The sequence below is a fragment of the Pseudomonas sp. HTZ2 genome (assembly GCF_033173945.1).
Lineage (GTDB): Bacteria > Pseudomonadota > Gammaproteobacteria > Pseudomonadales > Pseudomonadaceae > Aquipseudomonas > Aquipseudomonas guariconensis.
Map to the genome: position 1 here is coordinate 4,212,113 of NZ_CP137332.1, position 56,271 is coordinate 4,268,383.

Below are 56,271 nucleotides of genomic sequence, written 5' to 3' on the forward strand. Positions count from 1 at the left end.
GTCGCGCAGCTCCCGTGCCAGTGCCTTGACCCGGGTGAGGTCACCCTTGGCGACCTTGGCAACGCGCTTGCCATAGTCGGGGTCGGCCTTGTAGAGGAACGACAGGATGATGTGCTTGCTGTCGTCATCGGCCCCCGCCAGGGACTGGCCAAAACTGTTCACCAGGTCGCGCTGCTCCTGCTTGCTGTAGGACCGGTACAGCTCACCGGCCTGCTTGAAGTTCTGCTCCCGTGTGATGCCGCGTTGCTGGGTGCTACCAGCCAGGGGTAGCTGGCTGTAGCGCGCCGACACGGTGCTGGTGCGCGGCTGCAGGCGGCTGGGCTCGTAGTTGACCATGCTGCGGGTGCGACCGTTGTCGAGGGCAGCGTCCTGGTTGCCGTTGTTCACCGCCGCCCGTGGCTGGTTGATCGGCAAGCGGCCGGCATTGGCGCCGACCCGGTACATCTGGGTGTCGGCGTAGGAGAACAGGCGTCCTTGCAGCAGGCGATCCTCGGAAGGCTCGATGCCCGGGATCAGGTTGGATGGGGCCAGCGTCACCTGTTCGGTTTCCTGGAAGAAGTTGTTTACGTTGCGGTTGAGCACCATCTGGCCGACACGGCGCTGCGGTACATCAGGCCAGATCTTGGTCGGGTCCAGCGGATCGAAGTCGAAGGCCGCCAGCTGCTCGGGCTTGAGCGTCTGGATGTACAGGTCCCATTTGGGGAACTCGCCACGGCCAATGGCAGCGACGAGGTCGTGGGTCATGTGGTTGAAGTCCTGGCCCTGGATACGCTCGACTTCCTTGGGCGCGAGGTTTTCGCGGCCTTGCAGGCTCTTCCAGTGGAACTTCACATAGGTTACGTCGCCCTGGGCATTGACGAACTTGTAGGCATATACGCTGTTGCCGTCCATGTGCCGGTAGCTCTTGGGGGTGCCCTCGTTGGAGTACAGCAAGGTGAGGGTGCGGGTGGCCTCGGGCATGTGCGAGAACAAGTCGAAGCGCCGGGCGTCGTTGGCCAGGTTGGTGCGTGGATCGGGTTTGAAGGCGTGGACCATGTCGGGGAACTTCATCGCATCGCGGATGAAGAAAGTCGGGAAGTTGTTGCCAACCAGGTCCCAGTTGCCGCTGCTGGTATAGAAACGGGTGGCGAAGCCGCGAGGGTCGCGCAGGGTTTCCGGTGAGTGCAGACCATGAACCACCGAGGAAAAGCGCACGAATACGGGCGTTTTCTCTCCCGGCGTGAACAGCCGGGCCTGGGTCAGCGTGGAGAGATCTTCGAACGCGGTGAACTCACCATGGGCACCCGTGCCACGGGCATGGACGACGCGTTCAGGAATACGTTCTCGGTCGAAACGTTGCAGCTTCTGGATGAGCTGCACGTCCTGAAGCAATACCGGGCCGTTGGCTCCGGCGGTCTGCGAATGCTGGTTGTCGCCAACCGGGGCGCCGTTGTCGCGTGTCAGGGGGGCGGCATGCAGGGTGGCGCTGGCAAGCAACGTCGCACCGAGCAGACGCCCGACGATGCGGGTGGGTCGGGTTGCGGGCATGGAAAGGTACCTGAGGGCTATTGATCGGGTGATCGATGCTAGGGGTACACATCCACGCTTTCAGTCGGTGCGAACGTTGTTTGTCGTGGCTGTTTTCAGGGCAGGGTGTCAGGCCGGGACCATGGCAAAGCCTACGCCGAAGCGGTTCCAGGCATTGATGGTGGCGATGGCCAGGGTCAGGTTGGCGACTTCGGCGGGCTCGAAGTGTTCCAGCAGGGCTTCGTACTCCGGCTGCGGCGCGCCGCGCTCGGGCAGGCGGGTGAGGCATTCCAGCCAGGCCAGGGCGGCCCGTTCGCGTGGGGTGAAATAGCGTGTTTCCTGCCAGGCGCAGAGGGTCTGCAGGCGAGCCTCGGTCTCGCCAGCCTTGCGCGCATCGTTGGCGTGCATGTTGACGCAATAGGCGCAGCCGTTGATCTGCGAGGCGCGCAGGCGGACCAGTTCGAGCAGGGAGTTTTCCAGGCCGCTGTTGGCGAGGGCTTGCTCCAGGCCGATCATGGCTTTGTAGGCTTGCGGGGCGTGCTTGGCCCATTCGATACGTTCGTGCATGGCGGACTCCGGTGTAAGGGGATCACGTTTGCCGGCGCTGGGGCAGCGCCTGGCCTTGGTCATACGTTAGCGCTAGGGCACGAACGGCCCGATAGCCAATCCTGCGCTTTGCCAGGAGGCCAATGGGCTATTCAGGGGGCCACTGACCTGCATCCAATCTCTTCATTTTTGCTGGCGCCGCTCAGCCGCGATAATGAACCCGTCTTGCACCGAGAGATTTCCTACGATGTCCGATGAACGTTTCATGCGCGAAGCCCTCGACCTGGCCCGCGCCAATATCCAGGCCGGCGGCCGGCCATTCGGCGCCGTGCTGGTGTATCAGGGGAAAGTGCTGGCGCGTGCCGTCAATGAAATCCACAGCACCCAGGACCCGACCACCCACGCGGAAATGCAGGCGATCCGCAAAGCGGCCCAAGCCCTGGGGCAGGCGCGTCTGGACGGCGCCGAGATCTACGCCAGTGGTCATCCATGCCCGATGTGCCTGGCTGCCATGCACCTGTGCGGCATCGAGCGCGCCTGGTTCGCCTACGACAACGACGAGGGCGAGCCCTATGGGCTGTCCACCGCGGCGGTGTATGCCCAGATGGCTCGTCCACCCCAGCAGCAGAGCCTGCCTCTGCGGCCGCTCAAACCCGCCGGTGAGGCCGACCTGTACCTTCAATGGAAGCAGGCGCACCAGGGATGAGTGGCGCACTGAACCTACTGCTGGTGCTGTTGCTGGCACTGAACCTGCGGCCGATCCTCACCAGTATCGGTCCGTTGCTCGAACCCATGCGCGCAAGCACCGGCCTGGGCTACCAGCAGGCTGCGCTGCTGACGGCTTTGCCGGTGCTGTGCATGGGCCTGATCCCATTGCTGCAACCCTGGCTGCGCCGCTGGTTGAGCGAGCATGGCGGCATGCTCATGGGCCTTGCGGCAATTGCCCTGGCGTGCCTGTGGCGCTTGCAACTGGACAGCGCCTGGGCGCTGATTGCCAGTGCCGTGCTGGCCGGGCTCGGCGTGGCCGTTGTCCAAGGGATGATGCCTGGGCTGGTCAATCGCTGGTTCCCCACGCGCCTGGCGACCACCATGGGCCTGTACTCGGCGGCGTTGATGAGCGGCGGTGGTTTGGCGGCCGTGCTTGGCCCGTCCATCAGTGCCGCGACCGGGCGCTGGCAGGTCGGCCTGGGCGTCTGGGCGCTCCCGGCGGTGCTGGCAGTATTGGCCTGGCTGGCGCTGCGACCACGGCACAACACGCCGAAACTCGCCGGTGGCGGGGGCGGGCATTGGTTCGGCAACCGCCGGGCTTGGCTGCTGGCCAGCTACTTCGGACTGATCAATGGCGGCTACACCAGCATGGTGGCGTGGTTGCCGGCCTACCACATCGAGCACGGCGGTACCGCGCAGGGGGGTGGTGAGCTGGTTGGTTTGATGACGATCTTCCAGGTCACCGGCGCCTTGGGGCTGCCGCTGTTGCTGCGCAGCCTGGCGGACCGTCGCCCGGGCCTGTGGCTGGCGCTGTCTATCCAGTTGGGGGGCTTTCTTGGCCTGCTGCTGGCGCCGACCTTGGCCATGGGTGTGTGGGTGGCGATGATCGGCCTAGGCCTGGGCGCGTGCTTCAGCCTGAGCCTGACCCTGACCCTGGAACATTTGCGCAAAGACCCTGCTCAAGCCGGGAGCCTGGCCGCGTTCGTGCAGGGCATCGGGTTCATCATCACCGGGATCATTCCCTACCTGACGGGCTGGTTGCGCGATATAAGCGGCGATTTCCAGGCTTCCTGGACCTTGCTCACCATCACCGTGGTGGCGATGCTGCTGGTCACGGCGCGCTTCGCCCCGCACGGCTATGTCGCCGCCATCGCTCGCCCCGGTCAGCCGGCCCAGGCAGCGGTCAGCTGAGGCCTTGCAGGGTATCGCGCACGCGGTCCAGCGCGGTGTCGATATCCAGCAATTCGATGGCCCCGAAGCCCAGCAACAGCCCAGGACGCACCGGGGCCTCGCTGTAGAACGGGGCCAGCGAATACAGGCCGACCTCTACCTTGCGCGCCAGGCTCACCAGCAAATCCACATCGACCTCGGGGCTGGCCAGGGCGCTCAAGTGAAAGCCGGCGTTGGCCGGGACGGCCGTCAGCCAGGGCGCCAAGTCGCTGCTCAGACGGGCCAGGATTCGCTCCCGGCGGGCGCTGTATACCTCATGACAGCGGCGGATATGCTTGTTCAGGTGACCTTCGCTGATGAACCGCGCCAGCGCCCATTGCTGCACGCTCGGGCTGTGCCAGTCGGTCAGGTGTTTGGCCACGCACGCCGCGCGTAGCACGCTCGCAGGCAGCACGGCGTAGCCCAGGCGCAACTCGGACAGCAAGGTCTTGGAAAAGGTGCCCACGTAGGCCACCAGCCCATGGCGGTCCAGGCGCTGCAAGGCATCGCTGCCCGGCCCCTGGTAGCGGAACTCGCAGTCGTAGTCGTCCTCGATGATCAATGCCCCCAATTCGGCGGCCCGCGCCAGCAGGGCGGTGCGCCGGCGTTCGCTCATCGGCATGCCGAGGGGGAACTGATGGGACGGTGTCACGTAGATCAGCCGCGTGCCGTCGGCGATCTGTTCGACGCACAGCCCTTCGTCATCCACCGGCACCGACTGCAGGTGCGCGCCCAGCGCCAGGAACAGCTGGCGCGCCGGTGGATAGCCGGGGTCTTCCATGGCCACTTGGCAGCCGGGTTCGATCAGCACCCGGGCGATCAGGTCCAGCGCTTGCTGGGCACCGTTGCACACCATCACGTCGGCCGCGCTGCAATGCACGCCACGGGCGAAGGCGATGTGGTGGGCGATGGCTTCGCGCAGTTCCGGCAGGCCTTGGGCGTCGAACTGGCGTTGGGTGTGACGCTGGCTGCGGCGCAGGGCGTACTGCAGGCAACTGCGCCACTGATCGAACGGGAACTGCGCCTTGCTCGATGCGCCACCGACGAAGTCGTAGCGCGATGGAGTCTGCAGAGCGGACTGGGAGAGCACCGTGGCCCGCTGCTGCCAGCGCGCCACGGACGCGGCGGCGGCCAGGGGAATGGCCTGGGCCTGGATGGCTTGCAAGGGGCGTTGCGGTGTCACGAAGGTGCCGCGACCGACCACGCCGCTGAGCAGGTTGTCGTAGGTCAGGCGCGAGTAGGCTTCGGCGACGGTCTTGCGGGACACGCCCAGTTGTTCGGCGAGCAGGCGAGTGGGGGGCAGTTGGGTGCCGGCGGCCAGGTGACCGCTGTCGATGCTGGCACGCAGTTGCTGATAGAGCTGGTCGGCCAGGCCTTTGCGGCCTTGCAAGCGGATGTGCAGTTCCATGGGGTTGTCCGGGGGGTGAGAGGGCAAGCTTCGGGGTTTGTGGGGCTGGCTGCAAGGGCGCGGGCTGCAGGGCAGCCCTTCGCGGGTAAAGCCGCTCCAGCAGAGGGCAGCGCCAACCTTGTGGGCGCTACCCGCGAAGTGGCGGTCGGCTAGGTGTCTGTCAGGGCAGCGTCGACGATCTCGATCCAATGGCGCACCGGTGTGCGTCCGGCGCTGTCCAGGTGCGCCTGGCAACCGATGTTGGCGGTGGCGATGAGCTGAGGGTTGCCGCTTTCCAGCGCCGTGAGGCGATCGTCCCGCAGGCGACGCGACAGCGCAGGTTGGGTCAGCGAGTAGGTGCCGGCCGAGCCGCAGCACAGGTGGCTGTCCGGCACGGGAGTAAGGGTAAAGCCCAGGCGTGACAGCAACTGCTCCACCGCACCGCCGAGCTTGAGGGCGTGCTGCAGGGTGCAGGGGCAGTGGAAGGCCAGACGCTGCTCGGCACACAGGCCTAGTCGCTCGACGGGCTCGGCCTGCAGCACCTCTACCAGGTCTCGGGCCAGGGCGCTGACCCGGGCGGCCTTGGCGGCGTAGCGCGGATCGTTTGCCAGCAAGTGTCCGTAGTCGCGCACGAAGGCACCGCAACCACTGGCGGTCTGCACGATGGATTGGGCGCCGGCCTCGATGGCAGGCCACCAGGCATCGATATTGCGCCGCGCCCTGGCCAGGCCGTGCTCCTGGGCGTTGAGGTGGTAGTCGACCGCGCCACAACAGCCTGCTGCGGCCACCGGTTCCACACTGATCCCCAGGCGGTCCAGCACGCGTGCGGCCGCGGCATTGGTGTTGGGCGACAGGGCCGGCTGCACGCACCCTTCGAGCAGCAACACGCGACGGGCATGGTGGGGGGCCGGGCGTTGGCCGGGAGCTGCGATCCGTGCGGGCAGCTTGGCTTTGAGCACGCCGGGCAACAGCGGGCGCAGGGCCTGGCCTGTACGGGTCAGGGCCTTGAACAGCACAGGATGCGGCACCACGGCGCGCAAGCCCTGGCGCAACAGGCGCTCACCCAGCGGGCGCGGGACCTGTCGTTCGACCACGGGGCGGCCGATGTCCAGCAGGTCGTGGTAGTTGACACCCGATGGACAGGTGGTCTCGCAATTGCGGCAGCTCAGGCAGCGGTCCAGGTGCAACTGGGTGCTGGCGCTGGCCGGCGCGCCTTCGAGCACCTGCTTGATCAGGTAGATGCGTCCGCGCGGGCCATCGAGTTCATCACCGAGCAGTTGATAGGTGGGGCAGGTGGCGGTGCAAAAGCCGCAATGCACGCAACTGCGCAAAATGCGTTCGGCCTCTTCGCCGCGTGGCAGGGCCTTGGCGGCCTCGCTCAGGTTGGTTTGCATGGCAGCCTCACAGGTCTGGGTACAGGCGACCAGGGTTGAAGATGCCCTGGGGATCGAGTTGTTGCTTGAGCGTGCGGTGGTAACGCATCAGTGCGGCAGGCAGCGGCGGCATGCTGTCATCGCCCGGCGTGTACGCCGTGGCATGGCCGCCGACCTGGGCCAGTTGCGCACGTAGCTGCGCCGGCGTGGCCGAAGACTTCAACCAGCGCTGGGCACCGCCCCAGTCGACCAATTGCCTGCCGGGCAACGCGAGTGGGCCCGTGGCGGTCGGTACCGAGAGTCGCCACAGCGGCGCCGGGTCGTCGAAAAAGGCCAGGCGCTGTTCGCGCAAGTCCTCCCAGAAGCGGCTTTCGAGCGCCTCACCCCCCAGCCGCTGGCGGGCCGACAACACCGAACCTTCTCCGCCTTCCAGGCGCAGGTAGAGCGCTTGGCCGTCGTGGCAGGCGGCGCTGATCGGCAGCGGTTGCTGACCCCATTCGGCCAGTGCGTGCAATGCTTGGTGAGTGTTCATCTCCAGGCGAAGGCTCGCGCATTGACGGGGTCGTGGCAGCACTTTCAGCGACACCTCGGTGAGCAGGCCCAGGCAGCCGAAACTGGCGACCATCAGTCGTGAGACATCGTAACCGGCGACGTTCTTCATCACCTCGCCGCCAAAACGCAGCAGCTTGCCGTGGCCGGTGATCACACGCGTGCCGAGCACGTAGTCGCGCACCGCCCCGGCCCAGGGCCGGCGTGGCCCGGACAACCCTGCGGCGACCATGCCCCCGAGGCTGGCATCCGGGCCCAGGTAGGGCGGCTCGCAGGGCAGCATCTGGCCGGCTTCGTGCAGCACTGCTTCGATCTCGCGCAGGGGCGTGCCGGCGCGGGCGGTGAGCACCAGTTCGGTCGGATCGTAGCGCACGATGCCGCGGTGGCTTCGGGTATCGAGGATTTCGCCAGTCACAGGGCAGCCCAGCATGGCTTTGCTGTTGCTGCCCTGGATGCGCAGAGGGGTGTCCATGGCCAGGGCTTGGTTGACTTGCTCGAGCAGGTCCTGGCTCATGTCGCGGTCCGCATTCATCAGAAACGCTCCAGGTCAGGGAAGGGCAGTTGGCCCTGGTGTACGTGCAGGGCGCCGAACTCGGCGCAGCGGTGCAGGGTGGGGATGTTCTTGCCGGGGTTGAGCAGGCCTTTGGGATCGAACGCGGCCTTGACCGCATGGAACAGGGTGATTTCGTCGGCGTTGAACTGGGCGCACATCTGGTTGATCTTTTCACGCCCGACGCCATGCTCGCCGGTGATGCTGCCACCGACCGCCACGCACAGCTCCAGGATCTTGCCGCCGATGGCTTCGGCGCGCTCCAGTTCGCCGGGCAGGTTGGCGTCGAACAGGATCAGCGGGTGCATGTTGCCATCGCCGGCGTGGAACACGTTGGCCACCCGCAGCCCGTATTCCCGGGACAGCTCGGCGATGCCCCTGAGTACCCCAGGCAGTTCACGGCGGGGTATGGTGCCGTCCATGCAGTAGTAGTCCGGCGAAATGCGCCCCACCGCGGGAAAGGCGTTCTTGCGCCCAGCCCAGAAACGCACGCGTTCGGCCTCGTCGCAGGCCAGGCGTACCTCGCTGGCACCGGCCTGGCGCAGCACGGCGGCGACGCGCTCGCAGTCGTCCTGCACGTCCGATTCCACACCGTCCAGCTCGCACAGCAGGATCGCCGCCGCCTCCACCGGGTAACCGGCGTGGATGAAGTCTTCGGCGGCGCGGATGGCCAGGTTGTCCATCATCTCCAGGCCGCCCGGGATGATGCCGGCGGCGATGATATCGGCGACCGCGCCGCCGGCCTTCTCGACGCTGTCGAAGCTGGCCAGCAGCACCCGCGCGACCTGGGGCTTGGGCAGGAGCTTGACGGTGACTTCGGTGACGATGCCAAGCATGCCTTCGGAGCCGGTGAACAGCGCCAGCAGGTCGAAGCCGGGGCTATCCAGGGCATCGCTGCCCAGGGTCAGGTGTTCGCCTTCGACAGTGAGGATGTCCACCTTGAGTAGGTTGTGCACGGTCAGGCCGTATTTGAGGCAATGCACGCCGCCGGCGTTTTCGGCGACGTTGCCGCCGATGGAGCAGGCGATCTGCGAGGAAGGGTCCGGCGCGTAATATAGGCCGTAAGGCGCTGCTGCCTGGGAGATCGCCAGGTTGCGCACGCCAGGCTGGACCCTGGCATAGCGCCCTTGTGGGTTGACCTCCAGGATGCGGTTGAAGCGCGCCATCACCAGCAGGATGCCCTGGGCCAGGGGCAGGGCGCCGCCGGAAAGGCCCGTGCCCGCGCCGCGCGCCACCACCGGTACGCCGCGTTGATGGCACAGGCGTAGCAGTGCCTGGACCTGGTCGAGGCGCTCGGGCAATGCCACCAGCAATGGCACGGTGCGGTAGGCCGAGAGGCCATCGCATTCGTAGGGTTTGAGGTCTTCGGCGTGGTGAAGGATCTGAAGATCCGGCAGGGCGTCGTGCAGGACTGCCAACAAGGCCGCCTTGTCCACGGTGGGCAGGGGGCCGTCCAGGTGTTCGTCGTAGAGAATACTCATGGCTCGGCTTCACGCCTCCGGTGGGAAGGCGGTTGAGCCGTGGGATGACAGCGGCATGGGCTTGGGTCTCTTGTTCTTGTCGTCAAGAGACCAGCCTAGACCACTGTGACTGTTACAGGTCGAGCACCAGGCGCGCGCTGCGGGCACGCGAGACGCAGAGCATCATGGTTTGCTGCGAGGCTTTTTCCTCGTCGCTCAGGTACTGGTCGAAATGCTCGGCTTCGCCCTCGAGGATCGCGGTTTCGCAGGTGCCGCACACGCCTTCGCGGCACAGGCACTCGACCTTGGCAGCCTTGGACCTCTCGATGGCCTGGAGGATGGTCATGCCTTCCTCGACCTGCAGCTCGGTCCCGGACTTGGCCAGCACCACGGTGAATGCAGCGCCGGCGGCGGGCGCTGCGGCGGCGAACTGCTCCCAGTGCACGCGCGAGGCATCGATGCCCGCAGCGGCGGCCGTGGCGATGACGGCGTCGATCAGCGGCTTGGGACCGCAGACATAGAGGTGCGCGTCGTCGGCCAAGCCCGCGCACAGGCCGGCCAGGTCCAGCTTGCGGTCCAGGCTGTCGATGTAGAAGCGGGTGCTTTGCGCATGCGGGCCGCTTTCCAGGTCACCCTGGAAGGCGCCGTGCTCCGGGGCGCGGAAGGCGTAGTGCAGCTCGTAGGGGGTATCGCTGCCTTCGAGTTCATGCAACTGGGCCAGGAACGGGGTAATACCGATGCCCCCTGCGATCAGCACGTGGCGGCCGGCCGTGGGGTCCAGGGCGAACAGGTTGTTGGGGGTGGAGATGGTCAGCTCGGTGCCCACCTGGACGTGATTGTGCATGAACGCCGAGCCGCCCTTGGACTGCTCTTCCAGGCGCACACCAATCTGGTAGCTGGACAGGTCACGCGGGTCACTCATCAGCGAGTAGGCATTGCTGAACTGGCTGCCACAGGCCGACTGCATCTGCACGATGACGTGACTGCCGCCGCTGAAGGCGGGCAGGCTGGCACCGTCTTCGCGGGCCAGGGTGAAGCGCTTGATCAGCGGCGTGGCCTGTTCCACGTCGGTGACACGCACCTTGAACATTTCGTATTGCTTGGCCATGGTTCACCTCGACTTGCTCATCACGCGGCAGGCCCTGCCGCGTGACACAGATACTGGCTCGCTCAGACGGCGAGGCACAGGTACTTGATTTCCAGATAATCCTCGATGCCGTACTTGGAGCCTTCGCGGCCCAGGCCCGATTGCTTGATGCCACCAAATGGCGCGACCTCGTTGGAGATCAGCCCGGTATTGATGCCGACCATGCCGTACTCCAGGCGCTCGGCCACGCGGAACACGCGGGCCAGGTCACGGCTGTAGAAGTACGCCGCCAGGCCATACTGGGTGGCGTTGGCCAGTTCGATCACTTCCTCGTCGGTGGTGAAGCGCACCAGCGCGGCCACCGGGCCGAAGATCTCTTCCTGCAGCAGCTCCATGCCCGGGGCGATGTCAGTGAGCACGGTTGGCTCGAAGAACTGCCCGCCCAGGGCGTGGGCCTTGCCGCCCAGCAGTACGCTGGCGCCTTTGCCGGTGGCGTCGTCGATCAGGCTGCGTACCTTGGCCACGGCCTTGTCGCTGATCAGTGGGCCAATCTGCGTGCCTTCGGTGTCGCCAGGGCCGACCGCCAGGGCGCGCACGCGCTCGACGAAGCGTTGGGCGAAGCGCTCATAGACGCTGTCGTGCACATAGAAGCGGTTGACGCACACGCAGGTTTGCCCGGCGTTGCGGTACTTGGCGATCAGTGCGCCTTCGACGGCCGCCTCGATGTCGGCGTCATCGAAGACGATGAACGGGGCGTTGCCACCGAGTTCCAGGCTGACCTTCTTGATGGTTTCGGCGCACTGGCCCATGAGCAGGCGACCCACCGGGGTGGAGCCGGTGAAGCTGAGCTTGCGCACGCTCGGGTGGCCGGTGAACTGGGCGCCGATGGCCGGGGCATCGCCGGTGACCACGCTGAACACCCCGGCAGGGATGCCAGCGCGCTCGGCCAGTTCCACCAGCGCCAGGGCGCTGAACGGGGTTTCGTTGGCCGGCTTGACCACGATGGTGCAGCCGGCGGCCAGCGCCGGGGCGACCTTGCGGGTGATCATCGCCGCCGGGAAGTTCCATGGGGTGATCGCGGTGCACACGCCGATGCCTTGCTTGATCACCAGCAGGCGTTTGTCATTGGCCGGGCTCGGGATCACATCGCCGTAGACGCGCTTGCCTTCCTCGGCGAACCACTCGACGAAGGAGGCGGCGTAGCGGATCTCGCCCAGGGCTTCGTGCAGGGGTTTGCCCTGTTCGCGGGTCATCAGTCGGGCCAGGTCCTGCTCATGTTCGAGCAGCAGTTCGAACCAACGGCGCAAAATGCTCGCCCGCTCTTTGGCGGTACGCCCGCGCCAGTCGGCCAGGGCCGCTTCGGCGGCTTCGATGGCGCGCACGGCTTCGGCGCTGCCCATCAGTGGCACATGGCCGAGCAGCTCGCCGCTGGCCGGATCATTGACCGCCAGGGTCTGGCCGCTGTCGGCGTCGCACCAGCGCCCGTCGATGTAGGCTTGCTGGCGCAGCAGTGTGGTGTCTTGAAGTTTCACGCAAGGCTCTCCGAAGGCCGCCGACCCGCAAGCCGGCGGCCGGGCGCATCAGTCCAGGTGGGCGACGGCGATCAGGTTGTGGAAATGGGCGATGCCATGCTCGCTCACGCCGCTGCGCTGCTGGTCGACCATGATCCGGCCCTGGCCACGGTAGCCACGGGATTTCAGGCCTTTCTGCACGCTTTCGACCAGGCGCAGGTCTTCTGGGCGGAAGACTTCGCGGTACCAGTCGATCAGCTTGAGCTGCTCTTCGGTCAGGTCCTTGTTCAGGAAGTAGATGTCGTAGTGCTGCAGGGTGGTTTCGGCATCGACCGGGAACTCATAGATCACGGTCATGAAGTTGGCGCCTGGCGGCACGTTGAACATGGTGCACGGCCAGGCCCAGAAACCGGCGAACGATGGGTCCTTGACGGATTCGTCGAACTTGAACGACTGCTCGGAGGGCTTGGCCAGGCCGTACTGCAGGGTCCAGTTGCCGTGCAGGCTGTGGTTGTACTGGCCGACGTCCACGGAGTCGGAGAAACCTGGGTGGGCCGGGGCGCAGTGGTAGCACTCCAGGTAGTTGTCGACGATCGACTTCCAGTTGGCCGGGGTGTCGCTGACAAAACGCGCGGCCAGGTGCAGGTCGTCGATCACGGCGCAGGCTTCGCGCATGCGCTTTTGCAGACCCGGCAACTGGTCTTCGACGCTGCCGGCCTCCATGTCCATGTTGATGAAGATGAAACCTGCGTACTCTTCGACGCGTAGCTGCACCAGGGTGGAGTTTTCCTTGTCGAAGTTGACCACGTTCTCGCAGTTGCGGGCGTGGGCCAGCTCGCCGTCGAGCTTGAAGGTCCAGGCGTGATACGGGCAGGTGATGACGTTCTTGGCCTTGCCGCTGCCTTCGAGCAGTTGGTGGCCACGGTGCGGGCAGACGTTGTAGAAGGCACGCAGCACATCGTCGCGGCCACGCACGACGATGATGCTCTCGCCGATCACCTGGCGGGTGATGTAGGCGTTCTTTTCAGCGACTTCGCTGCGGTGACCGACGCAGATCCAGCTTTTGGCGAAGATCGCTTCTTTCTCGTGCTCGAACACGGCGGCCTGGGTGTAGAAGTTGGCCGGAAGGGTGAAGGCCTCTTCAGGGTTGGCGCAGAAATCGGCGGGCAGGCGTTTGAAATCGTTCATGGCTCTTTCTCGGTTTTTACTTATTGGTTAACGCGTATCTACTGGTTAACAGGTCGGGCAAAAAAATTTGGCCGGACGCTTTAGGGCTGCGGTGCAGCCATCGCAGGCTTCGCCAGCGCCTACAGGAGACTGGCGATGCCCTGGGTCATACGATCAATGCAGGGCAGCGGCGCTGCGCGGTACCTGGTGCTCCGGCTCTTCGCCGGCAAGGCGTGCGGCTTCTTCCTCGATACGGTAGGCCGGAACCTGGCCGTAGTCGGCGGCGAGCCATTTGAAGAAGCCGTAGATCTTCACCAGCAGGATCACCATGAAGGGGATCGCGGTGAGGACCACAGCGGTCTTCATGGTCGACAGCGAGGCCTTGGCGAACAGCATGGCCAGCGGCACCAGGGTCAGCACGATGCACCAGAACAGACGCAGGGTCGGGGTCGGGTCCTCGCCTTCGCGCAGGTTGCGGGTGCTGGTGGCGGCCACGGCGTAGGCCGCTGCATCCATGTGCGAGGCGCAGAACACCGCCATGATGAACAGGTACACCGCCAGGAACAGGGTGCCCCATGGCAGGGCCAGCAACAGGTCGGTCACTGCGGCTTCGCCACCGACGCTGCTCAACAGCTTTGGCACGTCGATCTGGCCGTTGATGAACTGGTGCATGCTGTAGCTTTCCAGGGCGCCGAAGAAGAACCAGCAACCGAAGCTGCCGCCCAGCAGCAGGGCGAACACCACTTCCTTGATCTGACGGCCGCGCGAGACACGGGCGACGAACATGGCAACGCCTGGGGCGTAGGACACCCACCACAACCAATAGAACACGGTCCAGTTGCGGGTGAAGGCGCCGTCACCGGCAGGGTCGGTGAACAGGCTCATGTGCACGTAGTGCTGGATCATCAGGCCGATGGCGTTGGCAGTGTTGTTGACGGTGAACTGGGTCGGACCGACCAGCAGCACGACCACGGCGAACAACAAGGCGCCGATGCACACCATCTTCGACAGGCGCTGCAGGCCACCGTCGATGCCGATGTAGGAGCTGAGCGAGAACAGCAGCGCTACCGCACCGATCACCATCAATTGCACGGTGAAGGTGTTGGGAGTGCCGGCTAGGTCCGACAGGCCGCGGGTCAGGGTCGAGGCGGTCAAGGCCAGGGAAACGGTCAGCGCGCCCATCATGGTCAGCAGGAAGATCAGGTCGACGGTGCGTCCCACAGGGCCGGTGGCCTTGAAGCCGGTCACCGCTTCGATGATCGAGGCCAGGTTCAAGCCGCTCTTCTTGCGCACGTGGAAGTGGTAGGCCATGGCCAGCGAGGCCAGGGCGTAGATCGACCAGGCGCTGATACCCCAGTGGAAGAACGAGTAGCTGACGCTGTACTCCAGAGCTTGGGCCGACATCGGGGCGATGTTAAGACCGGGGGTCTGGTAGTAGTAGGCCCATTCCATCACGCCCCAGTACAGGGTCGAGGAACCCATGCCGGCGCAGATGAACATGAAGACCCAGGTCGCGGTGGAGTATTCAGGTTTGCCAGCGCCCAGGCGGATGTTGCCGTACTTGCTGAAGGCAAGGTACAGAACGGCCAGGGAGCTGCCGAACACCAGCACCTGGACGCTGGTGCCGAAGGTACGGGTGGACAGTTCGAACAGGTGGTTGGCCATGCTTTCCGCTTGGGCGGGGTAGGCAGCAAGGCCGATGACAGTGAGCAGTACAGCGATCAGGCTCACGGTAATCAGGAACACATCAATCTTTTTATTGTTGTGGGACATCAATTGTCTCCTGGAGCGTTTGGAATGCTAAGCGCTTGGGAAGTCCATGTCAGATAGAGCTTTTTTCCTCGACTGTTAACCTAAAGTTTACGCATATCTTTTGGTTAACGAAGTGTGCATTGAAATGGGGCAAAACTGCAATAGGATCGTCAGACAATCTGATGGTTGGTGGCGTCTATTTCGCGGGTAAACCCGCTCCTCCAGGGTCGCGGGGCCTGGCGAGCGGGTTAATTTGCTAATGGACGCCGCCGAATCAGGCCCCCAGCAGTTCTGCGATGGCCTTGCCGACTTCCTGGGTCGAGCGGTTCCCGCCCATGTCGCGGGTGGTATCGCCGTTGGCGATGACCGTCTCGATGGCCTTGAGGATGTCGTCGTGGGCGGCCTGGTAGCGGGCGTCTTCACTGTCCTTGCCGAGGAATTCGAGCATCAGCGCGCCGGACCAGATCATGGCGATCGGGTTGGCGATGTTCTTGCCGTAGATGTCCGGCGCCGAGCCGTGTACCGGTTCGAACAGCGATGGGAACTTGCGCTCTGGGTTGAGGTTGGCCGACGGTGCGATACCGATGGTGCCCGCGCAGGCCGGGCCCAGATCCGAGAGGATGTCGCCGAACAGGTTGGACGCCACCACCACGTCGAAGCGTTCCGGCTGCAGCACGAAGCGGGCGCAGAGGATGTCGATGTGCTGTTTGTCCCAGCTGATCTCTGGGTAGTTGGCTGCCATGGCGGCGGTGCGCTCGTCCCAGTAAGGCATGCTCACGGCCATGCCGTTGGACTTGGTCGCGGAGGTGACGTGCTTGCGCTCGCGGGTCTGGGCCACGTCGAACGCGTACTTGAGGATGCGGTCCACACCACGGCGGGTGAACACCGACTCCTGCAGGACGAACTCGTTCTCGGTGTTCTCGAACATGCGACCGCCCAGGGAGGAGTATTCGCCTTCGGTGTTTTCGCGAATCACCACGAAGTCGATGTCACCCGGTTGCTTGTTGGCCAGCGGGCAGGGCACGCCAGGGAACAGGCGAACCGGACGGATGTTCACGTACTGGTCGAAGTCGCGGCGGAACTTGAGCAGCGAGCCCCACAGGGAAATGTGGTCCGGGACTTTGTCTGGCCAGCCGACCGCACCGAAGTACAGGGCGTCGAAGCCCTTGAGCTGTTCGAACCAGTCGTCGGGCATCATCTTGCCGTGAGCCAGGTAGTAGTCACAGCTGGCCCACTCGAAGAATTCGATCTCAAGGTTCAGGCCATGTTTGCGCGCGGCGGCTTCGACCACGCGGATGCCTTCGGGGAGGACTTCGTTGCCGATGCCGTCACCGGGGATGGCGGCGATTTTGAAAGTCTTGCTCATGGGGGCGCACTCGCTGTTCTGGGTAACGGATGCTGGCCATGCTATAAGGACGCTAACCGGAGATAATCTGGTGAATCATCAATTCTTGGTGCACGAATCGTGAATAATCTGCCTAACCTTGACGACCTGGATATCTTCCTGCAGGTGGCGCGCCGCGCCAGCTTCGCCGCCGTGGCCGACGAGCGCGGCATGTCGGCTGCCTTTGTCAGCAAGCGTATTCGTCTGCTTGAGGAGAATCTCGGTGTGCGGCTGCTGCACCGCACCACCCGGCGGGTGACGGTGAGCGAGGAGGGCGAGCGGGTGTACCAGTGGGCGCTGCAGATCTTCGAATCCCTGCAACGCATGGACGATGACCTCAACGCTGGCCAGCGCGAACCGGCCGGGCAGTTGCGTATCGCCAGCAGCCTGGGGCTGGGCCGACGCTTCGTGGCGCCTGCGCTGTCGGAGCTGGCGGCGCGCTACCCGAAGCTGGATATCCGCCTGGATGTGCATGACCGCCTGATCGACCTGATTGCCGAGGGGGTGGACCTGGACATTCGCGTGGGCAACGTCATTGCGCCGAACCTGATCGCCAAGCTCCTGGCGCGCAACCGTCGGGTGCTGTGCGCGGCACCTGGCTACCTGGCGCGCAGGGGCACGCCCAAAAGCCTGGCGGATCTGGCCAGCCATGACTGCCTGGTGATCAAGGAGCGTGACCACCCGTTTGGTGTATGGCACCTGGAGGGACCAGGCGGCGAGCAAAGCGTGCGGGTGACCGGCCCGTTGTCCAGCAACCATGGCGAGGTGGCGCACCAATGGTGCCTGGATGGGCGGGGCATCCTGTTGCGCTCATGGTGGGATGTGCACGACAACCTTGCCGACGGGCGACTGGTTCAGGTGCTGGAGGACTACCAGCAGGCGGCGGACATCTGGGCGGTGTACACCACGCCCCTGGCCGGGTCGGCCAAGGTGCGGGTGGCGGTGGAGTTCTTCCGGCAGTACTTCGCCGAGCGATATCAGCTGCCTGTGTGAGCCTTGATGTTCAGCGTTGTTGCGTTCGCGGGTAAACCCGCTCCCACAGGGACAGCGGTGTCATTGAGAGCACCGCAGAGCCTGTGGGAGCGGGTTTAGCCATGAAAGGGCCAGTACGCTCTGCGCCAGACCCTGCTCAATGCGCTCCGGCAGCTTTGCTCAGGTCACTCTCGGCCCATTCGGTGTAGATGCAGGCATCAGCCACTGCCCAGCGGACCTTCACGGTATCTCCGGGCTGCATCGGCATGCCGGCTGCCGACAGCGCCTTGACGGTCATTTCGGTGCCGCCGACAGTCACCACATGGCAGGTCTGGCTCTCGCCGAGGAACAACACTTCCCCTACCTTGGCGGTCACTTCGTTCCAGCCGGCGGGCAATGGCTCGCGGGCTGCCTGCTCGGCGCTCAAGGCCAGGGCTTTTTCCGGGCGCACCATGATCAGCGCATCCTGCCCGGCATTAAGGCCCGTGGTCAGGCGGATCGCCAAGGACTGCCCTTCGAACGCGGCCGCGCCATGGCTGCTGGCCTTGACCCGCAGGAAGTTGGAATTGCCCAAAAACGATGCTACGAAGGCATTCGGCGGGTTCTGGTACAGGTCATAACCCGTGCCCAGGCCGACGATCTTGCCGTGGCTGAAGATCGCGATGCGCTGGGACAGGCGCATGGCTTCTTCCTGGTCGTGGGTCACGTAGACGATGGTGATCCCCAGGCGGCGGTGCAACTGGCGCAGTTCGTCCTGCAGGTCTTCGCGCAGCTTCTTGTCCAGCGCGCCAAGGGGCTCGTCCATCAGCAGGATGCGCGGCTCGTACACCAGCGCCCGGGCAATGGCCACGCGTTGCTGCTGACCACCGGAGAGCTGGGCGGGGCGGCGGTGGGCGAACTTTTCCAGCTGCACCAGCTTGAGCATGGCGTCGACCCGCTTGGCGGTCTCGGCGGCGCTCTGCTTGCGGATCGCCAGGGGGAAGGCGATGTTGTCGCGCACCGACAGGTGCGGGAACAGCGAGTAGCGCTGGAACACCATGCCGATGTCACGCTTGTGCGGCGGCACTTTCACCAGCGATTGGCCGTCCACCAGGATTTCGCCACTGCTGGGGGTCTCGAAGCCTGCCAGCATGGACAGGGTGGTGGACTTGCCCGAGCCGCTGGAGCCGAGGAAGGTCAGGAACTCGCCGTCCTGGATCTCCAGGTTGATGTTGTCCACCGCGGCGAAGTCGCCGTAGTGCTTGTTCAGGTTGCGCAGGCTGACCAGGGTCTTGGCGGGCGCGGCATCTTTCATCACTGCACTCATTGTTGTTGTCTCCGGGCGCTCAGGCGCTGACTTCGTTGCGCCGGCGCAGGGCGGCGGCGATGACCATGACCAGGACCGACAGGCCGATCAGCAGCGTCGAGGCGACGGCGATCACTGGGGTCAGGTCCTGGCGCAGGGTGGTCCACATCTTCACGGGCAGGGTCTGCAGGGTTGGGCTGGCCATCATCACGCTGAGCACCACCTCGTCCCAAGAGACCAAAAAGGCGAACAGGCCACCGGCGATCATCCCTGGACGGATCGCCGGGAAGGTCACCTTGAAGATCGCCTGCAAGCGCGAGGCGCCGCAGATCACCGCGGCGTCCTCGATCGACTGGTCGAACAGCTTGAGCGAGTTGATGATCGAGATGATGGTGAAGGGCAGCGCGACGATGACGTGGCTGACCACGAAGGAGAACAGCGTGCCGGTGTAGCCGAGCTTGAGGAACAGCGCGTACACCGCCACGGCGATGATCACCAGCGGCACGATCATCGGCAGGGTGAACAGGCCATACAGCAGCTCGCGGCCTGGGAAGCGTCCGCGTACCAGGGCAAAGGCCGTGGGCAGGCCCAGCAGTACGGCGCAGATCGTGGTGAGCACGGCCACCTTGAGGCTGGCCAGGGCAGCGTCCATCCACTCGGGGTTGGAGAAGAACTGGCCGTACCACTTCAAGGTCCAGCCGGGTGGGGGGAACACCAGCCACTGGGACGAGCCGAACGACAGCAGCACGATGAACAGGATCGGCAGCAGCAGGAAGGCCGCGATCACCCCGGTGGTCAGGTACAGGCCCGTGCGCAGCGGCCGGCCCATGGCATTGGGAGTCAGGAGCATGGCGGTTTACCTCGCGTTGCCGACCGGGGATTCCGGCTGCAGCTTCAGGTAGAAGTAGAAGAGCACCAGGGTGATCAGTACCAGCAACGCGGCGGCGGCGCTGGCCAGGCCCCAGTTGAGGAACGATTGCACCTGCTGGACGATGAATTCGGGCAGCATCATGTTCTGTGCGCCGCCGAGCAGGGCGGGGGTCACGTAGTAACCGAGCGACATGACGAACACCATCAGCGCGCCGGAGAACAGCCCCGAGCGGCACAGTGGGATGAACACCTTCCAGAAGTTGGTCCAAGGGCTCGCGCCGCAGATCGAGCCGGCCTGCAGGACCATCGGGTCGATGGCCTGCATGGTCGCCTGCAGCGGCAGCACGATGAACGGAATCATGATGTAGCTCATGCCGATCACCACGCCTGTGAGGTTGTGCACCATCTCCAGCGGCGCATCGATGATGCCCAGCGCCATCAACACCTTGTTGATCACCCCCGAGGCCTGCAGCAGCACCAGCCAGGAGTAGGTGCGGGCCAGCAGGCTGGTCCACATCGACAACAGTACGATGTTCAGCAGCCAGCGGCCCCAGCCGCGCGGCACCAGGGTGATCGCCCAAGCCAGCGGGAAGCCCAGCAGCACGCTGATCAGGGTCACCAAGCCCGCCACAGAGAAGGTGTTGAACAGCACCCGCGCATAAGCCGAATTGGCGAACAACTGCTCATAGTTGCCTAGCCCCGGTACGGGCTCCAACACCCCGCGCAGCAACAGGCCAATCAGCGGGGCGAAGAAGAACAGGCCCAGGAAAAGCAGCGCCGGCAGCAGATTGCGGCTGCCCCGCCAGCGCTGGCTCAGGGGAGGGCGGCGCACGGCCGCTCCCGGGGCGCCGGTGCCGCTAGGGGCACCTTGGGCGTTGTGCAAGGCGTTGATGGCGACTTTCATTTGACCAGCCACTCATTCCAGCGGGCCGCGATGGCCTGGCCGTTCTTCGCCCAGTAGGCGAAGTCCAGGGTCACCTGGTCCTGGGCATAGGCAGTCGGCAGGTTCGGTGCCAGCTCCGGCTTGAGCTGGGCGATGCTGTCGAGGTTGACCGGGGCGTAGGCGGTGAGATTGGCAAAGTCCGCTTGCCCCTTGGCGCTGCTGGCGTTGGCCAAGAACTTCATGGCCGCGTCCTTGTTCTTGGCGCCCTTGGGAATGACCAGGAAATCGGCCATGACCAGGTTCTGCTTCCAGCTCACGCCCACCGGCGCACCGTCCTGCTGCAAGGCGTAGACCCGACCGTTCCAGAACTGCCCGAGCGAGGCTTCACCGGAGGCAAGCAGTTGCTGGGACTGGGCGCCGCCGCCCCACCAGACGATGTCTTTCTTGATGGTGTCGAGCTTCTTGAAGGCGCGGTCCAGGTCCAGGGGGTAGAGTTTGTCCGCCGGTACGCCGTCGGCCAGCAGGGCCAGCTCCAAGACACCGGGGCTCGGCCATTTGTACAGGGCGCGCTTGCCGGGGTAGGTCTTGGTGTCGAACAGGGCCGACCAGTCCACCGGCTTGTTGGCGCCGAGCTTGCCTTCGTTGTAGCCGAGCACGAAGGAGAAGAAGAACGAGCCGACGCCATGGTCGGAAACGAATCGCGGGTCGATGCGGTCGCGCTGGATCGTGGTGAAGTCCAAAGGCTCAAGCAAGCCTTCGCTGGCGGCGCGCAGGGCGAAATCGGCTTCGACATCGACCACGTCCCACTGCACGTTGCCGCTCTCGACCATGGCCTTGAGCTTGCCGTAGTCGGTGGGGCCGTCCTGCACGACCTTGATCTTGCTGCTTTCGCTGAAGGGTTCGGCCCATGCCTGTTTCTGGGCGTCCTGGGTGGTGCCGCCCCAGCTGACGAAGCTCATGCTGTCAGCAGCCAGGGTGGCTTGGCAGGCCAGGGAGAGCAGGCTGGCGGACAGCACTGCGGTGACTCGTTTGCTCAACAGCATGGTTAACGCCCTCATTGCTTTTGTTATTTGAGCGGGCTTCCTGTCGCCCGCCATGTATTCGGGGAGCAGCTTTCCAACGATGTCGCGTGGCCGTTGTTTGAAGTGTAGGTGCGGCCGGAAATCTAAGGTCTACGGGATATCATATTATGGTATTCCAAACTTTTCGCAAGAGGTCGAAGGCGACCGGCCATCACTAAAAACGCCGGCCCCACTCAGCGAAACGCCACGCCGTCCTCCAGGGGACGGCGTGGCGTTCTCAAGCGGTGGGTTGTGTGTTTACCCGCGAAGCACACCGCAGAGCAGGACGGTGGCTGTCACGGGTGTCGGCTCAGTTGAACTCGGCGGGCTCGAAGGGAATGCTCTGCACCACCTCCAGCTCGTATCCGGCCAGGCCTGCGTATTTGAGCGGTGGCCCCAGGTGTCGCAGTTTGCCCACGCCCAAGTCCTGGAGAATCTGGGCGCCAGTGCCCACTTCGGAGTAGACCTTCGACTGGCCTCGTTGGAATGGCTTGATCGGCTGGGTCAGCTGCGGCACGCGTTCGAGCAGGGCCTGGGAGGACTCGTGGTTGGCCAGGATCACCACCACGCCCGTGCCTTCGGTGGCGACCTTTTGCAAGGCTGCCCACAAAGTCCAGTTGGCGGGCCCTGCGTATTCGGCGCCGACCAGGTCGCGTAAGGGGTCGATGACATGCACCCGTACCAGGGTCGGCTGTTCTCGACGGATATCACCCATCACCATGGCCATGTGCACGCCACCGTCGATGCGATCTTCGTAGGTCACCAGGCGGAAGGTACCGTGCACGGTGGGCAGTTCGCGCTCGCCGATGCGTTTGATGGTCTGCTCGTTGCTCAGCCGGTAGTGGATCAGGTCGGCGATGGTGCCGATCTTGATGCCGTGGCGTTCGGCGAACACTTCCAGGTCCGGGCGGCGCGCCATGGTGCCGTCGTCGTTGAGCACTTCGACGATCACCGAGGCGGGGGTGAATCCGGCCAGGCGCGCCAGGTCGCAGCCGGCTTCGGTGTGCCCGGCGCGGGTCAGCACGCCGCCTTCGCGGGCGCGCAAGGGGAAGATATGCCCTGGTTGGACGAGGTCCTCAGGACGTGCGTCGGGCGCCATGGCGGCGGCGACGGTACGGGCTCGGTCGGCGGCCGAGATGCCTGTGGTGACGCCGGTGGCGGCTTCGATAGAGACGGTGAACGCTGTGCTGAACACACTGCCGTTGGCCGGCACCATCTGCTCCAGGCCCAGACGCTGGCAGTGCTCGTCGGTCAGGGTCAGGCAGATCAGCCCGCGTGCCTCGCGGGCCATGAAGTTGATGGCCTGGGCGTCACAGCGCTCGGCGGCGATCAGCAGGTCGCCTTCGTTTTCACGGTCCTCGTCGTCCACCAGCAGGACCATCTTGCCCTGGCGGTAGTCCTCGAGGAGTTCTTCGATGCTGTTGAAAGCCATACTGCACACTCGCTGTGGTAGGGTGATTTTTATGGTATACCATCATACACAAATAACCGTTCACAGGAGAGCGATGGATGAAGGCCTACTGGATTGCCCACGTGAATGTCACCGATCCTGAGCAGTACCAGCACTACACCCAGCGCGCCCCCGCGGCCTTCGCCGCGTTCGGTGGGCGCCTGCTGGCCCGTGGCGGGCGCAGCGAGGCGATGGAAGGACGGCCCACGCCACAGCGTAGCGTGGTGATCGAGTTCGATTCATACGAACAGGCGGTGGCGTGCTACCGGTCCGAGGCATACCAGGAGGCTTGCCGGCATCGGCAGGGAGTGGCGACGGCCGAGGTGATCATCGTCGAGGGCATTGCGCCCTGAAACTACAAGGCGCAATGAGTGCAGGGCTCAGGGCGTCTTGAGATCGATTGCGAGGTCCTTGGCCGCCTTGGTGGCCAGTACACTCATGAGTTTGTTCATTTCATCCTGGCGACCGATGCCCGCTTCCGTGCCGCCCATCATCACATTGGGCACCGGGGCTCTGGCGGCGGCATCGGCCCAGGCCTTGTTGATCTGCACCAGCGCATCGAGCTTGTTCTGCAAGGCACCGTCAGCCTTCAGGGACGCCTCACGGGCGTAGGCTTCGGCGTCGGCGGTGATCTTGGTGGCCTCGGCATTGACCCGGGCCTTGTCGCGCAGCAGTTCGGCTGTCTGTTTGTCGATCTCGGCACGCCGCTTTTCTCGCTCGGCGTTGATCAGTGTGAGCTGTTTTTCCGTCTCGGCCTCGGTCGTGCGTTCGATCTGCTGGCGCAGGCTTTCCTGACGCTTGGCCTCGACATCCTTGGCTCCCCGGGCGGACACCAGCTCCTTTTCTTCCTCTTCCTTGAGGCGGTTCTGCCGGGCCACCGCCAGTTCCGCCAAGGCCTGTTGCACCCGGACCATCCGTTGCTGGTACTGAGGGTTGGGGTCGATGTGGGTGACCCGCGCATCGACGACTTCTACGCCATACAGGCGAAATTGCTGCTGCTTGCGTAGCTCCTGGCCGTGCTTGTCGAGTTTCTTCTCGATGATGAAGCGGGTGGCGGTGTTGTCGCCGAAGCTGCCTTGGTCGGTACCGGCCTGCAGGATGGCGGTCTGTGCCGGCAAGGCGTCGCGCTTGATACGCACTTCCTTGCGGCTGGTGAGGTACAGGCCATTGCGCAACTGGTTTTCGAATTCGGCGCCGAAGTGGCTGCGGTTACCCGCGTAGTAATCGTCTGCGCTCATCAACGAGGCTGTGGCCTGGAGGGTTTCCTTGACCGCGGGCAGCAAGGCGCGTTGCAGGAAGTTGTCTGGCGTTCGGTATTCCTGGGCGATCTTGAGGAAGGCCTCGCCCGATGGCAGGCGAAACTGCGTGCTGAACTCGGCCTTTGCATCGACGTTGCCCAGGAACACGATGGGCAGGTTTGGCAGGACGATCGAAGGCTGCCCGCTACGCCTGTCCTCCTGGATGTCCGCTTGCAGTGCGGACTGGACCCCGATGGTGCGGCGCCAGACCGTGCTGCGTCCGAACCACTTGGTGGCGTAGCCCACGTCCTCGACCACTTTCTCTTCGCCGAAGATCGTGCGCACATGGGTCATCTGACCCGCTTCGTTGTAGAAAAACACGCTATTGAACAGCACAGCCAGGCCGCCAAGGGCGAGTACCGGGAGGGTGACGGTGGTGACGAGCTTGCGGTTGATGCGAGGGGCGATGAACTTGACCAATGGAAGTTTTTGCATGGGGAACTCCTTGTTCGAGGAGCGGGCATGCTGGCGATCGGTTGCGTTGGTCACCATCAGGTGAATCAAGCGTCGCTGTAGGGGTTGTCGCAAATCAAGAAGAACAGAAGACCCGCCATGGCGGGTCTTCTGGGGTCAGGTGTCGTTGAGTGCTCAGACGCCAGCGGCGAGTTTGGCGCTCATTTGCCGGCGGCGGTAGGCGCTGTCCCGGGTCGCCAGCCACCAGTACAGTGGCGAGGTGACCAGCAGGCCCACCAGCCACGACAGGTCGGCGCCATCGATGTGGGCGGATACCGGGCCTACGTACAGCGGGGTGTTCATGAATGGGATCTGCACTGCGATACCCACCGCGTAGGCGATCAATGCCTGGGGGTTGTAGCGCCCGTAGATGCCCCCGTCGACCTTGAAGATCGACTGGATGTCATAGTCGCCTTTGTGAATGACGTAGAAATCGATCAGGTTGATCGCCGTCCAGGGCACCAACACCACCAACAGCACCAGGACCATGTCGACGAAGTGGCCGATGAAGTCCGCCGAGGCGAATACCGCCACCACGCAGCATGCCGCCAGCACGACCAGCGACAGTACCGCGCGGCTCTTGGCGGTGGGGATCCAGCGATAGGCGAAGGTCTGTACCAAGGTGATGATCGACAGTACCGCGCCATACAGGTTAAGGGCGTTGTGGCTGATCACGCTGAGCAGGAACAGCACCAGCATCAGTGGGCCGATGGCGCCGGTGGCGAGCTTCACGGCATCCATGGTGTCCATGCCCGCCGGGATCGCCAGTACCGCCACCGCACCGAACACGAACGACAGGCTCGAGCCCAGGGCCGAGCCCAGGTAGGTGGTCCAGAAGGTCGAGGACACCTTCACGTCGGCCGGTAGGTAGCGCGAGTAGTCCGACACATACGGGGCGAAGGCGATCTGCCACAGCGCTGCCAGCGACACGGTGGCCAGCCAGCCGGAGATGTTGAAGCTGCCGCGGGTCAGGAAGTCATCGCTTTGCACGTGGCTGAAGATGTAGCCAAAGCCCACCACGATGCCGATGCCCAGCACCCAGGTGCCGATGCGGTTTAGCACATGGATGAAGCGATAGCCGATGATGCCGATGATGCCCGAACCCAGCGCGCCGATGACGATGCCCACCGGGACCGGCACGGTATCGACCACGCCATGCAGCGACTTGCCGGCCAGCACGATGTTGGAGGCGAAGAAACCGATGTACATGACCCCGGCGATCACCACCACCAACAGTGCGCCGAGCGAGCCGAACTGGGCGCGGCTCTGGATCATCTGCGGGATGCCCATCTGTGGGCCCTGGGCCGAGTGCAGCGCCATCAACACGCCGCCGACCAAATGGCCGACCAGGATGGCGACGATGCCCCACACCAGGTTGAGGTGGAACAACTGCACGCCCAAGGCGCCGGTGACAATCGGCAGGGGGGCGATGTTGCCCCCGAACCAGAGGGTGAACAGATCCCTTACCTTTCCATGGCGGTCTTGCGGGGGCACGTATCCGATCGTGTGTTTTTCTATGAGAGGGGCCGATGTAGCTGCACGGGTCATGACGGACTCCAAGGCAGGGAGGGGCGCAGGAATGTGCCCGGGTGCGGGCCGGCAAAGGGCGACGCGTTCTTGTAAGCGCGATCATGAGGGGTGGGAGCGGATCGATAAATTAGTAAATATGTGCCTACAAACGTTAAAAAAACTAAGGCTGACAAACGGTTAGCAAACGGCCGATGCAAGGGCCGGGCAGGGGGTGTATCCTTCATTTGACGTTTGGGACTCATCAAATGAGGCTTTCCATGATCGAGACCACCAAAAAGCCCACGCCACGCCGCGCGCGTTACGCCACCATCGAAGGCGGACGCAAGGCCACGCCAGGCAGCGAAACCGCCGGGGTGTTCTGGGGCTATACACAGACTCATGACCAACGCACCGAAGCACAGCGCCTGGCGCAGATCCGCGACGGCTTGTCCGCCAAGCTCTACCTGGAGGTCAAGCGCTTGTTCGGCTTGCCCGAAAAACAAGTGGCCGAACTGTTCAATGCCTCGATCTCGACCCTTGAACGCCGTGTGCGGGACAACCAGCCACTCGATGCCGTGGCATCCGAGCGTCTGGACCGGATCGCCGAGATCACCCACCAGGCCGTGGCGGTGTTCGAGAGTGAGGAACAGGCTGTGGCCTGGATGTCCCGACCCAACGATGCCCTTGGCGTCATGACGCCGGTGATGCTGTGCCAGACCGAGATCGGTGCACGGCAAGTGCGTCGGGTGCTGGCGGCCCTGGAGTGGGGCGGCGTCGTCTGATGCTGGCCTGGCGTGTGGCCAAGGCCTCCCGGGCCGATGACCTGAGCGGCAAGGGAGCGGCCTTGGTTGGTGGCCGTTGGAACCAGGTCGATGTCCCTGCGCTGTACATGGGGCTATCACCGGCGATCTGCACCTTGGAGACGTTCGTGCATGCCGCCGGGCGTCCGCAGTTTCCCTTGAAGATCACCTGCTTCGAACTGCCTGACGACCCCGCCCTGTACCTGGCGCCCGGGCCGCAGGACCTGCCGCCCGGCTGGGATGCGCTGCCCGCCGACAGCCCCAGCATGGCGTATGGCACGCGCTGGCTCCAGGCCCGCAGCCATTTGGGTCTGGTCGTGCCCTCGGTGGTGTTGCAGCTTGAACGCAACCTGGTGGTCAACCCCCTGCACCCGGCCGCGGCGCACATCCGGGTGCGCGAGGTGCTCGATTTCGTCTATGACGAGCGGATGTTCAAGGTACGCGAATTCTGAGGAGGCCTACATGGGCAATTGCCGATCCTGCAGCACTTCCTTCATGACCAAGGTGGAGCTCAGCCGCTGCACATTGGGGATGCTGGTGAGCTGTTCGTCGTACAGCTTCTGAAACGCCGGCAGATCGCGAGCGACCACATGCAGCAGGTAGTCCGGGTCGCCGAACAGACGCTGGGCTTCGACGATCTGTGGGATCGCTGCCACCGCAGCCTCGAAATCCGCTACCGGTTGGCGGGTGACCTCGCGCAGGGTGACGAACACCAGTGCGGCGAAGTTCAGGCCCAGCGCGCTGGGCGCCAAGCGTGCGTGATAGCCCAGGATGGCGCCGGATTCTTCCAAGGCTTTGAGACGACGGTGGCAGGGCGAGAGGCTCAGGCCTACACGATCGGCCAGTTCGGTCACCGAAAGGCGACCGTCTTTTTGTAGCTCGGCAAGAATCTTTCGATCTGTTCTGTCCACGAGGGAGAACCTTCCATTTTTTTGAGCGATGGCGGGAATATACGAAAGAAAATCCCCCGTTGAAATCCGTACTCTTTTTTCACCCAACCGAGTGTGAAGGAAGATTCAACGTGGCAATCAGTGTGTTGACGGCGTTCTGGGCTGTGTCGATGTTGTTCGTGATCACCCCTGGCGCGGACTGGGCCTATGCCATCTCGGCGGGCATGCGCGGACGCTGGGTGATGCCAGCGGTGGCTGGGATGTTGTCGGGGCATTTTGCGGCGACCTTGATCGTTGCGGCGGGGGTGGGCAGCTTGATCGCCGGGCATCCGCTGGCGCTGTCGTTGCTGACGTTGGCCGGTTGCATCTACCTGCTGTGGTTGGGCGCCAACTTGTTGCTGAGTCCGTCGGTGCCACAGGCGGGCGCATCGCACAGCCAGGAGAGCGGATCGCGCTGGGCACTGAAAGGGTTTTGCGTGAGCGGCCTGAACCCCAAGGTGTTCTTGCTGTTCGTTGCGCTGTTGCCGCAATTCACCGACCCGGCATCGAGCTGGCCGGTGTGGATGCAGATATTGCTGCTGGGCCTGGTGCACTTGGCCAGTTCGCTGGTGGTGTACCTGATGGTGGGTTACGGGGCCAAGGCCGTGCTGCGCACTCGGCCGGCGGCGGCCAAGGTCGTGGGGCGAGTGTCGGGGCTGGTGATGATCCTGATTGCGCTGGGGCTGATTGCAGGGCAGATGCGCTGAAGCTGCCGGCTGTGACGCGGGGCGCGTCGATCAGCGGATGAAATGCACCTTGCCGGTATCGTCGTTGCCCATGTAGATGCCATAGACCCCCGCCTGGCGTTCGAGGATATAGCGCTCGAGAATCTGCCGGATGGCGGGGTAGTAGATCTCGTCCCAGGGGATCTGGTCGGGCTCGAAGAAGCGGTAGGCGAGGGTCTCGGGGCCGTGCTGGCCGGTCTCTTCCGTGGCGATGGCGCGGAAGATGATGTACACCTCGCTGATCTTGGGCACGCTGAAGATCGAATAGGGCGAGACGATCTCGCCGCGCACGCCGCTTTCTTCCCAGACCTCGCGCAGGGCCGCCTGTTCGGTGGTTTCGCCGGCCTCCATGAAGCCTGCCGGCAAGGTCCAGGTGCCGGGGCGTGGCGGGATCGCGCGCTGGCACAACAGGTACTTGCCGTCACGCTCGATGATGCATCCAGCGATGATCTTGGGGTTGATGTAGTGGACGTAGCCGCACCCGGTGCAATGCAGGCGCTCGTGGGTGTCGCCGCTGGGAACGCCCCGGGCAAGCGCAGTGGTGCAGTGCGGGCAGTAGCGCGGGGCGGCGGGCATGATCAGCGGCCTATGCGAGGATCTTTGAGGGCCAGGGGTTCGACGATGTCCCGGACCTTGGCGTTGTCGTCCTGCTTCTGGCGCAGGTAATCCAGAGCCACCTTGGCGGCGGCGCGCACATGGTCGACCGAGGCCTGGTGGGCGAGCTGGGGATTGCCGGTCTTGATCGCCTCGACGATCTTTTCCATTTCCCGGTTGCTGGCGCCGCGACGGTTCTGCTGGGACACCGAGGTGGCGCGCAGGTAGCTGATGCGTGCCTGCAACTGGCGCAACTGCTGGGCGGCGACTTGGTTGCCGGAGCCTTCCAGGAGCACGTCGTAGAAGCCTTGCACCGATTCGAGCACCTGTTGCAGCTCGCCTTCTTCGAGGGCTTCGCGGTTGACCTCCAGGGCGCGCTCCAGGGCGCGGATGTCCTTGGCCTTGGCATTGAGGGTGAACAGCTGGACGATCAGGCCTTCGAGCACGCAGCGCAGTTCATAGATGTCGCGGGCGTCTTCGAGCGTGATGATCGCCACCCGTGGGCCCTTGGCATCGGCGAATTCCACCAGGCCTTCGGATTCCAGGTGGCGCAGGGCTTCACGCACCGAGGTGCGGCTGACACCGAGGCGGTCGCACAGGTCGCGCTCGACCAGGCGATCGCCGGGCAGCAGGTGGAAGTTCATGATCGCCCCGCGCAGTTTGTCGAGTACGATTTCGCGCAGGGTAACGGGGTTGCGGTTGACCTTGAAGCTGTCGTCGAGAGGCTGGCGTTTCATCGATTGCGCTCTGAATGAGGCTGCCTGGCCACAACTTGAGAGCACCACGAACCTGGGGCGCTCTCCTTGCGTGGTTCGAACAGCCCGCTGTTAACGGGTTGACTCCGCATCGGCCTCGGCGAACGCTTCGCGGGCCAGGCGGAAGCTGTCCACCGCCGCGGGCACGCCGCAATAAATGCCGACCTGGAGCAGGATCTCGCGTATCTGTTCACGGCTCAGGCCATTTCGCAAGGCGCCGCGAATGTGCAGCTTGAGCTCGTGGGGCCGGTTGAGCGCGGAAATCATGGCCAAGTTTATCATGCTGCGCTCTTTGAGCGACAAGCCGTCGCGGCCCCAGACGTGGCCCCAGCAATACTCGGTGACCAGCTCCTGCAAGGGCTTGCTGAAGTCGTCGGCGTTCTGGATCGAGCGGTTGACATAGTCCTCGCCCAGCACTTGGGTGCGGATCTTCAGGCCTTTCTCGTACTTCTCGTTGCTCATTGCCGTGCTCCTGCATGAAAAAAAGGGGCCGCAACCGAAGGTGAGGGGGAGGATGCGCGGCCCCCGGAAACAGGGAACGGCGTTGGTTTCTTCGCGGGTAGACCAACGCCGTCCGTTCAGGTCTCAACCCAGCGGCGGCAGCGCGCCGAGCTTGCCCTTGTGATAGACCATCGGCGTGACCGGTTCGGGCGGCAGCACCAGGTTCTTCACCTGGCCGACGATGATCGCGTGGTCACCGCCGTCGTACTCGCGCCACAATTCACATTCGATGATTGCCGTGGCCTTGGCCAGCAGAGGGTTGCCCAGCTCGCTCAGGTGCCACTCGATGCCGTTGGCCTTGTCCTTGCCCTTGCCGGCGAAGGCATAGGCCTCGGCGGTCTGGTCGGCGGACAGCAAGTGAATGGCGAATTGCTTGCTGTCACGCAGGATCGGGTAGGTGTCGGAGGCGTAGTTGGGGCAGAACAGCACCAGCGCCGGGTCGATCGACAGCGCGCTGAACGCGCTGGCGGTGATGCCGACGATGCCGCCTTCGGCGTCCAGGGTGGTGACCACCGTGACGCCGGACGGGAAGGAGCCCATCACGTCTTTGTAGATGCCAGGTTCGATCATCTTGGTGCTACCTCGTTAACGCATCACGAACGGGTCGGGCATGGGCGCGGTGGAGAGGTTGATCCACACCGTCTTCAGCTCGGTATAGGCGAGCACCGAGTCGATGCCGCTCTCGCGGCCGTAGCCGCTGTTCTTGAAGCCACCAATCGGCGCCATGGCCGAGACCGCGCGGTAGGTGTTGACCCAGATGATCCCCGAGCGCACGTCGCGCGCCAGGCGGTGGGCGCGGCCCAGGTCGCGGGTCCAGATACCGGCGGCGAGGCCGAACTGTGAGTCGTTGGCGATCGCCAGGGCCTGTTCTTCGGTCTTGAAGCGGATCACCGCCGCCACGGGACCGAAGACTTCTTCCTGCATGATCTTCATCGAGTTGCTGTCGCACTCGAACAGGGTCGGCTCGTAGAACCAGCCGTCACCCTCGACCTCGGCGCGCTTGCCGCCCAGGTGCAGCTTGGCACCCTCGGCCTTGGCCGCGGCGACCAGGCCTTCGACCACAGCCAATTGCTGGGCGGTGGCCATCGGGCCCATTTCGCTGGCGTCGTCCTGCGGGTTGCCGATACGAATGCGCTTGGCGCGCTCGACCAGGCGCGAGACGAATTCATCGAAGATTTCGTCCTGCACCAGCAGGCGCGAACCTGCCACGCAGCTCTGGCCGGAGGCGGCATAGATGCCGGCCACCGCGCCGTTGATCGCACTGTCCAGGTCGGCGTCGGCGAAGATGATGTTCGGCGACTTGCCGCCCAGCTCCAGAGACAACTTGGCGAAGTTCTCGGCGCTGCTGCGTACCACATGGCGGGCGGTGGCGGCGCCGCCGGTAAAGGCGATCTTGCGCACTAGCGGATGGCGGGTGAGCGCTGCGCCGGTGCTCGGGCCGAAACCGGTCACCACGTTGACCACGCCTGCCGGGAAGCCGGCTTCGTGGGCCAGGCGGGCCAGCTCCAGAATGGTCGCCGAGGCGTGTTCGGAAGGCTTGAGCACGATGGTGTTGCCGGCCGCCAGGGCAGGGGCGAGCTTGATGGCGGTCAGGTACAGCGGGCTGTTCCAGGGAATGATCCCGGCCACTACGCCGATCGGCTCGTGCACGGTGTAGGCGAACAGGTCAGGCTTGTCCAGCGGCAGGGTGCCGCCTTCGAGCTTGTCGGCAAGCCCTGCGGTGTAGTGGAAGAACTCCGGCAGGTAGCCGACCTGGCCGCGGGTCTCGCGGATCAGCTTGCCGTTGTCGCGGCTTTCCAGCTGGGCCAGGTGCTCTTTGTTCTCGGCGATCAGATCGCCCAGCCGGCGCAGCAGTTTGCCCCGCGCGGTCGCGGTCAGGCCGCGCCATGCGGCGCTTTCGAAGGCGCGCTGGGCGGCCTGCACGGCCAGCTCCACATCGGCTTCATCGGCGTCCGGCAGTTGCGCCCAGGCCTTGGCGGTGGCCGGGTCGAGGCTGTCGAAGGTCTTGCCGCTCTGTGCATCGCACCATTGGCCGTCGATGCACATCTGGAAACGTACGAGGGTCATGCAACAATCCCCTTGGCGGATTCGTTGAGGGTGCGGGCGTGCGCCAGGAAGTCCAGCAGCATCTTGTTGACCTCCCGAGGCGCTTCGACCGGCATCATGTGGCGTTGCTCGGCCAGCACCACGCTGCGGGCACCGGGGATACGCGCTGCCAGCTGGCGGGTCATCTCCGGGGTCGAGCCCAGGTCGTGCTCGCCGGTGGCGATCAGGGCCGGTACCTGGATGCTGCCCAGGTCATCGGCGCGATACATGTCTTGGGTGGCGAACAATTTATAGGTGGTCAGATAGCCCTGCGGGTCGTTACCGGCCAGGGTCTGACGAATGGCCGCGACCTGGGCCGGATTGGCGGCCTGGTATTCGCGGCTGAACCAACGCGCCAGCGCCGCTTCGGCATTGGCGTCGGGGCCGTGTTCGGCGGCCTGGGCGGCGCGGGCGATGACGCCGGCGCTCTGCTCGGGGCTGCGGTTGAACACGCTGTTGAGCACCACCAGCGCCGTCAGGCGTGCAGGGTAGTGCAGGGCGAAGGCGCGGGCGACCAGGCCACCCATGGAGAAACCGATGACCGTGGCCTGCGGGATCTGCAGGTGGTCGAGCAGTTCGGCCAGTTGCGCGGCATAGCCGGCAAGGCCGGTGTCGGCGTCGGGGCGCGGGCTCTGGCCGTGGCCGAGCATGTCGTAGGCGATGACACGGTAGTCACCGGCCAAGCCCACGAACTGGCCGCCCCACATTTCCTTGTTCAGGCCTACGCCGTGGATCAGCACCACGGGGTGGCCCTGGCCGAGGCTCAGGTAGCTGGTCCCGGCGGGTGTACGTTCAGCAACAGGCTGAATCATGGAGGGCGCTCCTTGAAGGTCGGGCGTGGCGGCAGTGCTTGCACGCAACGCCCCGGCCCGTCTGGTTGTTGTTATTGAGCGTTGGCCTTCTCGGCGGCCAGTTCTTCCAGGTCGATGTAGCGATTGCCGATGCGCGGGTGCAGCCGGCCCCCGTCGGCCGCGCCCAGGACCACGACGATCTCGTCGGCACGCGGGGCGTCTTCGATCTGCATTTCCAGGGTGATGTAGTGCGAGCGCAGACCTTCATCGTCCTTCTGCATCATCGGGATCTGGATCGAGGTGCCTGGGCCGCCGCGCTTGTTGGTGAAGCTCAGGTAGCTCTTGGCCTGCACGGCTTCGCGGTAATGGTTGCCAAAGCGCAGGGTATGGATGACGGCGGAGGCGTGCTCGATCTCACCGTCGGCACCGACCACGGCAGCTTTGCCGTAGGCCTCGATCTTGTCGGCACCGCCGATCGCTGCGCACAGGCGCTCGACCATCAGGGCGCCCAGCTCGGAGCAGTTGGCGCGGATCTCGGGCTTGAGGTCTTCGACGAAACCGCGACCGGCCCACGGGTTCTTGATCACCACGGCCAGGCCGACCATGGTCACCGGCTTGTCGGTGGCCTTGCCGCCTTCGATGCGGGTCTCTTCGGAGTAGGTGACGATCTTGCGGATTTCGAAACTCATGGATGGCTCCTGGTGAGGGTTATCAGCTCTTGCTGTCTGATGGTATACCATAATATTGGTTGTGCAAGAGGGCGGTAGAATTTCTCTTCAGAATCGAGCGGCAAGCGGGAAGCTCCGAGCTCCAAGCCGCGCGCGCTGCTGTTTCTTGCAGCTCGCCGCTCGCCGCCGGGGAATCAGGCGAACGCCGGGACCACTTCCTTGATGAACAGCTCGAGCGACTTCTTCTTCTCGGCATGGGGCAAGCTGTTGTCGCACCAGAAGCTGAACTCATCGACGCCCAGCTCCTGGTAGTACTTGATGCGCGCGATGATTTGCTCAGGTGTGCCGATCATGGTGTTCTTGCGGATGTTCTCCAGCTCGAACGCCGGCACTTCGGCAAACTTCGATTCAGGGCTTGGCTCCAGGAAGCCGTTGACCGGAGTGGTCTTGTTGCCGAACCAGGCATCGAAGGTGCGGTAGAAGCGTGAGATGGCCTGGGCGCCGATCTTCCAGCCCTCAGGGTCAGATGGGCTGTGCACATGGGTGTGGCGCAGCACCATCAGTTGTGGGCGTAGTACGTCGGGGTTGTTGTCCAGGGCGGTCTGGAACTTGTTCTTCAGGTCCAGCACTTCTTCGTCACCCTTCATTAGCGGGGTGACCATGACGTTGCAGCCGTTCTTCACCGCGAAGTTGTGCGAATCCGGGTCGCGGGCGGCGATCCACATTGGCGGTTGGCCCTTCTGGACCGGCTTGGGCACGCTGGTGGAGGTGGGGAACTTATAGACCTCGCCGTCGTGGGCGTAGTCGCCTGCCCACAGCTTGCGCACGGCCGGGACCATCTCGCGCAGGGCTTTGCCGCCGTCGGTGGCGGGCATGCCGCCGGCCATGCGGTCGAATTCGAATTGATAGGCGCCGCGAGCCAGGCCCACTTCCATGCGGCCATTGCTGATCACATCGAGCAACGCGCATTCGCCCGCCACGCGGATGGGGTTCCAGAACGGCGCGATGATGGTGCCGGCACCCAGGCGAATGGTCTCGGTGCGTGCGGCCAGGTAGGCCAGCAGCGGCATCGGGCTTGGCGAGATGGTGTATTCCATGGCGTGGTGTTCGCCGATCCACACGGTGCTGAAACCGCCGCGCTCGGCCATCAGGGTCAGTTCGGTGAGGTCTTCGAACAGCTGGCGGTGGCTGACCTGTTCATCCCAACGTTCCATGTGCACGAACAACGAAAATTTCATGGGGCTTTCCTCGAAGCTTGGAAGTGTCGCCTGTCGGGGCAGGCGTCAGGTGTCTCGACGCATGCCTGGGCATCCGTCATATAAAGGGTGACTTCAGGCGAAGGCTGGCAGGCTGGCCATCTTGCCGCGGCAGTAGACCATCGGCCGTGGCGCCTCTTCAGGGACGATGAGGTTATGCACCTTGCCGACCATGATCGCGTGGTCGCCACCTTCGTATTCACGCCACAGCTCGCACTCGATGATCGCCGTGGCATTGGCCAGCAGCGGATTGCCCAGCTCGCTCAGGCGCCACTCGATTCCGGCGGCCTTGTCCTTGCCTTTCTTGGCGAAGGCATAGGCTTCGGCCTGCTGCTCGCCGGAGAGCAGGTGAATGGCAAAGCGCTTCTGCTTGATCAGTACGGGGTAGGAATCGGAGCTGTAGTTGGGGCAGAACAGCACCAGCGGCGGGTCCATGGACAGGGACGAAAAAGCGCTGGCGGTAAGGCCGACGATCGAGCCGTCGTCGTCCAGGGTGGTGATGACCGTGACGCCGGACGGGAAGGAGCCCAGGACGTTCTTGTAGACGGTTGCGTCGATCATGGCGTGTTCCTCGAGGTAGGGCAGCGGTGGTCCGCATTTTTATCGTTGATGTGTCTGATGGTATACCGTAATACCTGGATTGCAAGTGGAATTTTCACCTGTCGGACGCATGCGATGAACGGTACAGGCCCCGTATTCATTGGCGTTGCTGGGAAACTAAGTGCATTGGGGTGGGGCGCAATACGGAGCAGATGCGCCGAAAAAGCGCAGCGCAGTGTTGTCAAAAGCTTGGAATACCATAATATGGTGCGCAGCTGAGAGGCCGCCTTGAGCGGTTTCCTACAAAGATAAAAAACGACCCTTTCGAGCTGAAAACCATGTCCCAATCGTCGTCGCAGCACCAGTTTGTCGAAAACCATACGGTCGATTACGTCCCACCTGCCGAACGCCATGGGAAGGCGCGCGACCTGTTCACCCTCTGGTTCAGCACCAACATTGCGCCGTTGCCCATCGTCACCGGTGCCATGGTCGTCCAGGTATTTCACCTGAACTTGCTGTGGGGCCTGTTCGCCATCGTGCTGGGTCATCTGTTGGGCGGTGTGGTCATCGCCTTGGCGTCTGCGCAGGGACCGCAGCTAGGCATTCCGCAGATGGTCCAGAGCCGGGGCCAATTCGGCCGCTACGGCGCGTTGCTGATCGTGTTTTTCACGGCGTTGATCTACGTCGGTTTCTTCATTTCCAATATCGTGCTGGCAGGCAAGTCGATCCACGGCATCGCCCCGAGCGTGCCGATGCCCACCGCGATTGTGATTGGCGCCTTGAGTGCCACAGCCATCGGTGTGATTGGCTACCGCTTCATCCACACCCTCAACCGCATCGGTACCTGGGTCATGGGCTCGGCGTTGCTGGCGGGCTTCGTCATGATGTTCAGCCAGGCGCTGCCGGTGGACTTCTTCAGTCGCGGGGCCTTCAACCTTTCAGGTTTCGTGGCCACGGTATCGCTGGGGGTGATCTGGCAGATCAGTTTCTCGCCCTACACCTCCGACTACTCACGCTACCTGCCGCGTGAAGTGGGCATCGCCCGGCCCTTCTGGGCGACCTACTTCGGCGCCACCGTGGGCACCATCCTGTGCTTTAGCTTCGGTGTCGTGGCGGTGCTGTGCGTGCCTGAAGGCACCGACGCCATGGCTGCGGTGGAACAAGCCACCGGCTGGCTGGGCCCGGTGCTGATGGTGCTGTTCCTGTGCAACATCATTAGCCACAACGCACTCAACCTGTATGGCGCGGTGCTGTCGATCGTCACTGCCATCCAGACTTTCGCCGCCCAATGGACGCCCAGCGTCAAGGTGCGGGTGGTGCTGGCTTCGGTGATCCTGCTGGCATGCGGGATGGTCGCGCTCAACGCCTCGGCGGACTTCATCGGTCAGTTCATCGGCCTGATTCTGGCGCTGCTGCTGGTGCTGGTGCCCTGGGCGTCGATCAACCTGATCGATTTCTACCTGATCAAGAAAGGTGAATACGACATCGCATCGATCTTTTGCGCCGACGGTGGCATCTACGGGCGCTTCAACCATCATGCGATCGTCGCCTATGCCTGCGGCATCCTGGTCCAGTTGCCGTTCGCCAATACGTCCCTGTATGTCGGGCCGTACTCGAACCTGGTGGAAGGGGCGGACCTGTCATGGCTGTTCGGCCTGCTGGTGACCTGCCCGCTGTACTACTGCCTGGCGACTCGGGGCAAGTCTTTGGGCAAGGTAGGCCGGGCTGTGAGTGCCAGTGACTGAACAAGCAGCGCGATGGGCTGCCATAAAGCCCATCGCGCGAGGCGGTCTGCGTGAGAACAGCCCTAGGCTCAGACCTTGAACTGCGCCACCATCGCGTTCAGGTCTACGGCCAGGCGGGACAGGTCCTGCGCCGCCGCGCTGGTCTGGTTGGCGCCTGCTGAGGTTTGCATGGCCAGGTCGCGGATGTTGACCAGGTTGCGATCCACCTCGCGGGCCACCTGGGCCTGCTGCTCCGAAGCGCTGGCGATCACCAGGTTGCGCTGGTTGATCGACGTGATGGCCTCGGCGATCACCTCCAGGGCCTGGCCTGCCGACTGAGCCACTTCCAGCGTGCCGTTGGCACGATCCTGACTGGTATGCATGGCGCTGACCGCACGCTCGGTGCCGGACTGAATACCACTGATCATCTGCTCGATTTCCGCTGTGGACTGCTGGGTGCGGTGGGCCAGGGCTCGCACTTCATCGGCGACCACGGCAAACCCACGTCCGGCCTCGCCGGCCCGGGCCGCTTCGATGGCCGCGTTGAGCGCCAGCAGGTTGGTTTGCCCGGCGATCGCGCCGATCACGTCCAGCACGCGGCTGATCTCGTTGGCATTGCTGGCCAGTTGCTCGATTTCCCCTGAGGTGTCGGTGACATCGCTGACCAGATACTGGATCGACGCCAGGGCTTGGTTGACCTGGTCGCGGCCCTCGCGGGTGGTTTGATCGGCGCCTTTGGACGCGTCAGCGGTGCTGACGGCGTTGTTCGCGACTTCTTCGACCGCGGCGGTCATCTGGTTGACCGCGGTGGCGGCCTGGTCGATTTCCGCGCTCTGCTGGTGCAGGCCGCGGCTGGTGTCCTCGGTGACGGTATGCAGCTCCTCGGAGGCCGAGGCCAATTGGTCGGAGGAGGCGGCGATCTTGCGCAAGGTATCGCGCAGGCTCTGTTGCATGCGGCTCAGGGCGCGCAGCAGCAGGGCGGGCTCGTCACGTCCGAGCACCGGGATATCCTGGGTCAAGTCGCCGGTGGCCACGCGCTCGGCCACGGCCACGGCATCGGCCAGGGGAAGGACGATACTGCGGGTGAGCAGGGTGGCGATGGCGATCAGCGCTACAAGTATCATCACCAAGGCAACGACGATCAGCGAGAAGGCCTCTTCGAACACCGCGCTGCTACGTTGGGATGCTTGCTCGGCGCCTTTGGCGTTGTACTCGATGAGCGCTGCGAGGGCTTTCATCATGCTGTCGGCGTATTCGGCCAAGGGGCCATTAATCAGCCGGCGGGCCTCGTCGAGCTGTTCGGCGGCAACCGCATCACGGATGGATTTCTGCAGGCCGTGGTACCGCTCGCTCATCTGCAGGAAAGTGTTGAACAGGGCGCGGTCGTCATCGGCGATGATGGTGCGCTCATAGTCGTCCAGATTACCTTGCAGCGTCTGGTTGATCTCGGTGATTTTCTCCAGGGTGGCCTTGCGGGCCGAGGGCTGCTCTTCCAGGGCGCTGCGCAGGGTTAGGGCGCGTGCCCGGCCCAGGGCACTGCTGACATCGCCCAAGGAAATGACCGCCGGCATCCAGGTGACGCGAATCTCATCGGTGGCGCGGTCCATTTGCCGGGTCTCGTAGAGCGAGACCAGTCCCATGACCAGCACCAGAACGCCCAACAGGACGAACATGCAGGCAGCCCGTAGGCCGATTTTCAGGTTGCGTAACTGCATAGAAATGCTCCATCGCATGTGGCAGCGACCCAGCGCTGGACAGCAGGGGAGATCAGGCGCTCGATACACTGCGGATTGGGTTAAGTCCTTACCATTTCTATTGTTTTTATCGATGATGCCACAGTGCCATCACTCTTGAACAGTTGGTCAAAAAAAGGCAAAAAAAAAGAGGCCGCATTGCGGCCTCTTTGACACAGGGTTTACACGACAGGGATCAGCGGATCGGCCGCCGCCAGGGCTACGGCTCGATCCGCCGCCGGTGGGTAGATCCACACTGTATTGATCTGGCGTTTGAGGTCCTTGCCCTCCTGGCCTTTGTACTTGAGTGTGCGTTCCCAGCCCTCGCTGAACGTCGCGCCCCAACCGCCGAGGTCGAGGCAGGTCACGTACACCGGCTGGCGGTACACCACCGGCGCCACACCCAGCAGGTCGGCGGCCGCATTGTTACCGCAGTGGCGACCCATGGGGATGGCGTGCTGGCAGGTCATCAGAGCGTGATTGCCCGACTCGTCCACCGCCGCCCAGGCCACATCGCCAGTGGCGTAGATGTGTTCCTGGCCGATCACCTTGAGGTGGTCATCCACTCGCAGGCGGCCAAAGCCGTCACGTTCGCCGGGGACCTGAGCCGTCAGCGGGCTGGCCTTGACGCCCACGGTCCAGATCACGGTCTTGCTGGCGATGTACTCGCCGTCGTCCAAGGTCACGCCGCCCGCATCGACTGCCACCACCGAGCGCCCTGTCAGCCATTGCACTCCCGCCTGTTCACAAGCTTCGACGATCGAAGGCGTGATACCTGCACCCAGCGCCGCGCCAATGCTGGGGCCACGATCGACCACCACTACCCGCACGGGGGCGTCTTCGCCGAGGATGGTACGCAGGCGCGTCGGCATTTCAGTCGCGGTCTCGATGCCGGTGAAACCACCACCGCAGACCACCACGGTATCGCGGGCCGGGGAGGCCGGCTGCTTGGTCAGGCCAACCAGGTGCTGCTCCAGGCGCATGGCCGATTCCATCTGATCGACATCGAAGGTGTGCTCGGCCAGGCCCGGGACCGGTGGGCGGGCCACCTGGCTTCCGGCGGCGAGCACCAGGCGGTCGTAACCGATTTGCCGCGGCTGGCCGTCGGCGTCGGTGTAGCCGACGGTGCGACCTTCCACATCGATGGTCTGGGCGTGCCCCTTGATGAAGGTGACTCCTACGGTCTCGAACAGGGCGCCCAGCGGCGCCTTCATGCTGTGCACGTCGCTTTCGTAGAAGCGCGGGCGGATGCGCAGTTCGGCCTGGGGAGCCAGCACACTAATGCTGACATCGCCGCGCTGGGCCTGGTCGAGCAGGCGGGCGGCGCTCAAAGCGCTCCAGACACCGGCAAAGCCGGCACCGATGATCAGGATATGTGGGTTCATGAAGGTGCTCCAACAAGGTTCGCAAGGGGAAGTGAACGAGCCTTCGGCGAGGGTCTGCACTGTCGCCGAGTAACTACGACTTTATTGGTCGTAGTTTAAAACGGCAAGGTTTTTTTGCGCACGGCGCTGCGAGTGCGTTCTGCCGTTTGGCTAGGACCTTCGGTTTAAAGGGGCTGCAAGGCTCATGAGCAAGACGGACGGCATCGCGAAATTTTGCTCGCCGATTCACATAGGCGTACTATTTGCGACAATATTGGTCGGAGATTGACATGTCCCTTTACAGTGCCGGGGTCGAATACGGCATCCATTGCCTGCTGTTTCTGGTGGATGAGCGTGGTGAAAGCCGCGAGTCCAGCGTCCGTGACCTGGCCGAGTTGCAAGGCGTGCCCCAGGAGTACCTGGCCAAGGTATTCACCAAACTCGCCCGTGCAGGGCTTGTGGCTGCTACAGAAGGCGTGCGTGGCGGTTTTCGTCTGGCGCGGCCGTCCGATGAGATCACCGTGCTGGATATCGTCCACGCCATCGATGGACCGAAAAAGATTTTCGATTGCCGCGAGATCCGCGAGCGCTGCGTCCTGTTCGAGGGCGCGCCGCCGGGCTGGGCCACCGAGGGTGTCTGCGCGATCCATGCGGTGATGATGGGAGCGCAGAAGCGCATGGAGGAAGCCCTGGCCCAGCAGACCATCCTCGATCTGGCCCGGCGTTTCGGGCGCAAGGCGCCGGCGCAGTTCGGTCAGCAAATCAATGACTGGATGAGCGAGCGACGCGAAGGCAAGGGCAGTGCCGGTGACATCCCGCTGACCGAAGTCTAGGCTCTTGGCATTGAGCCTTTTGCAGGAGCCCCGTCATGGCCTGGTCCACTACGCAGTATTCCCTGTTCGAAGATGAGCGCACCCGCGCCGTGCGTGACCTGCTCGCCGCGGTGCCCCCCCGGCCGGTACGCCATGCCACCGACTTGGGCTGCGGACCGGGCAATTCCACCGAAGTGCTGCGCGGCCAGCACCCCGATGCGATGGTGGTAGCGTTGGACAGTGACCCGGACATGATCGACAAGGCACGCCAGCGTCGTCGCCTGTGCGTGCCGCAGGTACGCTGTGAAGTCGGCGATATCGCCAGCTGGTCGGCCGCCGAGCCGCAGGACCTGATTCTCGCCAATGCCTCGCTGCAATGGGTGCCCGACCATGGCACCCTTTATCCGCACCTGATTCGCCAGCTCACCGAGGGCGGTACTCTGGCGGTGCAAACCCCCGACAACCTGGACGAGCCTGCCCATCGCCAGTTGCGTGAGATCGCCAGCCAAGGCCCCTGGGCCGACCTGTTCGCCGACTTCTCACTGCCGCCCCGGCACAACGCGGCGTTCTACTACGACTTGCTCAGCCCGCTGTGCAGCCGCGTGGATGTGTGGCGCACCACCTACCACCACCCGCTCGTGGGCGGGGCAGAGGCTGTGGTCGAGTGGTTCAAAGGGTCGGCCTTGCGTCCCTACTTGGCGCGCCTGGACGCGCAGCAGCAGGAAGATTTTTTGCAGTTGTACTTGCAAGCGATGCAGCGCGACTACCCGCCCTCGACCGATGGCAAGGTGCTGTTGGCGTTTCCACGGTTGTTCGTGGTCGCTACCCGCTAGATCGGCGCCAGCGCCGGATCACGTAGCTGTACACGACGAGGTTCTGTAACAGCACGAACAACCCCAACAGCGTCTGGATCTGGGGCGTCAATCCAGCGGGGTAGATCAGCGGCCAGATGTAGTGCTCGACGAAGCCACCCTGGTAGCCGGCCCCACCGGCCGCGGCGCGCATGCGGTTCTCCCAGCCGGTCAACGGGCAGGCCAGGTGCAGGCCCTCCACCGCCAGCCCCCAGGCCAGGGCGGGTAGGTGAATGAACAGGGCCGCGCGCCATTTGACGACCAGCAGGCCGCCGAACAGCACCAGCAGGATGAACGCCAGGTGCACCAGAACCAAGGCGTCGGCGGCAAGGCGATACAGCATGCGGTGAATCCCTGCGCAACAACGGTGCCTTGAGCATATGCCATTGCCGTTGCCGCCGGCTAAACGTCTGCTATTGCCTGTCCCGACCTGTTCGCAGGCTTACCTGGGAACAGGCCAACGCGATTGTCAGTGTTCTTCCTGCACCATCTGCAGGAAAGTCGCCACCACCCGCCGAGTGCGCTGCTCGCTCAGGCAGACTAGCGTCTCGGTCAGGTGCCGTTGGCAATCAAGGATCGGTAAGGCGCATACCCGTGCATCGGCACCGAATTCGGCCGCTGAGACCACGCCCACGCCGATCCCCACTACCACCGCCTCGCGGGCCGCCTCACGGCCCTCCACCTGGATCGCCGAGCGTATGCGCAGGCCGGCGCGCTGCATTTCTTCTTCGAGGGTCTGGCGGGTCACCGAGCCGGGCTCACGCAGCACCAGTGGCGTGTCGTCCAGGTCGGCCAGGTGGATCGCGCCGCGGCTGGCCCAAGGGTGGTTGTGGGAGACGAACGCGACCATCGGGTCGCGGCGCATGGGCACGCAGAACAACCGCTCGTCATCCACATCGCGGCCGAGCAGGGCAAGGTCGGCCTGGTAGCTGAACAGCCGTGCCAGAGACTCGTCGGTGTTGCCCGTTTCGATCTTCACCTGGATGCCCGGGTAGCGCTGGCAGAACCGGGCGATCTGCGGCAGCACGTGTACCGGGGCATCCACGGCCAGTACCAGGCTGCCGGTGTGCAGGGCGCGGGAATCCTGCAGCAGTTCCACCGCCTCGGTCTCGCAGGCAAACAGGCGCTGGGTGATGCCCAGCAGACGCTCGCCCAGGTCGGTCAGTTGGACCGAGCGCTTGTTGCGGTGAAACAGCAACACGCCATAACGCTCCTCCAGTTTGCGGACTTGATCGGAGACCGCCGGCTGGGTCAGAAAGAGTTTTTCGGCGGCGCGGGTAAAGCTGCCGTGCTGGGCGACAGCGTGAAAGGCCTTCAGTTGAGCGTGGGAGACCGACATGACGTACTCCGTTACAAGCTGAGCTTATGTGTGAAATACGATAAATCGATTTTATTTATCAGTCACCAACTGGTTCCATGTCCGACAGTCCGACGGTGCTTTGCAAGCAATCACCGGGGGCCATGGTAATCAGCCGGTCATCCCGATCTGCGGTGCCATCTGACCAGTGACGGTCCTCCTCGTCATGCAGTGCGCAACACAACAACAAAACAGGCGTTTTTTCACATTCTGCCGGCACACTTGAGCAAGAGGTCAGAGTCAAATGAATCAATCCCTAGCGGCCATGAAGCGCTGGCGCGTCCAGATCTTCGCAATCACCTGGCTGGCATACGCCGCCTTCTACTTCACTCGCAAAGCCTTCTCGGTGGCCAAGCTTGGCATCGGCGAGGACCCGACGTTCATGCTCGACAAGGCCGCCATGGCCAACCTCGACGGTATCTACCTGGCCGCCTATGCCGTGGGCCAGTTCACCTGGGGCATGCTCGCCGACCGCTTCGGGCCACGCGTGGTGGTGCTCGGCGGCTTGCTGATTTCCGCAGCCGCTGCCCTGGTGATGGGCAGTTATGCCACGTTCCCGATCTTTGCCACCTGCATGTTGATCCAAGGCCTGGCGCAGTCCACCGGGTGGGCGGGGCTGTGCAAGAACATCGGTAGTTTCTTCCCGGCCGTGCAGCGTGGGCGTGTCCTGGGCCTGTGGAGTTCCTGCTATGCCTTCGGCGGCCTGGTAGCATCGCCGTTCGCCGGGTGGTGGGCCTACACCCTGATCGGCAGCTGGCACGCGGCGTTCTTCTCCAGCGCCGCGGTGGTGGCGGGCGTGGCCGTTCTGTTCTTCATCTTCCAGCGCAACAAGCCTGAGGATGTGGGGCTGCCGGCGGTGGAGCCGGAGCCGCAGAGCATGGCCCCTGGCGCGAGCCTGGGCAGCGTGTGGGAGCCTTTGAAGGAAATCCTGCGCAACCGTACTGTGCTGACCCTGGGCTTGGCCTACTTCATGCTCAAACCTGCCCGTTACGCGATCTTGCTGTGGGGGCCAGTGATCGTCTTCGAACAGATGCCCTCGGTGGGCAAGGTCGGCGCGGCCATCATCCCGACGGCCTTCGAGCTGGCCGGCCTGCTGGGGCCGATCCTTATCGGCCTGGCCTCGGATAAGCTGTTCGGCGCGCGCCGCATGCCGGCCTGCGTGATCAGCCTGGTGCTGCTGACGGTCGCCCTGGCGGCGTTCATGGGCGCCATGCACACCGGCAGCGTGGTGTTGGTGGTCGGCTTGCTGTTCGTGATGGGCCTGACCCTGTACGGGCCGGACTCGATGATCAGCGGCGCGGCAGCCATCGACTTCGGTACCGCCAAATCCGGCGCAACCGCCGCCGGTTTCGTCAACGGCTGCGGCTCGGTGGGCGCAGTGCTCGGTGGCCTGCTGCCGGGCTACTTCGACAGCGTCACGGTGTTCATCATCTTCGCCGGCACCGCGCTGTTCTCGGCCCTGGTCCTGCTGCCGCACTGGAACAGCCGCCCGGCCAGCGTCGCTGCGGCCAATGACGTGGCACCCAACACCGCAATGGCAATCAAGCCGGCGCGCACCTAAAGGAAAGCGACCCATGAGACCCTTCTGGCTGCAACAGGCCCTGGACACGGAAGATCAGGCGGTGTGTCCGCCGCTGATCGGCGATGCGCGATGCGACGTGTGCATCGTCGGCGGAGGCTACACCGGCTTGTGGACGGCGCTGATGCTCAAGGAGCAGGCGCCCGAACTGGATGTGATGCTGATCGAGGCGGACATCTGCGGTGCCGGGGCCAGCGGCCGGAACGGGGGATGCGCGCTGTCGTGGTCGGCTAAATACTTCACCCTCGAACGCCTGTTCGGGGCGCAGGAGGCAGTGCGCCTGGTGCGCGAGTCGGAGCGCAGCATCAGCGCCATCGGCGAGTTTTGCGCGGCCAACGGCATCCAGTGCGACTATCGCCTAGATGGCACCTTGTACACCGCGACCAACCAGGCCCAAGTCGGAGGCACCGATGCGGTGATCGCGGCCCTGGAGCAAAAAGGGATCAATTCGTTCCAGCGCCTGCCGTTGGAACAGGTACAACGTCTGGCAGGCTCTGAGCGTCATCTGGAAGGCTGGTACTCACCGGCCGCCGCCACGGTGCAGCCCGGCCGCCTGGTGCGTGGCCTGCGCCGGGTCGCGCTACAACGGGGTGTGCGGATTCACGAAGGCACCGCCATGACGGGGCTGGAGCATGGTGCGCCGGCCCAGGTGCGCACGGCGCGTGGGACCATTCGTGCAGATCGCGTAGTGCTGGGCCTCAATGCCTGGATGGCCCGGGCCTTCCCGCAGTTCGAGCGCAGTGTGGCGATCGTTTCCAGCGACATGATCATCACCGAGCCGTGTCCAGAGCTGCTGCGCGAGATCGGCCTGGTCAGTGGCGTCAGCGTCCTGGACTCGCGGATTTTCGTGCACTACTACCACAACACCAGCGATGGCCGACTGATGCTGGGCAAGGGCGGCAACACGTTCGCCTATGGCGGGCGCATGCTACCAGTGTTCGACCAGCCTTCGCCTTACCAGCCCCTGCTGCGTGAAAGCCTGGGCGATTTCTTCCCGGCGTTGGCCAACGTGCCCTTGGCGGCCAGCTGGAACGGACCGTCGGATCGCTCGGTGACCGGCTTGCCGTTCTTTGGCCGGCTGGACGGGCAGGGCAACGTGTTCTACGGCTTTGGCTACTCGGGCAGCGGTGTCGGGCCGTGCCACATGGGCGGGCAGATTCTGTCCTCGCTGGCCTTGGGCCTGGACAACCCGTGGACACGCTCGCCGTTGGTCAAGGGGCCGCTCGGTTACTTCCCGCCGGAGCCGATCCGTTACCTGGGCTCGCTGATGGTGCGCAATGCCATTCGCCGCAAGGAACGCGCCGAGGACCGCGGCGTGCGGCCACGGCGGTTCGATGTGCGTCTGGCCAAGTTCGCGGCGGCGGCGGGCAAGGCCGACAAGGCTTGATGCCAGGGGAGCCGCTCTGCGGTTGCTGTGCGATTTCTTGTCGATCAAGCAGGCGAGGGCGTATAAACTGCTCCCACTTTTGGCCGGTCGCTTCCTGAACCGGCCGCTGAAACAAAGAGAGTCGACATGGGCGCACAGTGGAAAGCCAAGCATAAAGAAGCCGCAGCCAACGCCAAAGGCAAGATCATGGGCAAGCTGGCCAAGGAAATTCAGATCGCCGCCAAATCCGGTGCCGATCCGGACATGAACCCGCGCCTGCGCCTGGCAGTGGAGCAGGCCAAGAAGGCTTCGATGACCCGTGAGACCCTGGAACGCGCGATCCGAAAGGGCGCAGGCCTGGACGGCGATGCCGTGCAGTACCACGCGGTGACCTACGAAGGGTTCGCCCCGCACCAGGTCCCGCTGATCGTCGAGTGCCTGACCGACAACATCAACCGTACCGTCGCTGAAATCCGCGTCGCCTTCCGCAAGGGCCAGCTCGGCTCCAGTGGTTCGGTCGCCTGGGACTTCAACCACGTCGGCCTGATCGAAGCCACTCCCAACGGCGATGCCGACCCTGAGCTGGCCGCCATCGAATCCGGCGCCCAGGACTTCGAGGAAGGCGAGGAAGAGGGCTCGACCCTGTTCATCACCGACACCACCGACCTGGATGCGGTGCAGAAGGCCCTGCCAGAACATGGTTTCACCGTGACCTCCGCCAAGATCGGCTATACCCCGAAAAACCCAGTCAGCGCAGCCAGCCTGAGCGCAGAAGCCCTGGCCGAAGTCGAGGCGTTCCTGGAAGCGATCGACAACCACGATGACGTGCAGAACGTCTACGTCGGCCTGACTGACTGATCAGCGGGGCCCCCATCGCCGGACACATCGGCCTCCCGAGGTGTCCGGCGACCGAGGGCACGGCCCTCGCCGGAGCCACCCATCGATGCATCCCACCTTCGCTTCCCTGAGCCTCGCTCACCTGCGTACCCTCGACTGCCTCCTGCAGTTGAAGAACCTCAGCCACGCCGCCGAACGTCTCGGTACCAGCCAGTCGGCCTTGAGCCGGCAACTGGCGCATCTGCGTGACGCCTTCGATGACCCGTTGCTGGTCCGCCAAGGACGCGGCTATGTGCTCAGCGAGCATGCCGAGTCGCTGGTCGAGCCGCTGCGCCAGGTGTTGGAGGAGCTGGCCGCCCTGCGCCAACCCGCCGCCTTCGATCCGGCGCGCTGTGAGCGGCGCTTCTGTATTGCCGCCTCGGACTACGTGGCCGAACACATGCTGCCGCTGCTGGTCAGCGCCTTGGAGCGTGAGGCGCCGGGCGTATCCTTGGAGTACCGCACCTGGCAGGCCGGCCAGTACGCCTTGTTGGCCAGTGGCGAGATCGACCTGGCCACTACCTTGTTCGACGAGTCTCCGCCCAACCTGCACGGCCGGCTGCTGGGGGAAGACCGCGCAGTGTGCCTGATGCGCGACGATCACCCACTGACCACCCAGCAGAGTTTGAACCAGGAGGATTACCTGGCCTTCAAGCATGTGCGCATTTCCGGCGGCGGCGACAAGGACAGCTTCATCGACCGTCATTTGCGTGCCCAGGGGTTGCAGCGGCGGATCAGCCTGGAGGTGCCGTTCTTCTCTGCCACGGTGCAGGTGATCGGTAATGGCCAGGCGCTGGCGACCGTGCCCGAGCACATCGCCCGCCAGCTGTGTCGTCTGCACCGTCTGGCCTGGCGGCCCCTGGGTTTCATCGAACATACCCAGCGCTATTGGGTGGTCTGGCACCAGCGTTTGCAGGCCTCGGCGGAACACCGCTGGCTGCGCAACCGGGTCTTCGAGTTGTGGCGGCAGTCGCAGTTTGGGGTGCAGGGCGGGCATGCGTCTTCGCCATAGCACCTATGCGCGAAACGGGGTTCTTCGCAGTGCCTGGCGCACCTAGACTCTGTCGTCCATAGCGTCAGCAGCCCAAGGAGATTGCGCGTGACCCCGGAAGACTTTCGCCAATACGGCCACCAATTGATCGACCTGATCGCCGACTACCGCCAAAGCGTCGCCGAGCGACCGGTCATGGCCCAGGTCGAGCCTGGCTACCTCAAGGCCGCCTTGCCCAGCGAGGCGCCACAACAAGGTGAGCCGTTCGAAGCCATACTCGCCGATGTCGACAAGCTGCTGATGCCGGGTCTGTCCCACTGGCAACACCCCAACTTCTATGGCTACTTCCCGTCGAACGGCACCTTGTCGTCGGTGCTGGGTGATTTTCTCAGCACCGGGCTGGGCGTGCTGGGGCTGTCCTGGCAATCGAGCCCGGCCCTGAGCGAACTGGAGGAAACCACCCTGGACTGGCTGCGCCAGCTGCTCGGGCTGTCAGCACAGTGGAGCGGGGTAATCCAGGACACCGCCTCGACCAGCACCCTGGTGGCATTGATCTGCGCCCGCGAGCGTGCCACCGACTACGCCCTGGTGCGCGGCGGCCTGCAGGCCCAGGCCAAACCGTTGGTGGTGTATGTCAGCGCCCACGCCCACAGCTCGGTGGACAAGGCTGCGCTGCTGGCCGGCTTTGGCCGCCAGAACATCCGCCTGATCCCCACCGACGAACACTTCGCCATGCGCCCCGAGGCGCTGCAGGCTGCCATCGAGCAGGACCTGGCAGCCGGCAACCAGCCTTGCGCGGTGGTCGCCACCACCGGCACAACGGCCACCACGGCCCTCGACCCGCTGGCGGCGATCGGCGCCATCACTCAGGCGCACAAGCTGTGGCTGCACGTGGACTCGGCCATGGCTGGTTCGGCGATGATCCTGCCCGAGTGCCGCTGGATGTGGGATGGCATCGAGTTGGCCGACTCGGTGGTGGTCAATGCCCACAAGTGGCTGGGTGTGGCGTTCGACTGTTCGATCTACTACGTGCGTGATCCACAACACCTGATCCGGGTGATGAGCACCAACCCCAGCTACCTGCAATCGGCAGTCGATGGCCAGGTGAAAAACCTGCGCGACTGGGGTATCCCCCTGGGCCGGCGTTTCCGTGCGCTGAAGCTGTGGTTCATGTTGCGCAGCGAAGGCGTCGAGGCCCTGCAGCAGCGCCTGCGCCGGGACCTGGACAACGCCCGCTGGCTGGCCGAGCAGATCGAGGCCGCACCGCACTGGCAGTTGTTGGCGCCGGTGCAGCTGCAGACGTTGTGCATTCGTCACTGCCCGCCGGGGCTGGAGGGGGAGGCGTTGGATGCCCATACCCGGGCCTGGGCGGATCGGCTCAATGGCTCCGGCCATGCCTACGTGACCCCGGCGACCCTGGAGGGGCGCTGGATGGTGCGGGTGTCGGTGGGGGCGCTACCGACCGAGCGGGCGCATGTGGAGCAGTTGTGGGCGAGGCTTCAGACCATCGTCAACGGCTGACAGCAGCCTCTATGAACCCCGTTCCCACAAGGTCAGCATGGGCCCTGCGGGAGCGGGCTTTTTGCGCGGCTCAGGCCGCTCTCACAGGGTGTGTGTCAGCGGCTCACTGCCTGGAAACTGCTTTTGCGGCTGGCTTCATAGGCGCCTTTGTCCATGGGCCTGGCCTGTGGGTTGCCCAGGTCTTCCATGGCCAGACGGTGGGTTTCCGGCGCGATGTAGGCGGCGAGGGCGCACAGGCAGGTGATGAAGAACGCCAGGCTACCGACCACCAGCGGAATGTTGTCCGAGCCGGGCGGGGCGACGGTGGCGAACAGCGCGGGCAACATGGCGGTGAGCATGGTGCCGATGTTTTGCGCAATGGCCATGGCCGAGACGCGATAGCGGGTCTGGAACAGCTCCGGGTAGAAGCTTGGGAATACCGCGTTGTACCCCTGGTAGACCATGCCCCACATCAGGATCGACACGCCAAAGGCCAGCGGCACGTTCTGGATGCTGATCGCATAGAGGTAGACGAAGGCCAGCAGGCCCGAGCCCAGGCAGCCGGCGATCATGGTCGGGCGACGGCCAATCTTGTCCGACAGGTTGCCGACGAACGGGATCACCAGCACCGCGACGATATTGCCCACCACCGGGATCCACAGGTACACGCTCTTGTCGAAGCCGATGCCATAGGCCGGTTGTACCGCGTAGGCTGCGCCGAAGATGGTTGCCACCACCGGAATCACGTTCATCAACGCCATGAAGGCCACCAGCACCATGCATTTCCAGCTGTGTCGGAAGGCTTCACTGATCGGCGACTTGGCGACTTTGTCCTGCTGTTCTTCCTGCACGAAGGCCGGGGTCTCGTGGACTTCCTTGCGGATGAAATAGCCGGCCACCAGCACCAGCGCGCTCATCAGGAACGGGATACGCCAGCCCCATTCATTGAAGGCCTCGCTAGGCATGAAATAAGCCAGCGGCAGGAACACCGCCGCCGCCATCACCTGGCCGGCCTGCACGCCTTGCAGGGTGTAACTGGCGTAGTAGCCACGCCGCCCGAACGGGGCGTGCTCCATGATCATCGAGCTGGCGCCGGAGATCTCGCCGGCCACCGCGAAGCCTTGGACCAGGCGCAGCACCACCAAAAGGGCCGGGGCCAGCAGGCCGATGTCGTGGTAGGTCGGCAGCAGGCCGACGGCCATGGTCGACAGCCCCATCAGGAACATGCACAGCAACAAGACGTTCTTGCGACCGCGGGTATCGCCCCAATGGCCGAGTACGAAGGCGCCCAGCGGGCGGGCCAGGTAGCCGACCCCGTAGGTCGCCAGCGAGGCGATGATGGCCATTTTCGGGTCGGTGGAGGGGAAGAAGATCTGCGGAAAGATCAGTGCCGCAGCCTGGGCATAGATGAAGAAGTCGTAGTACTCGAGTGCCGAGCCGATCCACCCGCTGGCGGTCGCTTTCTTGGCTTGGGAGTTGGAGTGGGCCATCGTTTTCTCCGGTGTTCTTGTAGGTCAGCGGGAGGCTGTTCAGGAGTGATCAGTCGATGACTGATGCCGATGGGACGAACAAGCAGGTGCGGGTCGCAGGGCGAGGGAAGTGTGCATAGGTCGGTACCCGGTTATTGAATTTATTATGCCGTGACGCTGGGCCTGTCAGCACGACACCTGCTGAACGTGGGGGCAGGGGCCGTTGCTGGGGATTCATGGTTGTCCAGGGGCAGACCTGAATCAATTCGCCAAAACCGCTTTTGTTCGGTAATCGAACAAAAACTAACTGTTTCGTACAAAACGCATTGCGGGGCTGACTTTACCTGCGAATAATCGATCGTGCCAGGCTCCCACGGGCCTGTGACCGTCAGCCCGCGCAACCTTCGGGGGGCGCGCCAATAACAAGGAACTCCCCCATGCAGCGTTCGATTGCCACCGTGTCCTTGAGCGGTACATTGCCGGAAAAGCTCGAAGCCATTGCCGCTGCTGGCTTCGACGGCGTCGAGATCTTCGAGAACGATCTTCTGTATTACGCCGGCAGCCCCCGTGAAGTCCGTCAGTTGTGCCGCGATCTGGGCCTGGCGATCACGCTGTTCCAGCCGTTTCGCGACTTCGAGGGCTGCCGACGCGAGCGCCTGCAGAAAAACCTCGACCGCGCCGAGCGCAAGTTCGACCTGATGCAGGAGTTGGGCACCGACCTGGTGCTGGTGTGCAGCAACGTCCAGGCCGACGCCCTGGGCGATGAGCAGCTGCTGGTGGACGATCTGCGCCTGCTCGCCGAGCGTGCCGGCCAGCGCGGGCTGCGCATTGGCTATGAAGCGTTGGCGTGGGGGCGTCACGTCAATACCTACCAGCAGGTATGGAACCTGGTGCGCCAGGCCGATCATCCGGCCCTGGGGGTGATCCTCGACAGCTTCCACACCCTGTCGCTCAAGGGCGATCCGAGTGGCATCCACCAGATCCCTGGCGAGAAGATCTTCTTCGTGCAGATGGCCGATGCCCCGATCCTGGCCATGGATGTGCTGGAGTGGAGCCGGCATTTCCGCTGCTTCCCTGGCCAGGGTGAGATGGATCTGGCGGGTTTTCTCGCCCCGATTCTGGCCACGGGGTACCGCGGCCCACTGTCGCTGGAGATCTTCAACGACGGTTTCCGCGCCGCCCCGCCCCGGCAGAACGCCGCCGATGGCCTGCGCTCGTTGCTTTACCTGGAGGAGCAGACCCGCGTGCGGCTCGCCCAGCAAGCCCACACCGTGGAGCCGGGCGTGTTGTTCGACCCGCCGCCGGCCAGCGGCTACGAGGGCGTTGAGTTTCTCGAGTTCGCGGTGGACGAGGCCACCGGAGCGCAGTTGGGCGCATGGCTCAAGCGCCTGGGCTTTGCCGAAAGCGGACAGCACCGCAGCAAGGACGTGCGCCTGCTGCGCCAGGGCGAGATCAATATCGTGCTCAATGCCGAACCCTATTCCTTCGCCCACAACTTCTTCGAGGCCCATGGCCCATCGCTGTGTGCCACGGCGCTGCGCGTCACCGACGGCCAGGCCGCCCTGGGGCGGGCGACCGCTTATCGAGGACAACCGTTCCGTGGATTGGTCGGCCCCAACGAGCGGGAGATCCCCGCTGTGCGCGCCCCCGACGGCAGCCTGATCTATCTGGTGGAGCAGGCGGGCGAGGGCCAGACGATCTATGACAGTGATTTTCGCCTCGACCCGCAGGCCATTCCCAGTGGCGGCCTGCAGCGCATCGACCACATGGCCCTGGCGCTGCCGGCCGAGTCGCTGGACAGCTGGGTGCTGTTCTATAAGAGCCTGTTCGATTTTGCCGCCGACGACGAGGTGGTGTTGCCCGACCCCTATGGTCTGGTCAAGAGCCGCGCCCTGCGTAGCGCCTGCGCCACGCTTCGGCTGCCGCTGAACATCTCGGAAAACCGCAACACCGCCATCGCCCACGCGCTTTCGAGCTACCGTGGCTCGGGCGTGCACCACATCGCCTTTGCCTGCGAGGACATCTTTGCCGAGGTGGCCCGGGCCAAGGAAGCCGGCGTGCCGCTGCTGGAAATCCCGCTGAACTACTACGACGACCTGGCGGCGCGCTTCGACTTCGACGATGAGTTCTTGAGCGAACTGGCGTACTACAACGTGCTCTATGACCGCGATGCCCAGGGCGGGGAGCTGTTCCACGTGTACACCGAGCCGTTCGAGGGGCGGTTCTTCTTCGAGGTCCTGCAGCGCAAGGGAGATTACGCAGGGTACGGCGCGGCCAACGTGGCGGTGCGCCTGGCGGCGCTGGCCAAGGCGCGCAGCGGGGCAGGGCGCAAACCGGTCCTGTGACGACTCGGGTTTGCGGTGTTTCGACCAGGGCCCACCAGACCAGGTAGGGCCCACCAAACCTGACTACCCGACCAACACCACGCTTCCCTGCATCGTCCCGCTCGCGGATAATCCCACCCCATTGAAAACAACAGCCTGCGAGTGGGTATGAGTGATTCGGTAGTCAATCTCGGCCAGCCTGAGATCGAAGGGCCGCGCAAGTCGCGCAAGAACAACCCCGAAAAAACCCGCGAGGACATCCTCCAGGCCGCCATTCACGAGTTCGTCCAGCAAGGTCTGGCCGGGGCGCGGGTCGACGCCATCGCCGAGCGCACCGCCACCTCCAAGCGCATGATCTACTACTACTTCGGCAGCAAGGAGCAGCTGTACGTCGAGTGCCTGGTCAAACTCTACGGCGATATCCGCAAGACCGAGCACAGCCTGGACCTGGAGTCTCTACCGGCCGTGCAGGCCATCGAGCGGCTGGTGGAGTTCACCTTCGACCACCACGACCATAACGTGGATTTCGTGCGCATCGTCTGCACCGAGAACATCCACTACGGCGAGTACGTCAAGCAATCGCCGGTCATCCGCGAGATGAGCAGTCTGGTGCTTGAGGCGTTGGGCCGCACCTTGCGCCGGGGCGTGGAGGAGGGCGTGTTCCGCGCCGGTATCGAGGTGATCGACCTGCACATGCTGATGAGCTCGTTCTGTTTCTACCGGGTATCCAATCGCCACACCTTCAGTGAGATCTTCCAGATCGACCTCTCCGACGAGCAGATCAAGCAGCGCCACAAGCAGATGATCTGTGACGCGGTGCTGCGCTACATCCGCGCTTGATTCATGCCTTCGGGGCTGCAAAGCAGCCCCAGAAACTCATTCGCCCAGCCGTTGCTCGCGCGAGGGTGGATACCCGAAGTACGCCGCATAGCACTTGCTGAAGTGCGACACCGAGACAAAGCCGCAGGCCACCGCCACTTCCATCACTGACAGGTCGGAGTACTGCAGCAGGCGGCGGCTCTTGGTGATGCGCAGTTCCATGTAGTAGCGCCGTGGCGAGGTGCCGAGCTGCGCCTGGAACAGGCGGTCGATCTGGCGCCGCGAGCGTCCGCTGTAGGCGGCCAGCTGGTCGAGGCTCAGGGTTTCCTCAAGGTTGTTCTCCATCAGTTCGACGATGGTGCGCAGATGCAGGCTCATGGACTTCTTCGCCCCCGGCCCGACCTGGCGATAGCGGGCGCCGGAGAACGAGAGAATTTCCTCGACCCCTTCGGCCAGCGCATCGCCATACAGGCGTCGGACCAGGCCGAGCATCAATTCCATCGCACCGTTGGGGCTGGCGGCGGTCAGGCGGTCACGGTCGAGGGTGAAGCTGGCCGGAGTCAGGCGGGTTTGCGGGCTGCGCTCGGCAAGGCTGGCGCGCTGCTCTGGATGAATGCTGCAGCCGTAGTCGTCGAGCACGCCAGCGCGACCGAGGAACCACGCGCCGTTCCACAGCCCGCCCAGCGCCATGCCATGGGCGGCGCAGTCACTGAGCATGCGGTCGAGTTCGGGGTACTTGAGCGGCGTGCGCAAGCCGCCACAGATCACCAGCAGGTCCAGCTCCTTGAGGCTGGCGGCGTTCAGTTCGCTGGCCACCAGCTCTAGGCCCAGGTCGCTCAGCACCCGGTCGCCCTTGGGCGAGAGCGGCGTGAAACGGAAGCTGTCGGCGCGCAGCAGGTTGGCCGTCACCAGCACATCCATCGCCACGGTGAAGCTGGCCATGGAGAAGTGTTCGAGCAGGACGAAGTCGACCCGATAGGGCATCTGGCCGTTACCGGCAGTGGACTTGAGCCTCAACATGTTGCTGGTGCTGGTTTTCTGGCTGAACTGGCGTGGCGTGGACACTGCTGACTCCGCTTCCTGGCTGGCCGGATGAGTGTGCTGGGAGTCTGCGGGAAAGACAACCGGAGCACGCATGGCGGGCGCAGGGTCACTGGGCTATGCTGAGCCACCGCCTCGAGGACAATCCCCGATGAAATACGCCGCCGCATTGCTGCTGAGCCTGCTCCCACTGCTGGCCCAGGCGCTGGAGTCGGGCGACACGCTCGCACCCTGGACGCTGCTCGATCAATACGACCAGCCCTACAGCCTCGATACCGACACCCGCATCCTGCTGGTGGCACGCGACATGGATGGCGCAAAGCTCGTCAAGGCCGCCTTGGCCGAGCAACCCAAGGGGTATCTGCAAGCGCGTCATGCTGTGTTCCTTGCTGACATCCAGCGCATGCCCGCGATCATCGGCAAGCTGTTCGCCATCCCCGCCATGCGCGATTACAACTACCGCGTGGTGCTCGACCGCGAGGGACGGGTGGCCAGCCGCTATGGCGTCGGGGAGGGGCAGGTGCTGTGGCTGCAACTGGATCACCGGGTGCTCGCCGGGCAGCGGGTGTACACCGATGCCACGGCGCTCAAGGCCGCCCTGGAGCGGGCCACGCCTTGAGCCAGCCTGACGGATCCGACTGAACCCTTGCGCCTGAGCGTCGCCCAATGCAGTACATGCTTACGGGAGAACGCTCATGGAAATCGGAACGATCTGGATCATTGTCGCGGCCATTCTCATCCTGCTGGAGATCGTCGCCATCTGGCACATCATCGGCAGCGACCGGCGTGCCGAACGCAAGATGCTATGGGTCGTCTTCGTGGTGTATGTGCCCTTGCCAGGGCTGATCTTC

The 56,271-nt window shown here is 64.2% G+C and carries 53 protein-coding genes (2 of these 53 only partly in view); 19 read left to right on the forward strand and 34 right to left on the reverse strand.

The genetic code is table 11. The features are described from left to right. Together R6G97_RS19500 and R6G97_RS19505 are read right to left on the reverse strand one after the other, a co-directional pair. A protein-coding gene (locus R6G97_RS19500; RefSeq protein WP_317847384.1) for a catalase crosses the window boundary here: on the reverse strand, positions 1–1,527 show its 5' portion. The gene continues 3 nt to the left of window position 1, outside the view; the window shows 1,527 of its 1,530 coding nt (coding positions 1–1,527); it begins with the start codon at positions 1,525–1,527; its stop codon lies off the left edge, out of view. A gap of 108 nt (positions 1,528–1,635) precedes the next feature. Beyond that, positions 1,636–2,073 carry a carboxymuconolactone decarboxylase family protein gene (locus R6G97_RS19505; protein ID WP_070575245.1) on the reverse strand — a complete coding sequence of 146 codons (438 nt, stop codon included), beginning with the start codon at positions 2,071–2,073 and terminating at the stop codon, positions 1,636–1,638. A 226-nt stretch (positions 2,074–2,299) separates the two neighbouring features. On the opposite strand from R6G97_RS19505, the gene R6G97_RS19510 reads away from it, so the two are divergent. Together R6G97_RS19510 and R6G97_RS19515 are read left to right on the forward strand one after the other, a co-directional pair. Continuing rightward, positions 2,300–2,758 carry a nucleoside deaminase gene (locus R6G97_RS19510; protein WP_102082309.1) on the forward strand — a complete coding sequence of 153 codons (459 nt, stop codon included), beginning with the start codon at positions 2,300–2,302 and terminating at the stop codon, positions 2,756–2,758. Beyond that, complete coding sequence (locus R6G97_RS19515; protein ID WP_090342155.1) at positions 2,755–3,951, forward strand: cyanate transporter; 1,197 nt, start codon at positions 2,755–2,757, stop codon at positions 3,949–3,951. Before R6G97_RS19510 ends, R6G97_RS19515 begins: the two co-directional genes overlap by 4 nt. Here R6G97_RS19515 and pdxR read toward each other — a convergent pair. From pdxR to R6G97_RS19560, 9 genes are all read right to left on the reverse strand, one after another. After that, a complete protein-coding gene (gene pdxR / locus R6G97_RS19520; RefSeq protein WP_043214775.1) occupies positions 3,944–5,377 on the reverse strand; it encodes a MocR-like pyridoxine biosynthesis transcription factor PdxR in 1,434 nt (477 codons plus the stop codon). The two genes, R6G97_RS19515 and pdxR, sit on opposite strands and share 8 nt — an antisense overlap. A 149-nt stretch (positions 5,378–5,526) precedes the next feature. Then, the gene (gene glcF, locus R6G97_RS19525; protein WP_182941020.1) at positions 5,527–6,750 is read right to left on the reverse strand and encodes a glycolate oxidase subunit GlcF; all 1,224 of its coding nucleotides are present in this window, start codon (positions 6,748–6,750) and stop codon (positions 5,527–5,529) included. 7 nt (positions 6,751–6,757) lie between these two features. Continuing rightward, positions 6,758–7,810 (reverse strand): glycolate oxidase subunit GlcE, encoded by a 1,053-nt coding sequence (glcE, locus tag R6G97_RS19530; RefSeq protein ID WP_317847385.1) that lies wholly within the window; start codon positions 7,808–7,810, stop codon positions 6,758–6,760. Further along, positions 7,810–9,309 (reverse strand): glycolate oxidase subunit GlcD, encoded by a 1,500-nt coding sequence (gene glcD / locus R6G97_RS19535; RefSeq protein ID WP_317847386.1) that lies wholly within the window; start codon positions 9,307–9,309, stop codon positions 7,810–7,812. The genes glcE and glcD overlap by 1 nt, the downstream gene beginning before the upstream one ends. Before the next feature lie 112 nt (positions 9,310–9,421). Next, positions 9,422–10,396: a PDR/VanB family oxidoreductase gene (locus R6G97_RS19540; protein ID WP_317847387.1), complete on the reverse strand. Its 975-nt coding sequence runs from the start codon at positions 10,394–10,396 to the stop codon at positions 9,422–9,424. Positions 10,397–10,458: 62 nt separating this feature from the next. Then, on the reverse strand, positions 10,459–11,907 hold the full coding sequence (locus R6G97_RS19545) for an NAD-dependent succinate-semialdehyde dehydrogenase (RefSeq protein WP_317847388.1): 1,449 nt from the start codon (positions 11,905–11,907) through the stop codon (positions 10,459–10,461). Positions 11,908–11,955: 48 nt separating this feature from the next. Next, positions 11,956–13,074: an aromatic ring-hydroxylating oxygenase subunit alpha gene (locus R6G97_RS19550; RefSeq protein WP_043212675.1), complete on the reverse strand. Its 1,119-nt coding sequence runs from the start codon at positions 13,072–13,074 to the stop codon at positions 11,956–11,958. Positions 13,075–13,227: 153 nt separating this feature from the next. Continuing rightward, entirely contained in the window at positions 13,228–14,826 is a 1,599-nt protein-coding gene (locus R6G97_RS19555) for a BCCT family transporter (protein WP_043212678.1), read from the reverse strand. 253 nt (positions 14,827–15,079) lie between these two features. Then, positions 15,080–16,171: a tartrate dehydrogenase gene (locus R6G97_RS19560; protein WP_043212680.1), complete on the reverse strand. Its 1,092-nt coding sequence runs from the start codon at positions 16,169–16,171 to the stop codon at positions 15,080–15,082. 99 nt (positions 16,172–16,270) lie between these two features. On the opposite strand from R6G97_RS19560, the gene R6G97_RS19565 reads away from it, so the two are divergent. After that, positions 16,271–17,182: a LysR substrate-binding domain-containing protein gene (locus tag R6G97_RS19565; protein ID WP_043212682.1), complete on the forward strand. Its 912-nt coding sequence runs from the start codon at positions 16,271–16,273 to the stop codon at positions 17,180–17,182. A gap of 136 nt (positions 17,183–17,318) precedes the next feature. Here R6G97_RS19565 and R6G97_RS19570 read toward each other — a convergent pair whose 3' ends face one another. From R6G97_RS19570 to ribBA, 5 genes are all read right to left on the reverse strand, one after another. Further along, positions 17,319–18,467, reverse strand: coding sequence for an ABC transporter ATP-binding protein (locus tag R6G97_RS19570; protein ID WP_070575279.1), 1,149 nt, complete (start codon positions 18,465–18,467; stop codon positions 17,319–17,321). A gap of 19 nt (positions 18,468–18,486) precedes the next feature. Further along, positions 18,487–19,296, reverse strand: coding sequence for an ABC transporter permease (locus R6G97_RS19575; RefSeq protein ID WP_043212685.1), 810 nt, complete (start codon positions 19,294–19,296; stop codon positions 18,487–18,489). Between the two features lie 6 nt (positions 19,297–19,302). Then, positions 19,303–20,220: an ABC transporter permease gene (locus R6G97_RS19580; protein WP_043212687.1), complete on the reverse strand. Its 918-nt coding sequence runs from the start codon at positions 20,218–20,220 to the stop codon at positions 19,303–19,305. Next, entirely contained in the window at positions 20,217–21,242 is a 1,026-nt protein-coding gene (locus R6G97_RS19585) for a polyamine ABC transporter substrate-binding protein (RefSeq protein WP_070575286.1), read from the reverse strand. Before R6G97_RS19585 ends, R6G97_RS19580 begins: the two co-directional genes overlap by 4 nt. A gap of 328 nt (positions 21,243–21,570) precedes the next feature. Further along, a complete protein-coding gene (ribBA, locus tag R6G97_RS19590; protein ID WP_070575289.1) occupies positions 21,571–22,692 on the reverse strand; it encodes a bifunctional 3,4-dihydroxy-2-butanone-4-phosphate synthase/GTP cyclohydrolase II in 1,122 nt (373 codons plus the stop codon). Between the two features lie 77 nt (positions 22,693–22,769). Between ribBA and R6G97_RS19595 the strand changes: the two genes are divergently transcribed. Continuing rightward, a complete protein-coding gene (locus tag R6G97_RS19595; protein WP_043212693.1) occupies positions 22,770–23,063 on the forward strand; it encodes a DUF1330 domain-containing protein in 294 nt (97 codons plus the stop codon). Between the two features lie 27 nt (positions 23,064–23,090). On the opposite strand, the gene R6G97_RS19600 is transcribed toward R6G97_RS19595, so the two are convergent. Both R6G97_RS19600 and R6G97_RS19605 read right to left on the reverse strand, forming a co-directional pair. Further along, positions 23,091–24,443, reverse strand: coding sequence for an SPFH domain-containing protein (locus R6G97_RS19600; protein ID WP_043212747.1), 1,353 nt, complete (start codon positions 24,441–24,443; stop codon positions 23,091–23,093). Between the two features lie 153 nt (positions 24,444–24,596). Further along, complete coding sequence (locus R6G97_RS19605) at positions 24,597–26,009, reverse strand: purine-cytosine permease family protein (protein ID WP_043212695.1); 1,413 nt, start codon at positions 26,007–26,009, stop codon at positions 24,597–24,599. A 239-nt stretch (positions 26,010–26,248) separates the two neighbouring features. Here R6G97_RS19605 and parS point away from each other — a divergent pair, with 239 nt between their 5' ends. Next, entirely contained in the window at positions 26,249–26,752 is a 504-nt protein-coding gene (gene parS, locus R6G97_RS19610; RefSeq protein WP_102082319.1) for a type II RES/Xre toxin-antitoxin system antitoxin, read from the forward strand. After that, positions 26,752–27,222, forward strand: coding sequence for an RES family NAD+ phosphorylase (locus R6G97_RS19615; protein ID WP_043212697.1), 471 nt, complete (start codon positions 26,752–26,754; stop codon positions 27,220–27,222). The genes parS and R6G97_RS19615 overlap by 1 nt, the downstream gene beginning before the upstream one ends. A 6-nt stretch (positions 27,223–27,228) precedes the next feature. Here the strand turns inward: R6G97_RS19615 and R6G97_RS19620 are convergent, their stop codons facing one another. Continuing rightward, positions 27,229–27,681: an Lrp/AsnC family transcriptional regulator gene (locus tag R6G97_RS19620; protein ID WP_070575303.1), complete on the reverse strand. Its 453-nt coding sequence runs from the start codon at positions 27,679–27,681 to the stop codon at positions 27,229–27,231. 110 nt (positions 27,682–27,791) lie between these two features. On the opposite strand from R6G97_RS19620, the gene R6G97_RS19625 reads away from it, so the two are divergent. Further along, a complete protein-coding gene (locus R6G97_RS19625) occupies positions 27,792–28,406 on the forward strand; it encodes a LysE family translocator (RefSeq protein ID WP_090342185.1) in 615 nt (204 codons plus the stop codon). Between the two features lie 30 nt (positions 28,407–28,436). Here the strand turns inward: R6G97_RS19625 and R6G97_RS19630 are convergent, their stop codons facing one another. From R6G97_RS19630 to R6G97_RS19670, 9 genes are all read right to left on the reverse strand, one after another. Next, positions 28,437–29,000, reverse strand: coding sequence for an NUDIX hydrolase (locus R6G97_RS19630; protein WP_043212704.1), 564 nt, complete (start codon positions 28,998–29,000; stop codon positions 28,437–28,439). A gap of 2 nt (positions 29,001–29,002) precedes the next feature. Further along, complete coding sequence (locus tag R6G97_RS19635) at positions 29,003–29,755, reverse strand: GntR family transcriptional regulator (protein ID WP_043212706.1); 753 nt, start codon at positions 29,753–29,755, stop codon at positions 29,003–29,005. A 90-nt stretch (positions 29,756–29,845) separates the two neighbouring features. Then, a complete protein-coding gene (locus tag R6G97_RS19640) occupies positions 29,846–30,235 on the reverse strand; it encodes a carboxymuconolactone decarboxylase family protein (protein WP_043212708.1) in 390 nt (129 codons plus the stop codon). A gap of 123 nt (positions 30,236–30,358) precedes the next feature. Then, positions 30,359–30,844 (reverse strand): flavin reductase family protein, encoded by a 486-nt coding sequence (locus tag R6G97_RS19645; RefSeq protein ID WP_043212710.1) that lies wholly within the window; start codon positions 30,842–30,844, stop codon positions 30,359–30,361. 15 nt (positions 30,845–30,859) lie between these two features. Continuing rightward, a complete protein-coding gene (locus R6G97_RS19650) occupies positions 30,860–32,341 on the reverse strand; it encodes an aldehyde dehydrogenase (protein WP_043212712.1) in 1,482 nt (493 codons plus the stop codon). Beyond that, complete coding sequence (locus R6G97_RS19655) at positions 32,338–33,171, reverse strand: alpha/beta fold hydrolase (protein WP_043212713.1); 834 nt, start codon at positions 33,169–33,171, stop codon at positions 32,338–32,340. The genes R6G97_RS19650 and R6G97_RS19655 overlap by 4 nt, the downstream gene beginning before the upstream one ends. A 71-nt stretch (positions 33,172–33,242) precedes the next feature. Next, complete coding sequence (locus R6G97_RS19660; protein WP_043212716.1) at positions 33,243–33,839, reverse strand: amino acid synthesis family protein; 597 nt, start codon at positions 33,837–33,839, stop codon at positions 33,243–33,245. Between the two features lie 173 nt (positions 33,840–34,012). Then, positions 34,013–35,056, reverse strand: coding sequence for an LLM class flavin-dependent oxidoreductase (locus tag R6G97_RS19665; RefSeq protein WP_182941000.1), 1,044 nt, complete (start codon positions 35,054–35,056; stop codon positions 34,013–34,015). 93 nt (positions 35,057–35,149) lie between these two features. Continuing rightward, a complete protein-coding gene (locus tag R6G97_RS19670; protein ID WP_070094061.1) occupies positions 35,150–35,635 on the reverse strand; it encodes a flavin reductase family protein in 486 nt (161 codons plus the stop codon). A gap of 317 nt (positions 35,636–35,952) precedes the next feature. Between R6G97_RS19670 and R6G97_RS19675 the strand changes: the two genes are divergently transcribed. Beyond that, positions 35,953–37,359 (forward strand): purine-cytosine permease family protein, encoded by a 1,407-nt coding sequence (locus R6G97_RS19675; RefSeq protein ID WP_043212722.1) that lies wholly within the window; start codon positions 35,953–35,955, stop codon positions 37,357–37,359. A gap of 68 nt (positions 37,360–37,427) precedes the next feature. On the opposite strand, the gene R6G97_RS19680 is transcribed toward R6G97_RS19675, so the two are convergent. Together R6G97_RS19680 and R6G97_RS19685 are read right to left on the reverse strand one after the other, a co-directional pair. Then, complete coding sequence (locus R6G97_RS19680; RefSeq protein WP_409287203.1) at positions 37,428–39,071, reverse strand: methyl-accepting chemotaxis protein; 1,644 nt, start codon at positions 39,069–39,071, stop codon at positions 37,428–37,430. Between the two features lie 182 nt (positions 39,072–39,253). After that, positions 39,254–40,456: an NAD(P)/FAD-dependent oxidoreductase gene (locus tag R6G97_RS19685; RefSeq protein ID WP_090342198.1), complete on the reverse strand. Its 1,203-nt coding sequence runs from the start codon at positions 40,454–40,456 to the stop codon at positions 39,254–39,256. A 269-nt stretch (positions 40,457–40,725) separates the two neighbouring features. Here R6G97_RS19685 and R6G97_RS19690 point away from each other — a divergent pair, with 269 nt between their 5' ends. Together R6G97_RS19690 and tam are read left to right on the forward strand one after the other, a co-directional pair. Then, positions 40,726–41,268 (forward strand): RrF2 family transcriptional regulator, encoded by a 543-nt coding sequence (locus R6G97_RS19690; RefSeq protein WP_043212729.1) that lies wholly within the window; start codon positions 40,726–40,728, stop codon positions 41,266–41,268. A 35-nt stretch (positions 41,269–41,303) separates the two neighbouring features. Further along, positions 41,304–42,080, forward strand: coding sequence for a trans-aconitate 2-methyltransferase (tam, locus tag R6G97_RS19695; protein WP_317847389.1), 777 nt, complete (start codon positions 41,304–41,306; stop codon positions 42,078–42,080). Here the strand turns inward: tam and R6G97_RS19700 are convergent. Together R6G97_RS19700 and R6G97_RS19705 are read right to left on the reverse strand one after the other, a co-directional pair. Continuing rightward, positions 42,070–42,441, reverse strand: coding sequence for a DUF2784 domain-containing protein (locus tag R6G97_RS19700; RefSeq protein ID WP_043212733.1), 372 nt, complete (start codon positions 42,439–42,441; stop codon positions 42,070–42,072). The two genes, tam and R6G97_RS19700, sit on opposite strands and share 11 nt — an antisense overlap. Before the next feature lie 126 nt (positions 42,442–42,567). Then, a complete protein-coding gene (locus tag R6G97_RS19705) occupies positions 42,568–43,437 on the reverse strand; it encodes a LysR substrate-binding domain-containing protein (RefSeq protein WP_043212735.1) in 870 nt (289 codons plus the stop codon). Positions 43,438–43,699: 262 nt separating this feature from the next. Here R6G97_RS19705 and R6G97_RS19710 point away from each other — a divergent pair, with 262 nt between their 5' ends. The 5 genes from R6G97_RS19710 to R6G97_RS19730 all read left to right on the forward strand — a co-directional run bounded on the left by R6G97_RS19710 (position 43,700) and on the right by R6G97_RS19730 (position 49,788). Then, positions 43,700–45,016, forward strand: a complete 1,317-nt coding sequence (locus tag R6G97_RS19710; protein ID WP_317847390.1) for an MFS transporter — start codon at positions 43,700–43,702, stop codon at positions 45,014–45,016. Positions 45,017–45,029: 13 nt separating this feature from the next. Then, complete coding sequence (locus R6G97_RS19715) at positions 45,030–46,421, forward strand: FAD-dependent oxidoreductase (protein WP_090342201.1); 1,392 nt, start codon at positions 45,030–45,032, stop codon at positions 46,419–46,421. A gap of 126 nt (positions 46,422–46,547) precedes the next feature. Next, positions 46,548–47,258 (forward strand): YebC/PmpR family DNA-binding transcriptional regulator, encoded by a 711-nt coding sequence (locus R6G97_RS19720; protein WP_043212740.1) that lies wholly within the window; start codon positions 46,548–46,550, stop codon positions 47,256–47,258. A gap of 85 nt (positions 47,259–47,343) precedes the next feature. Continuing rightward, positions 47,344–48,288 (forward strand): LysR family transcriptional regulator, encoded by a 945-nt coding sequence (locus R6G97_RS19725; RefSeq protein ID WP_317847391.1) that lies wholly within the window; start codon positions 47,344–47,346, stop codon positions 48,286–48,288. A gap of 87 nt (positions 48,289–48,375) precedes the next feature. Then, a complete protein-coding gene (locus R6G97_RS19730) occupies positions 48,376–49,788 on the forward strand; it encodes a DOPA decarboxylase (protein WP_317847392.1) in 1,413 nt (470 codons plus the stop codon). Between the two features lie 95 nt (positions 49,789–49,883). On the opposite strand, the gene R6G97_RS19735 is transcribed toward R6G97_RS19730, so the two are convergent. Beyond that, positions 49,884–51,257, reverse strand: a complete 1,374-nt coding sequence (locus tag R6G97_RS19735; RefSeq protein ID WP_070575361.1) for an MFS transporter — start codon at positions 51,255–51,257, stop codon at positions 49,884–49,886. A gap of 416 nt (positions 51,258–51,673) precedes the next feature. Here R6G97_RS19735 and quiC point away from each other — a divergent pair, with 416 nt between their 5' ends. Both quiC and R6G97_RS19745 read left to right on the forward strand, forming a co-directional pair. Then, positions 51,674–53,581 (forward strand): 3-dehydroshikimate dehydratase QuiC, encoded by a 1,908-nt coding sequence (quiC, locus tag R6G97_RS19740; RefSeq protein ID WP_317847393.1) that lies wholly within the window; start codon positions 51,674–51,676, stop codon positions 53,579–53,581. 147 nt (positions 53,582–53,728) lie between these two features. After that, entirely contained in the window at positions 53,729–54,400 is a 672-nt protein-coding gene (locus R6G97_RS19745; protein WP_043213716.1) for a TetR/AcrR family transcriptional regulator, read from the forward strand. Positions 54,401–54,436: 36 nt separating this feature from the next. Here R6G97_RS19745 and R6G97_RS19750 read toward each other — a convergent pair whose 3' ends face one another. Further along, positions 54,437–55,444: a GlxA family transcriptional regulator gene (locus R6G97_RS19750; RefSeq protein WP_043213714.1), complete on the reverse strand. Its 1,008-nt coding sequence runs from the start codon at positions 55,442–55,444 to the stop codon at positions 54,437–54,439. 127 nt (positions 55,445–55,571) lie between these two features. Here R6G97_RS19750 and R6G97_RS19755 point away from each other — a divergent pair, with 127 nt between their 5' ends. Both R6G97_RS19755 and R6G97_RS19760 read left to right on the forward strand, forming a co-directional pair. Then, entirely contained in the window at positions 55,572–56,039 is a 468-nt protein-coding gene (locus R6G97_RS19755; RefSeq protein ID WP_043213709.1) for a hypothetical protein, read from the forward strand. A 76-nt stretch (positions 56,040–56,115) separates the two neighbouring features. Next, positions 56,116–56,271, forward strand: the 5' portion of a protein-coding gene (locus R6G97_RS19760) for a PLDc N-terminal domain-containing protein (protein WP_043213707.1). Its footprint extends 57 nt past the window's final position; only the first 156 of its 213 coding nucleotides appear in the window; the start codon lies at positions 56,116–56,118; the stop codon falls past the right edge of the window.

Coding starts and splice junctions, on each gene's coding strand:
- R6G97_RS19505 (WP_070575245.1), bottom strand. CDS start 2,073: ATGCACGAACGTATCGAATGGGCCAAGCACGCCCCGCAAGCCTACAAA.
- R6G97_RS19510 (WP_102082309.1), top strand. CDS start 2,300: ATGTCCGATGAACGTTTCATGCGCGAAGCCCTCGACCTGGCCCGCGCC.
- R6G97_RS19515 (WP_090342155.1), top strand. CDS start 2,755: ATGAGTGGCGCACTGAACCTACTGCTGGTGCTGTTGCTGGCACTGAAC.
- pdxR (WP_043214775.1), bottom strand. CDS start 5,377: ATGGAACTGCACATCCGCTTGCAAGGCCGCAAAGGCCTGGCCGACCAG.
- glcF (WP_182941020.1), bottom strand. CDS start 6,750: ATGCAAACCAACCTGAGCGAGGCCGCCAAGGCCCTGCCACGCGGCGAA.
- glcE (WP_317847385.1), bottom strand. CDS start 7,810: ATGAATGCGGACCGCGACATGAGCCAGGACCTGCTCGAGCAAGTCAAC.
- glcD (WP_317847386.1), bottom strand. CDS start 9,309: ATGAGTATTCTCTACGACGAACACCTGGACGGCCCCCTGCCCACCGTG.
- R6G97_RS19540 (WP_317847387.1), bottom strand. CDS start 10,396: ATGGCCAAGCAATACGAAATGTTCAAGGTGCGTGTCACCGACGTGGAA.
- R6G97_RS19550 (WP_043212675.1), bottom strand. CDS start 13,074: ATGAACGATTTCAAACGCCTGCCCGCCGATTTCTGCGCCAACCCTGAA.
- R6G97_RS19555 (WP_043212678.1), bottom strand. CDS start 14,826: ATGTCCCACAACAATAAAAAGATTGATGTGTTCCTGATTACCGTGAGC.
- R6G97_RS19560 (WP_043212680.1), bottom strand. CDS start 16,171: ATGAGCAAGACTTTCAAAATCGCCGCCATCCCCGGTGACGGCATCGGC.
- R6G97_RS19570 (WP_070575279.1), bottom strand. CDS start 18,467: ATGAGTGCAGTGATGAAAGATGCCGCGCCCGCCAAGACCCTGGTCAGC.
- R6G97_RS19575 (WP_043212685.1), bottom strand. CDS start 19,296: ATGCTCCTGACTCCCAATGCCATGGGCCGGCCGCTGCGCACGGGCCTG.
- R6G97_RS19580 (WP_043212687.1), bottom strand. CDS start 20,220: ATGAAAGTCGCCATCAACGCCTTGCACAACGCCCAAGGTGCCCCTAGC.
- R6G97_RS19585 (WP_070575286.1), bottom strand. CDS start 21,242: ATGCTGTTGAGCAAACGAGTCACCGCAGTGCTGTCCGCCAGCCTGCTC.
- ribBA (WP_070575289.1), bottom strand. CDS start 22,692: ATGGCTTTCAACAGCATCGAAGAACTCCTCGAGGACTACCGCCAGGGC.
- R6G97_RS19595 (WP_043212693.1), top strand. CDS start 22,770: ATGAAGGCCTACTGGATTGCCCACGTGAATGTCACCGATCCTGAGCAG.
- R6G97_RS19600 (WP_043212747.1), bottom strand. CDS start 24,443: ATGCAAAAACTTCCATTGGTCAAGTTCATCGCCCCTCGCATCAACCGC.
- R6G97_RS19605 (WP_043212695.1), bottom strand. CDS start 26,009: ATGACCCGTGCAGCTACATCGGCCCCTCTCATAGAAAAACACACGATC.
- parS (WP_102082319.1), top strand. CDS start 26,249: ATGATCGAGACCACCAAAAAGCCCACGCCACGCCGCGCGCGTTACGCC.
- R6G97_RS19615 (WP_043212697.1), top strand. CDS start 26,752: ATGCTGGCCTGGCGTGTGGCCAAGGCCTCCCGGGCCGATGACCTGAGC.
- R6G97_RS19630 (WP_043212704.1), bottom strand. CDS start 29,000: ATGCCCGCCGCCCCGCGCTACTGCCCGCACTGCACCACTGCGCTTGCC.
- R6G97_RS19635 (WP_043212706.1), bottom strand. CDS start 29,755: ATGAAACGCCAGCCTCTCGACGACAGCTTCAAGGTCAACCGCAACCCC.
- R6G97_RS19640 (WP_043212708.1), bottom strand. CDS start 30,235: ATGAGCAACGAGAAGTACGAGAAAGGCCTGAAGATCCGCACCCAAGTG.
- R6G97_RS19645 (WP_043212710.1), bottom strand. CDS start 30,844: ATGATCGAACCTGGCATCTACAAAGACGTGATGGGCTCCTTCCCGTCC.
- R6G97_RS19650 (WP_043212712.1), bottom strand. CDS start 32,341: ATGACCCTCGTACGTTTCCAGATGTGCATCGACGGCCAATGGTGCGAT.
- R6G97_RS19655 (WP_043212713.1), bottom strand. CDS start 33,171: ATGATTCAGCCTGTTGCTGAACGTACACCCGCCGGGACCAGCTACCTG.
- R6G97_RS19660 (WP_043212716.1), bottom strand. CDS start 33,839: ATGAGTTTCGAAATCCGCAAGATCGTCACCTACTCCGAAGAGACCCGC.
- R6G97_RS19665 (WP_182941000.1), bottom strand. CDS start 35,056: ATGAAATTTTCGTTGTTCGTGCACATGGAACGTTGGGATGAACAGGTC.
- R6G97_RS19670 (WP_070094061.1), bottom strand. CDS start 35,635: ATGATCGACGCAACCGTCTACAAGAACGTCCTGGGCTCCTTCCCGTCC.
- R6G97_RS19675 (WP_043212722.1), top strand. CDS start 35,953: ATGTCCCAATCGTCGTCGCAGCACCAGTTTGTCGAAAACCATACGGTC.
- R6G97_RS19680 (WP_409287203.1), bottom strand. CDS start 39,071: ATGCGATGGAGCATTTCTATGCAGTTACGCAACCTGAAAATCGGCCTA.
- R6G97_RS19685 (WP_090342198.1), bottom strand. CDS start 40,456: ATGAACCCACATATCCTGATCATCGGTGCCGGCTTTGCCGGTGTCTGG.
- R6G97_RS19690 (WP_043212729.1), top strand. CDS start 40,726: ATGTCCCTTTACAGTGCCGGGGTCGAATACGGCATCCATTGCCTGCTG.
- tam (WP_317847389.1), top strand. CDS start 41,304: ATGGCCTGGTCCACTACGCAGTATTCCCTGTTCGAAGATGAGCGCACC.
- R6G97_RS19700 (WP_043212733.1), bottom strand. CDS start 42,441: ATGCTGTATCGCCTTGCCGCCGACGCCTTGGTTCTGGTGCACCTGGCG.
- R6G97_RS19705 (WP_043212735.1), bottom strand. CDS start 43,437: ATGTCGGTCTCCCACGCTCAACTGAAGGCCTTTCACGCTGTCGCCCAG.
- R6G97_RS19710 (WP_317847390.1), top strand. CDS start 43,700: ATGAATCAATCCCTAGCGGCCATGAAGCGCTGGCGCGTCCAGATCTTC.
- R6G97_RS19715 (WP_090342201.1), top strand. CDS start 45,030: ATGAGACCCTTCTGGCTGCAACAGGCCCTGGACACGGAAGATCAGGCG.
- R6G97_RS19720 (WP_043212740.1), top strand. CDS start 46,548: ATGGGCGCACAGTGGAAAGCCAAGCATAAAGAAGCCGCAGCCAACGCC.
- R6G97_RS19725 (WP_317847391.1), top strand. CDS start 47,344: ATGCATCCCACCTTCGCTTCCCTGAGCCTCGCTCACCTGCGTACCCTC.
- R6G97_RS19735 (WP_070575361.1), bottom strand. CDS start 51,257: ATGGCCCACTCCAACTCCCAAGCCAAGAAAGCGACCGCCAGCGGGTGG.
- quiC (WP_317847393.1), top strand. CDS start 51,674: ATGCAGCGTTCGATTGCCACCGTGTCCTTGAGCGGTACATTGCCGGAA.
- R6G97_RS19745 (WP_043213716.1), top strand. CDS start 53,729: ATGAGTGATTCGGTAGTCAATCTCGGCCAGCCTGAGATCGAAGGGCCG.
- R6G97_RS19755 (WP_043213709.1), top strand. CDS start 55,572: ATGAAATACGCCGCCGCATTGCTGCTGAGCCTGCTCCCACTGCTGGCC.